This window comes from Elusimicrobiota bacterium (assembly GCA_041658405.1).
GTDB lineage: Bacteria > Elusimicrobiota > UBA5214 > JBBAAG01 > JBBAAG01 > JBBAAG01.
The window spans coordinates 1-41,237 of the sequence record JBBAAG010000021.1 but is presented as its reverse complement, the minus strand read 5'-3'; the positions used below and the strand labels follow the sequence as shown (position 1 = coordinate 41,237).

Sequence of the window (41,237 nt, the reverse complement as noted above, 5' to 3'; positions counted from 1 at the left end):
TTTTGGTAAACCCGAAAACCCGGATGACGGTTCATGGCCGTTGATACAGGAAGCGCAGTTACGCACATGGCAGTCAGTACCTAACACCGGGATGATAGTAACTATCGATGTTGGTGACCCTAGTATACATCCAAAAGACAAAAGTACGGTTGGGTACCGGTTATCACTACACGCACGGAAACTAGTTTTCGGCGAAAATATAGAATTTTCTGGGCCGATATATGATTCAGTTAAGTTTGAAGGCAAAAAGGCATACATAAAGTTTACACATACGGCTGACGGTATAAAAATCTCGAAACCGGGAGAAAAACCGTTATGGTTCTGCATTGCGGGTGAAGACAAAGTGTTCTACAACGCGAACGCGGTAATCTCCGGAAAAGATACGGTTACTCTCACCGCGCCGGAAGTTAAGAACCCTGTTGCTGTACGGTACGCATGGGCAGTTGCGCCGGTAAATAATATTGTCAACTCATTAGGTTTACCTGCATCACCGTTCCGGACGGATAAATGGATGGGCGTTGCGGTACCATTACCCCCGGGAATAGTTGCACTAAAGAAATAGGTGTTTATGTTTTTAACAGTATTTTTTGTATTGATATTATTGAGTTCATTCACTCCAGTATACGCAAATGTTACACTTTCGGGTTTATTCTCTGACAACATGGTCCTCCAGCGCGGTATGGAAACCAAGGTATGGGGTTATGCGGATACAGATGAAACGATAATCGTTGAATTCAACGATCAAAAAATACAGGCAACCCCCGGGATTGACGGCAAATGGATGGTACTCCTGAAAAATCTTCAACCCGGCGGGCCACACAAAATGGTTATCTCCGGCAAAAATATTATTGAACTTAATAATATCCTCGTTGGCGATGTTTGGGTTTGCAGCGGACAGTCAAACATGGCATGGCCAATGTCAAAAACATCAAACGCAGCATTTGACGTAGCGAACTCAACTAACCCGTTAATCCGCATATTCACAGTCCCGAGGATAAGTACAACTACTGAACTTGAATTAACTATATCAAAATGGTCAGAATGCCTACCCGCTACAGTACTAAGCTACTCCGGAGTAGCATACTTTTTCGGTAAAAATATGGTGGACACCACAAAGGTTCCTGTAGGATTGATAAACGCATCCGTAGGCGCTACGCCAATTGAACCTTGGATGAGCCAAAAGGAACTTACTACTAATCCGGTATTGGCAGAAGATTACAAAAAAATTGTGGAACTAGAAAATTCCTATACAGAAGTCCCCGTACCGGTTAAGAAAACAATAACTGAAAATATTGACTACGACCCTACAGCACTTGCTGATAATACACCAAAAACTATTAAGAAACCGGTAGTCAGCGCAGCACAACGGCAGTCAGTTTGTTATAACGGAATGATCTCTCCGTTATTGAACTACACCATTAAAGGCGTTATCTGGTATCAGGGTGAGAATAACAGCCTGCGTACAATGGATTACGGCAAATTATTCCCTGCAATGATTACCAGTTGGCGTCAAGCATGGAATATCGGCGAGTTCCCGTTTATATTTGTCCAGCTTGCGTATTACGGTAAACCTGAGAAACAAGATAAAGGCGCGTGGTCAATTATCCAGGAAGCACAATTGCGTACCTGGCAAACCGTACCAAACACCGGAATGGTGGTAACTCTCGACATCGGTGACGTTAGCGTACATCCAAAAGATAAAAGTACGGTTGGGTACCGGTTATCACTACACGCACGTAAACTTGTCTTTAGCGAAAATATTGAATGTTCCGGCCCGGTATATGATTCTGTTAAGTACAACAAAAATAAAGCGTATGTTAAGTTCACTCATGCAGCTGATGGTATAAAAGTATCAAAACCCGGCGAAAAACCGTTATGGTTCTGCATAGCTGGAGAAGATAAAGTGTTCTACAACGCGGATACGGTTATCTCCGGAAAAGATACGGTTACTCTAACCGCGCCGGAAGTAAAGAACCCTGTTGCTGTGCGGTACGCATGGGCAATCGCGCCAGTGAACAATATTGTCAACTCGTTAGGTTTACCTGCGTCACCGTTCCGTACTGACAACTGGGACAATGTTTTGGTTCCATTACCACCAGGTGTGATTACCGCAACAAAATAAATATTTCACTACTATCAGTACTTCCCGTATTTTCTTCCAGTTTCTATCATTGCGAAAATGTTTTCATCCGGCGTATCGCGCCCGCACTGATCGCCCGTAGAAAGTATAAACCCGCCGTCGTGAGCCGCAGCGTCAATAGCAGCTTTTGCTGCGTTCTCCACGTCTTTCACGCTACCGCGTAACATAACATCAGTCGTATGAAGGTTACCCATGAGGCTAATCTTATTCCCAAACTCTTTCTTCACTTTAGCGAGGTCGCAGTCGCCCATCGGCGGGATCTCCAGAGGATTAATGCTTGAAAGATCGCTTTCTTCCGCAGCGATTTTTACGAGCTGGTACTCCGGCCCGCAACAATGCACCTGGCTAGGGATACCCGCGGATTTACACAACTTACTAAACTCTTTCAACGCGTATAACGAAAGGTCACGGAAAATCGGTGGAGGGTTGCTGAGCATATGCCCTGAATTACCTATAAGAATGAAATCAGGTTTTAGCTCCAAATGTTTTTTTAGTGTAGCAATAGCGTTCTCCGTTTGTTTCTCACACCGCGCGATAACTTTCTTAGGATTATCATAATACTCGTACACAGAGTCCGGGTTTTTTATGTTCAAACCCGGCATCTGTACTGCAAGGCCTACAACCCCGCGGTCACCCATATACTCATACGCCTCATAGAACGCGTCGGTACCTTTATAGTTGTTAACCTTCTTCACATCTTCCCATTCAGTTGGCGTAGTGGTTGGCATTCCAAGCTTACTAAGCTCAACCCCGTGTGTTGGCGAGTTATCGATATAGTAAACATTACACGTGCGGGACCATTCTTCTTTCCCGCTGACTGTCCTGTGGTTACGCGTGTAAATACGGTCGTCGGTTTTCAGGATAATCGCTTCCTTCCACAATGATGGTAACAATTCAGGTACGGGTTCCGGCGAGTACGACACCGGGACTGCCTCGAGCCAGCCGTCAAACCCAAAATATTTTACGGCGTCGATATACGCCTTCCACTTCGGCGGGTTGTTATACAAATATATGTCCCAAAACGGTTTTTTGGTTAACCTACACGGGATCATGTTTGACATGTCCGGGGCAACAGGTACGTAGTCCGGTTTACCGTTCCGCATCGCGGTGAGCATACGTTCTTTCGGTATCATCCTTCCCCCCTATCTCATTTTTTATGATTTATTTATGATATCTTATCAAAATATTGAAGAGTTGTTCTATAATAAACCAGCAACGTGTCATTTCATAACATTTATGGTATTTTGTAAAAAATCAACTGGAGAGGATTAGACGCCATCAGAACCTGGTTTGTGGGACAGCCTGTGTAAGAAGTTAAATTTTAAAGTTTACATAAGTTCCATGTCTTGAACTTACGCGGAGTGACAGTTTTAACATTTCCCACCATTGTTTGCACATCGGTAAGCCATTTTATATACTCGTCCAATTGAATTTCACGATACGGAGATACAACAGAGAAATGTTTACGCCGCGTTTTTGACTGTGCATCTTTTCGCATCTCGCGTTTATCACGGTTACTTAGCATCTTTACCCCCAAGTTTATGTACCAACTTGTTGTATTCATCTAAACGGTCAAATAGTTCAAAGTATTCTCGTAACTTCTTGTGGTCTATCACATCTTTATTTGCTTTCACTAAGTTTTCAATATCAACGATGTCTTTGTTATACCGTTCCGGATCGTTAGCAATAGATTGTACTTTCAATCCAATTATGTCTTCTGAAAGTAACGCTTTAACTTTAAACTCGCCGTTGAACAACTCTTTTACTTTCGCGCGGTTAAGCATTGCAACCGCATATTTTCTATGCGCCAGCAAAAAATCCACTTCGCCTAACGGTTTAAGCGGCGAAACATAATTTATCACATCTACAGACTTATGCCTAATCTCATATCCAAAACTTTTCATAATTTTATCAACGCTGCTTGCTTGAGTTGAAAAAATCATGAAATCGATGTCAATAGTTGTACGTATAAACCCTGATAAACTCACTGCAAATCCTCCGATTAACGCAAACTCAATATTTTGTGCTGTAAACGCGGGTACCAATAAATTAAATACTTTTTTGAAATCCATACATATATTATATCACAATAAGTTTCTTTTTCAAGTTTGAGAGATACTGCTCTCGTCATAAATTACTGAAGAAAAGGCGAAATAATGCATTTGGTAAACTTGGAAGGGATTGGATGCCATCAGAACCTGGTTTATGGGACAGGGTGTGTAATTAATGTCATATCTCCTAATAAACCAATACCCCCACGCCACCAAGAAAGATCAAAAGGATCTTTTCCTAAAGCCCTATCTTTACTAATCACAGTTGCAGCTATTGTAACAGGTTTATTCTTTGATATCTCATCCCAAATATCAACATGATATCTTGTAGATGCCACTAGATATTCACATTCGACATTTCTGAATACTACAATCTTTTCTAACTTCAATAGAAAATTATCTTTTTTAATAGCAATAATAGTAGCTTTTAATATACCAGTTCCTTGTTCAGTTTCAAAATCCCATGGGTCTCCTATACTCAAAATAACACTTTTTCCAATTAATTTGTTTGCTGTTGTTGTATTTTTCATTATATTATTCATTTCTTTCTTGAACATTTTAGCTATTTTCCGCCACTCAGAAAGATCGCCTTCTAGAATCTTTTTACAGTATATTTCCAGTGTAGCTGCTTGTTTTTCTACGGAACTATAAAGTTGTGCCATATTATGAATTTCTTGGAGACCAATATCTAAGTTGGGATTTCCATATTTTGCAATGTAGCGGATACCAAACTCTTTATTTCCGAGTCTCTTATATATATTTGGATTAGGCACAATGCTAACAGAGACGATAGGAACATTTTCTGAGCACATTACTATTTTGATATTATATTTATCTGAATGTAATTCAAATTCAGAATCTTTTATCCGTCTCATCTCACAAGAATATTTTTTGGCAATTCCCCTGAAATATTTTTTCACAGCTATTTCAAAAGTTTTAAAATATTCTTTGTTTAGCATACCTGTACCTGATTAGTTTCTATTTATATTCTTTGTATATAAAGAATATATCGAATTTATGAGGCAATCTAATCTTGTATCCTTTTTTCATTGTAACAAATATTTCTAAAAAGTAAGTTCGTTCCCAACGCATTTCAATGTTTCTTATCATAGAACTTTTCCCTTTTATTTTTTCTTTGAATTCATTAAGAATTCCTTTAATAACATTATTATTGTGGTCGATTCCGGCATGATACATAGTTGGCCAAAAATAATTATTTATTAAATCTTGTTTTTGACGCCAAGATAAATTTTTCCATTGTTCATAAGTAATATCTTTGTTTAACATGTTTTCTTTGACACGTTTCTTGGTTTTGGATGTAGTTCTCTTTCGTATTTTAGACAAGGTATTCAACATTTAACTTTCTCCCATACTTTGTTGTCTCTTGACACGGATATTCTACCAAATGTGTATGTGAAGTCAAAACAGAAATTGTCACGACGGAGTAAAAACTGGAGGGGATTGGATGCCATCAGAACCTGGTTTATGGGACAGGGTGTATAAGTAGTACCGGAAAAACTACTCTTATCTTGCACATATTACGTCAACTTGGTTCCAGTAGTGATTATCTCGTAAGCAAACGGGTTTGAACGAGTAAACTCTACCTTTGCAAACGGATGAGGTTCGATTCTGGTATCAATATCCCAGGTGTATTTCATCAATCTTACACGGTCATCTACCGGGTCAACAGCTTTTTGAGGTAACACAATCGCCAAATCAATATCGCTATATTGGTGGTGAGTCTTTTTGACATAAGAACCAAACAAATATGCAGCGACTACCTTAATCCCATGTTTTTGCAGTAACGCAACGTACTCTACCGCAATTTCTTTTATATCTTCTATATTTTGTCTTTTAGCCATAACCGGAATTCCTTTATATGCTTTATGTATTGTTGTGCATATTTTTGAGTACACTTTTGGTGAAACCGTTTTTTATAGTCAGGGTACCTGGCAGATATGTTGAAGGATGTTACTTCTGTTAACAGCTCTTTTTGCGGTATTGTTAATTTCAAGCCGGACAATTCTGCAATTCTTACCAGATTGTGAATAAATGGCGTGTTGTTATTGATCATCTTTACTTAATACGCTTTTAGTAGTTTTTCTATTACTAAATGCCCAAGGAATAACGACCAGGAATAATCTTTGCTCCTATACATGTGTTCCATAGTAACAAAATTATCATCTGAAGTTGTTATCCAGTATTTAATGATTTCGCTTTTTTTCATACCTACTTATTATAAGTTCAGACACTAAAAAAGTCAAGCCTAGTAACAGGAATTGTTCACGACGGAGTAAAAAATGGAGGTGAGGGGAATCGAACCTCTCCCGAATATATTATATAAATGAACAAAACAGATATATTTTAGAATTAGTATAATATTCCCTAATTATGAAAATTGTACGGTTAATATTTATATGCATGATATGTATGCTAACAGCCATTCCACTGCTGTTTTCCATAACCTCTGAAAATAGCGCGGTTACACAAAACATTGTTGAGATTAAAGCTGCGGGCGGGTTCTACATTGACGTCAGTAGTTTAACACCGTTTCTTACAACACTTCCTATAGACGAACAAACCGAACAGTTGCATGACTGGGCAATGGTAGGATTACTTACCAGGCTGGATATTGATAATGATAAGTATTCCGATATTCTCCATGCAAAGTTTCCGTTACGTTTATCCTACCTCGAGAACGTAACACCATTTACCGTACTCCCGGGCCGTGTCGAAACAATTACTCCCGGTACATGGGTACTGGCCTTACCTATGAAAGACGTGTATAACAATACCGCACTGTGTTCTGTAGTTGACCATAAACGCGTGGAAACACTTGTTATCCCGTCAACTATTCATGTATTCGGTTATGTTGTTAATCCTGACAGTACCACACTGCAGGTGGTACACATATCTGCAATTAAAGGTTCCGCACTTTTCTCCCCTGAATACGGATATTACGAATCAAAAGTTGATAGTTTAGAATCCTTCACCCGGTGGTTCAACAAAATTGATGACCTCACCTACGCGGACTGGGCTTCCGGATTAACCCTTGGCGGGCGTAAACGCGCAGTACCGCTTGACCGCGGGATTACAATGGAGGACGTCGCAGCATTGTACCACGCATACAAAAGCCAGGCGGGAAGTAATACTGAAAAAGAAACCGCACGGAAAAAAGAGTATGATAAGTATATCCAGCAGAAGTATAACGAAACCCTGACAAAAACCCCGGGGTTAAAGCAACAAATCATTGAAGGTAAAACCACTGCTACACAGATTTATAAAGAATTACGCAAAAAAATTCCGTATGCACCGATTTATACTGATACAAATGTAGGGTTCTCGCTTGACCCTGAGAAAGATACCCGGGGTTTAGCGGCTGAACTTGACCGCCTGGCGGTATACGATCCGGGGTTAGGGTTTACGGAGGATCCCGGGATAAAAAGTTATGTTCTCTCCCGCAGCGCGCAATTAAAAAATACATCCCAAAAACTTAGGGATAAAAATTATGCGCCGTTTCTTGAACTCCGCCGCGGGCTTGCAGGAAGTAATGATACTAACGCCAAAGTATTTGATGAAATGCTGAAGCATTTAGACCAGAAAAGTTCGTATCAAACCGCGCGGTATGACGGTGACCTCAAAGGTACGGAAGTTGGGATGATACTGTTCTATACTGACCTAAACGCAAAAATATGGGCATTAAACTATGGTAACACATTACCCCGGCAGGGGGTTACGGGTATACGCGCAATGTCGGATATACGTGTGCCTAAACATTACTGGAACGAGTTTTTGAAGTTATCAAACACGCGGTTGTGGTTTGGGCTAAAAAGCGATAATTTTATGATCACGGGTGGTAACCGTTTATACTTCGCTCCAACAGTAACAAGGGTATACGCCGCGTCAAGCGACCCGTTGTATCCCGGGAAAGAGTCAGAACCTAATTATCAAAGCAGCGAGTTTCTTGGGTGGTGGGACCGGCATTATTCCGCAGTAGCTGATTATGAACCTCAGTATTACAAACTTGACCAGATACAAAAATGGTCCGCCGTATGTATGGTATTACAGGAAGTTAATGTTGATGTATTAAATTTTTTTTCTCAGGTAAAACCTGTCCATAACAATGTTTTTAATGAATGGTATACGCGTAACATAAACAATTTCCGCAGCCGCGTGGAATTGCCTTTTATTGACAGTAAAAAGTTTGGGAAACCCAATGAATGCCTGGGATTAATGTACTCCGAACCCTACCCGCTGATGGGCCTGCGGTTTTATATTTCCGGCGGCGTGTCATTAGCTGCAAGGAAGGATATTACATCTAAACTTAAAGGTACAGAAACTAAAGTTTATACCAAATCATCAGGGACAAAGCCGTTGTCATCCTCTACCGGTAAAAACCGTGGTACCAGCAGCGGAGGTACCGGAGACGGGGATAAGGTTTTGGTTAAAGAACAGCGTAATGTTAAGTACGAATTCCCAAAACCTGCACCCGAGAAAATGCTTAATGAAGCACGATGGAAAGTTGTACCAAAGAAAGAAATTAAACTCCGCGCACCGGTACTTGAACTCCCGCAGGGGGTCACCCATGAAGCGGTACTGAAATCACAAAAACATGAAAAACTTGAGATAAACTATAAGTTTAACAACACATCATACGGCCGTTTCTCCGTGAAGAGTGTTAACCCTAAAAAAGTTGCATTCGGGTGGTTACCCGGGGAAGGGTATATCATTAATTCAATCCTCGGGAATGTTGTAGCACAGGAAACTATAATGAATACTAACGGCATTGCAGGCGGGATGGAAGGTATTCTTAATACCATCCCGGGAATCAATAAAGTTGTTGTTAAGGATGTAAATAAAAAGTATTACCTCCAACTTTCAACAGGTACCTCGAGTATCCCTGCGGGAACATGGGTTGAGCTTACTGTCAACCCCGGGAGTATCACCCCAATAAAAGGTGAATACTACGCCCGTGCTGCCGGAACATTACCGGAATCAAATATTTACTCCGCACGTATAGTACCGGCAACAAGTGTACTGTTGAAGTAATTCACCCACGTAAGTCAGTATTCGCTGAATTATAGAGATTTTAATACAGATAATTATTTATTAAATAGTATAATATCCGGGAAAACTGGATTGAGTAACGACGGCTCGTATACGTATACGAAATTGGGGTGACTATGAACCGTGATTTAAACTTTTTCTTTGCTAATACACACACTTATTGTTCTACTGGCACCGGGTTTTCAGTCTTCAACTCTTCATCTATATTATTAAAAAACTTTATCTCACAATGCCGGAAAACAAAAACTTCATTTCGTTTGGTAAAACTTTCCAAAACAAAGTCTTTTAATATTAACAAATTTAGAAATAAGGATATCGCTATTATATATCAGGACCTGCCATACAACAAATTTATTGTTAATATTCAAGTTATAATGGACACCCTGATTTTTCCTCTTTGGTACAAAAATAAACCTATCTGTTTTTTCTCAGTGATCGACAAAACCGAGTACTGCGAAAAACGTATTTCTTCCGGATCAATACATACCGAGTACGACAACGTTACCCGGTTTCTTCTCTGCGAACAAATGATATCGCTGTTAGAGAGAACAAACCGTCAACCCGTTTCGCATGGTCACCACAAATTTGAAATTGATACAAACCTCGATGCCTCACAAGAAATAGCGAAAAACTTTATCACCGGCCCGATCCGTGTACTTGCGCCCGCAGGTTCCGGCAAAACAAAGACTTTAGTAAACCGTATAATAAACCTTATTAACAACGGTATCCCGGAAGAAAATATCCTAGCTCTTGCGTTTAACAAAAAAGCAAGTGATGAAATGAATTGCCGTCTTAAAGCTAAACAAGTTACAAACGTGGATGTCCGTACTTTCCACTCGCTCGGATACGAAATTATACGTAACAAAACAGGGGGGCGGTTTAACCTCCAGGCAGAACAAAGTGTAAATTCTATTGACCCATTGATTCTTGTATTACAGCAAACAAAAAATGATATTCTCCCAATCTCTGATACTACTGTAGAGATCAACGGCCAAACAGTTCCGTTGAAACCCGTTTTTAACGCGTATATTGAACGCCAATGGATGCTTAACTCGTTCAATTTTGATGACCTAATATATTTCCCTATACGTATCCTTATTGACGACGACATCATACGTAATAAATATCAGCAGCGGTACCAGTATTTACTGGTAGACGAATTCCAGGATTTAAATAAAGCGCAATTATTGTTACTACAAATATTATCCTTACCCGAAAACAACGTATTTATTGTCGGAGATGACGACCAAATGATCTATGGCTGGCGCGGAGCTGAGGTACGGCATATAATCGATTTCCCTAAACGCTATCCTATGTCACAGGATTGTACGTTATCAACAAACTATCGTTCCAGCCAAAAAATAGTCCGCCATTCAAAATGGCTGATTGACTATAATACAAACAGGATAAATAAAAATATCAAGGCAAGGACAAACGCAACCCCCGGGTTTTTTGATATAGAACTGTTTAACTCACTGTGGGAACAAGCTGTTGCTATAGCGGACTGGATCTCTAAAACCAAAACAGTGCATAATTTTCAATGGAAAGACTTTGCCGTATTATTCCGTTTTCACAGTTATCAGTTCATAATAGCGATGGCACTCGACGCAAAACATATTCCTCACAGCCTGGTACACACCGAACGGATGTTTAATTCCAGAATCGGCCGTGATATTTATGCTTACCTTTCCGTAATCATGTATCCGCAAGAAGCGACAGCGAAGGACTACGCAATAATCCTTAGAACTCCAAACAAATATTTTTCAAATAATATCATTTCTTCAATTACAAACTGGGAAGAATTAAGCCGCGCATCTGAAAAACAAGGACTACGCGCGTGGGAACGAGATAAACTCTGCGATTTCTTTAACCATATTGAAACGTTAAGCCATTTTGCTAAACAACCAACCACTACCCCGCACTCTTTATTAACTTTACTTGATAAAGAAATTGGACTCTCTATTTTTTATAGAACCCATCCTCGTTTTTCAGCGGAGGTTGATGAATCAACGGACGATGTTATTGTTGAAAGTATTATATTATCCGCGAAAAACTTTAATGATACAGCAGAGTATTTTCAATACTTCCGTCAAACCATTAATCATCCCCCTGATGCTTCTTCAACTGATGAATTAGACAGGCAAAACGTAGTAGTTTTGACAACCATCCACAAAACTAAGGGGAACGAGTATCTCAACGCAGCATATTTTAACTTAAGCATGGATTCCCATACTAATTCGGAAGTGTGTATAGAAGAAGAACGGCGGGTAACTTATGTGGGCGTCACAAGGGCAATAGAAAATATTTATATTACCGGCTTAAAAAATAAACTGTCAAAATTCATACCTGAACTAGCATTCAATCCGGCATTAACAAAAATCTCAACAAAAAAACTTCAGGACAAAATACGCAACGCAAAAAAGAAGTTATTGATTAAACAAATTGAATTAATGGAAACCGAGGTTTTGTTCAGAAACAAAATCTTTAACTCAAAGAATACGCATAATTTTTAATTTATTGATAAATCCCACCCTTTTTTGTATGATTTTTGGCTATATAGGACTTCTTTTATGGAAAAAGAAATTAAGAATGATATTGGTATAAGTACCGACCTAAACCCGGAACAACTGGATGCCGTAAAAACCGTTGACGGGCCGCTGGTTATTTTAGCGGGTGCAGGGTCAGGGAAAACCAGGGTTATCACATACCGTATAGTTTACCTCTTAAAACTTGGCATCCCGCCGGAAAGCGTTTTGGCAGTTACGTTTACAAATAAAGCAGCGGGTGAAATGCGTAATCGCATTAACACATTAACCCCTGGCCTTGGCGCACGGGTGGATGTTTCAACATTCCATTCATGGTGTGCACGGTTTCTCCGCAGGGAAGCGCAGTCCGCGGGATTACACCCCGGGTTTGTTATATATGATGAAGATGACCAGCGTAATCTCATAAAAGAAGTGGTGGAAGAACTTGAACTTGACGAAAAAAAGTTTCGTCCTTCACCGCTGGCGGAAGAAATTAACCGCGCAAAGGATAACCTGCTTGACGCATCGTCATATGCTATACATAGTTTAGCGTCAAATGATCCTGCAAAAAAGTTGTTGGCCAATATTTACCAGTATTACCAGCAAAAACTTGAGAGGTCTAACGCCGTTGATTTTGGCGACCTTATCCTCAAAACTGTTAATACGCTACGTAATGACACAGTTGTGTTTGAGAAGTACCGCCAGAACATACAGTACCTCTTAGTTGATGAATACCAGGACACTAACCACGCACAGTATGTACTCACAAAACTTATTGCAAGTTACCACCGTAACCTCTGCGTTGTCGGTGATGACGACCAGGCAATATATTCCTGGCGTGGAGCTGATGTCCGTAACCTGTGGATGATTGAACAAGACTTCCCGGAAGCAAAAGTTGTTAAACTTGAACGTAATTACCGTTCCACCCCGGAAATTCTTGAACTCGCATGGAATGTTGTACGCAACAATTTCGCCCGGAAAGAAAAGAAGTTGTGGACCCAAAACCCTTCCGGCCCGGTACCGGTATATATTAACAACTATAACGACTATGAAGAATCTGAGAACCTTGCAGCGAATATACGTTACCTGTTAAGCATAACAGCGGGACGTAAATATTCCGACTTTGCGGTATTTTACCGTACAAACGCGCAATCACGCGTTATTGAAGAAATTTTTGTCCGGGAAGGGATTCCTTATCAAGTCGTAGGGACGGTAAGTTTTTATCTCCGTACAGAAATCAAAGATGCAGTGGCGTACCTCCGCGTAATACATAACCCCAATGATTCACTCGCGTTTAAACGTATAATCAACCGTCCTCAACGCGGGATCGGGAAGACAAGCATGCAGGTGATTGAGGATTATATGGCTGCTAACGACCTGTCATTTTACCAGGCACTGAAACAAACTGATAAAATCCAGAATCTTTCCCCTAAAGTCCGGACGGGTATAACACAGGTACTCTGTTTTCTGCATGAATGGATTGGTAAAAAGAAAACTGTTAAACCCAGTGTATTACTCCGTGAAATCCTTGAAAAAACCGGGTATCTTGAAGAACTTAACCTCGAGAATACCGTACAAGCGAAGAATCGCGTGGATAACCTCCGTGAATTAGTTTCCGCAATTGCGGAACTTGAAGAACGTACTAATGAAGGTAATTCTGAGACTGATATCCTTGACCTTTTCCTGAACCAGCTTGCGTTGATGTCCGGGCCGGATAACTGGGATCCAAATCAGGAACGCGTAACGCTGATGACGGTACACCTGGCAAAAGGGTTGGAATTCCCCGTCGTTTTTATGACCGGTATGGAAGACGGATTGTTCCCGTTAGGCGAAAGTTTATTATCATCGGAAGAACTTGAAGAAGAACGGCGGTTGTGTTACGTCGGGATGACCCGTGCGAGGGAACGGTTATACCTATCCTCCGCATCACAACGCCGGGTATACGGCCAGATGCGGTACCATATGCCGTCAAGGTTTATCACGGAATCACAGATTCTGGAACTCAATACCAAGGAAAAGATAGGTTCTGTCCCCGAGTTTGGCGAGTATGAAACCTCAAACTCTGCGTTAGAACATACAAAGTTTCATGTTGGCCAGAGGGTACGGCATTCAGAATTCGGTGACGGGCAAATAGTTGGCAGTTCCGGGCAAGGTATGGGGTTAAAAGTAATTGTACAGTTTGATAACGGTTCATGGAAAAAGTTGGTCGTAAAATATGCCAATCTGGAATTGATATAATTAAATAGGTAATATTTTAGGAAAGAGGATACCTTGAAAATTACGAAAGAAGATGTTGACCACGTAGCACGGCTGGGACGGTTAAACCTAACCCCCGCGGAAAAAGAAAAGATGGGTAACCAGATTGAGCAAATCCTGGAGTACATGGACAACCTCAACAAACTTGATACCTCAAAAGTAGCGCCTACTTCGCATGTAATGGATGTCGCAAACGTTTGGCGTGAGGATAAGGTTGAGGATAAAGGCAATGAAGCTCAGGCGGTACTCTCAATCGCGCCGGATCGCGAAGGCGATTTTTTTAAAGTAAAAAAGGTCATTGAAGGATAGACAATATATGCCGCGCAGTACACGCTTTCCCCGGCAATACTTTGCCAGGAAAACGCTGGAGGTTGCCCGCGGATTAGTTGGTACACACTTTGTGCGTGAAACCACAAAGGGTAGGATCAGCGGTATTATTGCGGAAACTGAGGCGTACTGCGGGATAACAGATCCTGCGTCGCACGCATATGCCGGGAGAAAGACTAACCGTACAGTAATTATGTACGGCCCTGCAGGATATGCATACGTATATTTTGTGTACGGTATGCACCACTGTTTCAACGTAGTGACGGATCGTGACGGGACAGCCGGAGCGGTATTGCTCCGCGGGATTATCCCCTTGGACGGTATAGAGTTGATAACACGTAATGCGGATAAACGTTATGAACAGGTAAACGGGCCGGGGAAACTATGCCGTGCGTACGGGATTACAAAAAAGGAGAATGGGTTAGATCTTTGCGGTGGTGACAGCACGATATATTTTAGCAAAGGGTTAACTCTCAGCGGAGATGAAGTTCATGCGTGCCCCAGGATAGGGATCGGGTACGCTGGTGAAGCAAAATATTGGCCTTGGAGGTTTGTCCTCCGCGGACATGGATATAATTGTAAGTGAGGTAATTATTTATGAAAAAAATTTTAGGGTTGATGTTAGCGACAGGGTTAACATTTTCTGTAACATGTACTGCGGTTAAAGCAGAAACACCCGCTACTGTTACTAAACAAAAAAGTGTTACCCAAAAAAAAGCGGGAGGAAGTAAGGTGAACAAAAACGTTATTCCGGAAGCAGTGGTTAAAATCGGTAAACCAGGGAAGTACGCAGTGATACAAACCTCAAAAGGCGACATTATCTGCGAATTATTCCCGAATACCGCACCCGGGACTGTGGAAGTAATCTCAGGCCTCGCAACGGGTACTCGTGAATGGTACGACCTGAAAACCAGTACATGGGTTAAACGCCCGTTTTATGACGGGTTAATCTTTCATCGCGTAATCCCGGAGTTTATGATTCAACTTGGTTGTCCGCGGGGTAACGGTACTGGTGATCCTGGATTCAGGTTCCGTGACGAATTTTCGCCGGAAGTTAAGTTTGACCAACCGGGACGGTTAGCCATGGCAAACAGCGGGCCGGATACTAATGGCAGCCAGTTATTTATCACCGAAGTCCCCACCCCGTGGCTTGACGGGAAACATACAATCCTTGGACAGGTGGTGGTTGGGATGGACATCGTAACCGCAATTACGCGGGTGGAACGCGACCAGCGGGATAAACCGTTAAAAACGATTACTATTAAAACATTCCGCGTATACGACGTACCCGCAAAAAAAGGTGGTACAAAGTAGTTATTAAGCCAGTATGTATATAGTTAAAGACAGGGGTTGGGTGTAGAATGATAGACACAAAAAAATGTTCGGTCCAGGAAATTGTTGATAACGTAAAAACAAATAAAGTTTCACCTTCGGAAGTGGTCGGAACGTATCTCGCACGGGTAAAGGATACAAATCCTAAACTAAACGCTTTTGTTGAAGTATTTGAGGACAGTATTTCTTCGCGGGTGAAAGAACTTGAATCCAAACTCGCTGATAACCCAAAAACACTTGGCGCGCTTGCCGGTGTGCCTATAGCAATCAAGGATAATATCGCGATCAAAGGCAAACTTTGCACATGTGCATCCAAGATTATGCAGGGGTATGTCTCGCCGTATAACGCAGAGATTATTAACCGCCTGGTAGCCGCGGATGCGATCCTCGTCGGGAGAACTAATATGGATGAGTTCGCAATGGGTTCCTCCACTGAAACATCGTTTTATGGTATCACGCGTAATCCATGGGACCTGGACTCCATACCCGGAGGGTCAAGCGGCGGTAGTGCAGCGGCGGTTGCTTCAAAGATGGTACCCCTAGCAATCGGGAGTGATACCGGCGGAAGTATCCGGCAACCAGCATCCTGCTGCGGAATCTCAGGGTTAAAACCTACCTACGGGCTTGTTTCACGCTACGGCTTATTCGCTTTTGCATCCTCACTTGACCAAATTGGCCCGTTTGCAAATAGTATCCCCGACCTTGCGTTATTACTTAACGTTATTGCGGGACATGATACCAAAGATTCTACGTCAGTAGATATGCAAACCCCGGATTATGTTGATGCAATACAAAAATCAGGTGATGTGATAAAAGGGTTGAAGATAGGGTTACCAAAAGAATATTTTATTTCCGGGATTGATAAAGAAGTTGAAACCTCAGTACGTAACGCAGTGAAAGTATTGGAATCACTTGGCGCGGAAGTTGTGGAAGTGTCTCTCCCCCATACAGAATACGCATTGGCGGTATATTATATAATCGCACCCGCGGAAGCCAGTGCTAACCTCGCGAGGTATGATGGTATAAGGTTCGGATACCGCAGTAAAGACGCTGCTGACCTCCTGGAATTATACGAGAAATCAAGGGGTGACGGTTTTGGCCCGGAAGTTAAACGCCGGATCATGCTTGGTACATACACTCTATCGTCGGGATACTACGACGCGTATTATCTTAAAGCACAAAAAGTGCGGACGTTGTTACGCCAGGATTTTGAGAACGCGTTTAAACAAGTAGACGTCATAATAACGCCCACCTGCCCAACCGCAGCGTTTAAGATCGGTGCGAAGATGGACGATCCGTTACAGATGTATTTATCTGATATATTCACAATCTCGTGTAACCTCGCGGGGATTCCGGGGTTAAACATCCCCTGCGGGTTCTCAGGTAACGGGTTACCGATAGGGATGCAGGTATTCGGCAAACATTTTGATGAAGTTAAAGTGTTGCAAACAGCGTATGCGTATGAGCAGCACCGCGGATGGGCGTTTCCCGGGATGAAAGTATAGATAGAAGGAATTTAAGATTTATTATGAACACACTAAACTATAAACCAACAATCGGGCTTGAAGTACATGTTCAGGTGAAGACAGTATCAAAACTTTTTTGCGGGTGCTCAACAGAATTCGGGGCGGAACCCAACCACAACATCTGCGCGGTATGCACAGGCCAGCCCGGTGTATTACCGGTAATGAACAAAAAAGCTGTGGAGTTTACTATAAGAACAGGATTAGCGTTGGGATGTTCAATCTCTGAACATTCAGTTTTTGCGAGAAAACAATACTTTTACCCTGACCTCCCAAAGAATTATCAGGTATCCCAGTACGAACTACCGTTGTGTATAAAAGGTTCTGTAACCCTACCCTCCACGGGTAAGCGTATAGGTATTACAAGGGTACACCTTGAAGAAGACGCGGGGAAGTTATTACACGCTATTGGTGCGAGAGAACTTGAGTATTCATTAGTAGACCTTAACCGTACGGGTATTGGGTTAATGGAAATAGTTTCTGAACCCGACATTACCTCCGCGGATGAAGCGGTTGAGTATCTCACTACACTAAAAAGTATCCTGCGGTACATTGACGTTTCTGACTGTGACATGGAAAAAGGTACTTTACGGTGTGACGCAAATATTTCTATCGCAAAACCTGGCGATGAACTAGGGACTAAGGTTGAGATTAAGAACATGAACTCGTTTAAGTCATTACACACAGCATTACTCTACGAAATAGTAAGACAAAACGAAACATTATCCTCCGGAGGTAAGATTATCCAGGAAACGCGGTTATGGGATACCGATATTAATGAAACAAAATCTATGCGGAGTAAAGAATTTGCGCATGATTACCGCTACTTCCCGGAACCCGACCTCGTACCGTTTAAACCTTCCCGGGAATGGGTAACCGAAATAAAAACCTCCTTACCTGAACTACCGTTAGCAAGAAAATCTCGGTTTGTTAAAGAATACGGGCTTAACGACTACGACGCCGGGGTACTTACTGCGGAGAAAGCGTTAGCTGATTATTTTGAGGAAACAGTTACTTCCTGCGTAAAACTTGGGCTTAACAATAATGATGCGGCTAAACCCGTAACTAACTGGATCACCACTGACCTCCTTGGGTATCTTAACACCAACAAAAAAGATATTTCCTTAAGCCCCGTTACTGCAGTAAACCTCGCGGGGCTCATAAAACTTCTTACCGACGGCACGATCTCCGGTAAAATCGCGAAAACCGTATTCACCGAAATGTGCAATACCGGCGGGAAACCGGAAGATATCGTTAAATCAAAAGGGTTAGTACAGATATCTGATGAATCCGCAATCCTGAAGTTAGTTATCGAAGCGATTAATGAAAACCCAAAAGCCGTTGCTGAATTTAAGGCAGGTAAAGAACGCGCGGTATTCGCTATTGTCGGAGCGGTAATGAAAAAATCGCAGGGTAAGGCTAACCCCGCGGTTGTAAATAAATTGATAAAAGAAAATATTTAATGAAGCTTGGTGTGATAAGTGATACCCATGGAAGTACGGATACACTCTCCCGCGTGGTAGAACGGTTTGTTAACCACCACAAAGTTGATGTTATAATTCATCTTGGTGATGAACATACAGACATTAATGAATTACCTGATAAACTACCGGTTCCTGTTCATACCGTCCCCGGGATTTATCATAAGGATTATTTAAACCCTAAAGTATCAAACCGTAAGATTGTAGAGTTCAACGGATACAAAGTTTTGTTATCCCACACGCCAAACTCTACCACCCACGACCTGCCGGGAGATTTAAGGATTGATGATGTTACGCGTAACCGCGAAGTTAATGCTGTGTTCTACGGGCATAAACATATCCCTGCGGTTGAACTCCGCGGAAGTATTGTATGGCTAAACCCAGGGCATTTGAAACCGTCGGATAACCGCGGGTATCCTATGTCCTACGCTGTAACTGATATTCTTGAGACAACAGTGAATTATACGATATACTGTTTTGACAACGATGAAGTCCTGCAGGAGTTGGAGGTACAAAAATGAGTAACAAAAAACTTACACGCAGAGAATTCTTAAAAACTGTAGCACAAGCGGGTCTCACCGCAGCGATAACCAGCCCACTGTCAGTATTCGCAGCAGAGAAAAAGAAAAAAACTAAACCCCAACCCGCAGAAAAAAACATGGGGGCAGTGGTTAACGTAACAAAAAATGCGGAACCCGGAGAACTTATCCGTCAGTGTATAACTCTGATGGGCGGGATGGAAAAGTTTGTGAAAAAGGGTGATGTTGTGGTTATCAAACCCAACATTGGGTTCGATCGCACACCGGAACTCGCGTGCACCACAAACCCGGAAGTTGTCGCAGAACTTATAAAACTCGCGTACTCCGCTGGTGCAAAGAAAGTTGTGATGCTCGACCGCCCGTGTTCACGAGCGGAGGACTCCTACAGAAATTCCGGAATTGAGAAAGCTGCGCGTGATGCCGGTGCGGAAGTTAAGTTTGTAACCAAAAGTATGTATATAAACACCGCAATCCCAGGCGGTGTGGCCTTAAAAGAATGGCCTTTTGTGAAGGATATTCTCGAATGTAACGCCTGGATCAACGTTCCTATAGCAAAACATCACGGGTTTACTAAATTATCGTTAGGGATAAAAAATTATCTTGGTATCGTCGGGGGTAACCGCGGGTTATTCCATTCGAACATGCACCCCTGGCTTGCAGACCTTTGTTTGGTTACTAAACCTAAACTTGTGGTGATGGACGCCGTACGTGCGAGGTTACGTAATGGCCCCAGCGGTGGTATGCCGGAGGATGTTGAACAATGGGATACCGTTGCGATGTCAACAGACATCGTGGCGGTTGATGCGTATACCGCTACGTTGTTTAAGTACAAACCTGAGGAGATCGGGTATATAAAAGAAGCGTATGACCGCGGGCTTGGCGAGATGGACCTCGCTAAGGTTAACGTCGTGATAAAGGATTTTGGGAAGAAGTGAAGACCATACAGTTCCGGCGGATAGTACAGTTATTATCCTTTACGGTATTTACCATACTATTCTTCTTTGGTATACCCTATGCGTTCCAGTCAAACATTATTTCTTTCACCCCAGTATTTGCGGTAATGTCTACAAATAATATTTTATCCATACTGATAACTTTTTTGATAATTATTTCAGTTTTTGGATTAACACTACTCTTTGGCCGTGTGTACTGCGGATGGATATGCCCGTTGGGCAGCATATCTGACTTTCTTTGGTGGACGGATTTAAAGAAACGCTATGTTCTGCATTACCCTAAATTCAAATATTATGTATTACTCTTTTTAGTTGGGTTAACTTTTTTGGGTATCCAACTTTTTTGGTGGTTCGAACCCGTCACGCGTATATATCGCGGGATTACGGGGTTCACCACAGGATTCCCTACCGGAGTTATGGAAGTAACATTCCTCCACTGGGCGGGGTTAGCGTTATTTCTTGTGGTTCCGCTGTTAAACATCTTCTCAAAGAGGTTATGGTGCAAAACCTTTTGCCCGTCAGGCGCGGGTTACGCATGGCTAACAAAGTTTAGTAGGTACAAACTTACTATCGAGAATGAAAAGTGTATACGCTGTGAACGCTGTATAAAAGTATGCCCCGTAAACACTATAGAAAAAGAAATGTATGTGCTTAACCCGTCAGAATGCGTTAACTGCCGTCTCTGCGCAGAAACGTGCCCTACAAAAGCTATAAAATATTCTGCACTAAAAAATGATGATTCTGATAAGCCAAAGGTTGCGATTACCCGCCGTGAGTTCATAGGGTCGGTAGCAACGGGTATTGCTGCGGGGATTGTATTAAAACATATCCCCGGATGGAACCGCAGGAGAAGTGTTTCCCTCCGCCCACCGGGTGTTGCGGATGATGAAGACTTTGAAAAAAAGTGTATCCGCTGCGGTGCGTGTTTCCAGGTATGTCCTACTAAAGGATTACATCCGGAAGTTGGGAACGGGCTGACATCGTTTTATATTCCGCGGTTTATCCCCCGGGTAGGGTATTGCGCGTACTCATGCATTAAATGCGGGAAATCGTGTCCCACCGGAGCAATACCTAACCTCAAATTGGTTGATAAACAAAACACAGTGATTGGTACCGCTGTGATTGACTATGAACGATGCATCAAATGCTTGATCTGTGAAGAAATGTGTCCTATTCCGGAGAAAGCTGTGAGGATTCGCGCAGTAAAGCCTATGGACGAACCTTATGTCATACCTGATTTATGTATTGGCTGCGGGATCTGCGAGAACGCGTGTCCCGTAGAAGGTAACGCTGCAATCCGCGTTATCCGCGCATAACAATAATTCGAATATTTGAATGCACTCCTGCAATAATGATATAATTCACGAGTAACCAATGATAACAGTTGATAAGTTACCTCAACAGTTAAATAAGAAAGGACGTTGGGAATGGGAGTACTAAACAATTTTTCGCTGAAAGGAAAAACCGGGATCGTTACCGGCGGAGCAGGGATTTACGGCCGCAGTATCGTCGAAGGTTTATGTGAAGCCGGAGCGGGTATAATCATTGCCTCACGTGATATTGAAAAAAGTAAGAAGTTCGCGAAAGAGTATAAAAAGAAGAAGTACAAAATTTATCCCTACCAACTCGACCTCTCGGTAAATAACAGTATCCTCAACTTTACCGCGGAGATAGCGAAAGATTTCAAGAAACTTGACTTTTTGGTCAACAACTCGGTCCTCCGCTCTATGTGGCGTTTGGACGATGATATTGCTAAGTGGGAACAATCAATGGCGGTAAACGCAACGGGAACGTTCTCGCTTACCCGCGAAGTTGCGAACCTGATGATCCGCAGGAAAGTTAAGGGTAGTATCCTCAATATCGCGTCAATCCAGGGTATTGTCGGGCCGGACCTCTCATTATACGAAGGCACGCCGATGGAAGGTATTCTCCCCCCGGACTATTTCTTTCATAAAGCCGGCTTAGTTAACCTCACGAAATACTTTGCTGCGCAGTACGGAAAGTATGGTATCCGGGTTAACAGTATTGCACCGGGCGGGTTCTTTAATAACCAGGATAAAACCTTTGTTACGCGTTACTGCAAACGCACATTCCTTAACCGCATGGCTGATATCAATGATATTAAAGGCGCAATTGTTTTCCTGGTCTCCGACGCATCAGGGTATGTCACAGGTACGAATCTTATGGTAGATGGGGGGTATACAGCGAAATGAAAAAGATCTTAATCGTTGGCGGCGGCGGGATCGGTGAACGCCATATACGGTGTTTTATAGCAACAAAAAAAGCGGTAGTTTATGTATGTGAACCCAACCCCTCGAGGTTGGAACAGTTAAAACAAAAGTATGCGGTCAAAAACGTATACACAGATTTTAGGAAAGTTGATTTACGCCAGTTTGACGGTATTTTACTTGCCACACCGCCGAATTATCATATTCCAATGGCAACCCGCTGCGCGGAAGAAGGCATCCCGTTTTTGTTGGAGAAACCTTTATCCCTCGATTTCAATGGCGTGGATAAACTTAAATCCATAGTCCATAGAAAACGCCTACCCTGCGGGGTTGCGTATGTCAGAAGAAGCCAGATGTCATACAAAACTTTGAGAAAGTACGCGTTATCCGGCAAAATCGGTGAGCTCAAAATGGCACGCACAAACTTTTCGCAGGACTATACTAAGTACCGCCCGGATTACCAGCGTATCTATTACGCATACGAAAACATGGGCGGCGGGTGTATACTCGATGCAGCAAGCCATATCGTTAATCTCATAGAATGGATATTAGGATCGCCAAAACAGGTTACTGCTATGTACGACAAGATGGTCCTCCGTAAAGTTGAGTGTGAAGACACTGTTGCGCTGCTTATTAGATTTACAAAAAACAGTGCGGTTGCTGATATTTTCCAAAACCAGTTCCAGAAACCGTTCGCAGCTGATGTTGAAATCGTAGGTACAAAAGGAAATCTTTTATTTCATGCAACCAAAACGACGCATACAATTTTGTATTCAAATACTGATGATTCAAAGTGGCACGTGCTGAAACATTTCAATGTCACAGCAGATGAACCTTTCATCGCACAGGCAAACGATTTTATTGCCGCGATTGATGGTAAACGCGCGTTCCCTACATCCCTCTCTGACGCAGAATCCACTTTACGCGTATGCCTCGCTGCTAAATCGTCACAGCGTTCCGGAAAGTTTGTAAACCTATGACAAGTACCCGCAAAATATTCAAGCTCGGAATCATCGGGCATAGCCCGGGGAACGGCCATCCATACTCGTGGAGCGCAATCTTTAACGGGTATGACAAAAAAGAAATGGCTAAATGCCCGTTTCCCGTAATCCCGCAGTATCTCGGGGAACAGAACCCGCGGACAATGTGTATACCTGACGCTAAAGTTACTCACATATGGACACAGGATAAACGGGAGTCTCAAAAAATTGCTGATGCGTCATTAATTGCGAATGTTATCACCAACCTTGATGATATGATAGGCGCGGTGGATGGCGTAATCCTTGCCCGTGACGACGGGAATACTCATTTAAAGTACGGCGAGCGGTTTATCCGAATGAACATCCCGATACTTATAGACAAACCGTTAGCTACGTCATTACCGGACCTAAATAAGTTTGAACAGTATTATTCCCGCGGAAAGCTAATAATGTCCTGTTCAAGCATGCGGTACGTAAAAAATATTTTAAACGCAAAACCTAAACTTGGCAGTATTCTCACTGCCACCGCAATGGTTCCTAAATACTGGAACACATATGGTATCCACGCAATTGACGGTGTATGCAGTATTATGGGTTACGATGTGGAATATGTACAGAACTTGGGGAAGGATGAAGAACATATAATCTATCTGCGTTATAAGAACGGCAGCCACGCGGTCCTGCAGTGTTTCAAAAATACCGTGCCGGCAATGCATTTTACGTTTTACGGTACGAAAAACAATCTTGTCCTGACAACAACAGACTCGTTCTCATCATTCAAAGCGATGCTGGTAGATTATGTTGAAATGTTGAAAACACGGAAATTACCGTTTAACCATCGGGATACATTTATAAGTATAAAAATATTGATAGCCGCGGAACTATCGCGGGAACGTAACGGCAAAGTTGTGAAATTAACCAGTATCTAACTAAGTTAAAGAAAGGGTTTTTTATGAAAATATATATTACAGGATTCCCTATGGCGGGGCAACGCGAATTGTTCTCCACCTTATGCGGTACACCGATTGAAAAGTTAAACCAAACACCGATGGAAATCCATCTCGGCAGTACAGTTGTGCGTGACCCCCGGCTTGATGTTTTATCTAAGATGTATAACCCGAAAAAAACAACGGCAGTAAAAATTGATTACAACCTTCTCCCCGACTACACTACCCAGGGCGGGCCGATAACGACAATGATTATGTCAAATCTAAGAAACGCGGATGTTCTCTGCTGGACCGCGGGTGAAGCATCCGCCATTGCGGATACGTCAAACTTTATATCTGACCTCATAATCGCTGACCTTGGGTTGGTCGAAAAACGGGTAGAAACACTTGCGAAAGATGTTAACCCAAAGACCGCATCAACCCGCGGGAAGGAAAAGGCGGTACTGGATATCTGCAAAAAAACATTAGATGAAGGCAAGTTATTATCCTCCCTTAAATTTGACGATGAACAAGCTAGAGTACTTGTGAACTATCAACTATTAACCCGTACGCCTGTACTGGTAATCGTGAACACCGAAAAAGATGAGACCGCAATAAATACTGTGATCACGCAGTTATCAACATTGTACCCGTCCGTAACATTTATACCGATGAATGTGAAATTGGAACAAGAAATTTCGGGGCTTGACCCGGAAGACCGAGGTACGTTTATGAAAGAACTCGGGGTTACCGAACCTGCGGTTGATAAAATGACACGATTAACCTACGCAAAGCTGGGGTTGATACAGTTTTTCACCGTTGGACCGGATGAAGTACGCGCGTGGGCAATCCCGAAAGGTGCATTAGCACCGGTAGCTGGACGGACTATACATTCCGATATTGAGAAAGGCTTTGTCCGTGCGGAAATGATGAAATACGCTGAGCTTATTGAAGCAAAGACGGAACAAGTGTTGAAAGATTCTGGCAAGTTTTACGTTAAAGGACGTGACTACGTTGTCGAAGACGGTGATATCCTAAACTTTTTGTTTAACGTATAACATACCACAAAAATGTCGGGCTGAGGCAGTAGCTTAGACATTTCTGTCTTTATGGAAAATAATTACGTTTGGGTTTATTATAAAGTAAAATAATAAGTGGTTAAATTAGCATTAGAAGGAGTTTTTCAATGGTAGACAAAATGATTAGAGTTGGTGTCATTGGCTGCGGTAAAATTTCAGGGATATATTTCAAGAACATTAAAACATACAGCTTTTTAGAAGTTGCAGCCTGTGCGGACCTAAACATGGCCGCCGCACAGAATGCTGCACAAGCATATGCTATCCCTAAAGCGTGTACACCGCAGGAATTACTCGCTGATCCAAGTATTGATATTGTACTTAATTTAACAGTCCCAAAAGCACATGGCGAGATTGCGTTCGCTGCGGTTAATTCTGGAAAAAGTGTGTACAACGAAAAACCGTTAACTGTCTCACGTGAAGACGGGAAGGCGTTATTAAAACTTGCGAAACAAAAAAAGGTGCTGATTGGCTGCGCGCCGGATACTGTCCTTGGAGGCGGGATACAAACATGCCGTAAACTTATCGACGACGGTGTTATTGGCTCACCGGTAGGAGCGACAGCGTTTATGCTTGGGCACGGGCCTGAAGGATGGCATCCGAACCCCGAGTTTTTTTATCAGGTAGGAGGCGGGCCGATGTTTGATATGGCACCGTACTATTTAACTACATTGGTAACACTGCTTGGCCCGGTTGTAAGTGTTATTGCGAAAGCGAAAATAACGTTTCCTGAACGCACAATCACGAGCCAGCCAAAAGCCGGACAAAAGATTGTTGTTGAAATACCAACACATATAGTCACTATCCTAAATTTTGTGAATGGCGCAGTAGGGACTTTAATCACAAGTTTTGACGTATGGAAATCCACGTTGCCAAGAATCGAAATCTATGGTTCTGAAGGCAGTATGTTAGTCCCTGACCCTAATACGTTCGGCGGGCCGATAAGTATATTTAAACCAGGGGATAAGGAATGGACACCAAAAGAGTTAACTCATGGGTATCAGGTTAATTCCCGCGGGCTTGGTGTTGCAGACATGGCATATGCGTTACTTAATAAAAAACATAAACACCGTGCAAACGGGAAAATTGCATACCACGTATTGGACATTATGCACGCAGCACATGAGTCATCAGAAAAAGGCAAGGTTGTGAAACTAAAATCGCAGTGTGATCGCCCGTTACCGATGCCGATGACACTGGAACCCGGAAAGTTTGAAATATAGGTTATAAGGAGGGTTAAGTTATTTATGGCACGGCTAGTAACACTATTCACAGGGCAGTGGGCGGACTTAACATTTGAAACCATATGTAAGAAAGCCGCAGAGTTCGGGTACGACGGACTGGAACTCGCCTGCTGGGGTGACCACCTCGACGTGTTCAAAGGCGCGGAAAGTAAAACTTACTGCCAGGAAAAAGTTAAAACCTTGAAGAAACACGGGCTTATCGTCAAAGCGATCTCCAACCACCTCGCAGGACAGCTTATCTGCGACCCAAATAATGATCACCGGTCAGATGGATTCGCACCGAAAAACTGCCAGGGTAACCCCGATAAAAAACGCGCGTGGGCAGTGGAATCCATGAAAAACGCTGCGGTAACCGCAAAAAATCTTGGGATTGACACGGTTTGCGGATTCACCGGGTCACCGATTTGGCATATGCTTTACGCTTTCCCACCGGTAACACAGGCGGATATAGATAAAGGCTTCGAGTACTTCGCGGAACTCTGGAACCCTATTCTTGATGTATTCAAAAAAAACAAGGTGCGGTTTGCGTTGGAAGTACACCCCACAGAAATCGCGTTTGATATTATCACAGCAAAACGCGCTTTAAAAGCGATTGACAACCGTCCTGAGTTTGGGTTCAACTTCGACCCGTCCCACCTGCACTGGCAAGGAATGAATCCCTCACGGTTTATCGAAGAGTTCAGCGACCGTATTTACCATGTGCATATGAAAGACGCGATTGTAACGCTTGACGGTTATTCCGGGATATTATCCTCGCATCTTGACTTCGGTGCAGCACATCGCGGATGGGATTTCCGTTCGCTCGGGCATGGCAGTGTGAACTTCGAAGAAATTATACGTATGCTTAATCGCATAAACTATACCGGCCCATTGTCAGTTGAATGGGAAGATTCCGGGATGAACCGTGAACACGGGGCAAAAGAAGCCTGTGCGTTTGTGCGAAAGATTGGCTTCACACCGTCAAACCTTGCATTCGACGCGGCATTCAGTAAAAAATGAATAAATATATTCGAAAGCAGGTAGCCTAACATGGGGTTCTTGTTAGGATACGATATCGGTACTTCAGCTGTAAAAGTTTCACTTATAGATACTGATGGTAAACTCATAGCTTCAGCAACATCACCAGCAGAGAATGAACTCACAATTTCATCGCCACACACCGGTTGGGCGGAACAACACCCTGAACTCTGGTGGAAACATACTGTTGAAGTAACGCATATATTACATAACAAAGTTGGGGCTAAACTTAACAATGTAAAAGCTATAGGTTTATCCTACCAAATGCACGGGTTGGTATTGTTAGACAAAAAAAGTAATGTCTTACGTCCCTCAATTATCTGGTGCGACAGCCGCACTAATATAATTGGCATCCGTGCAGCGAATAGTATCGGGCATAAAAAGTGTTACGAACATCTTTACAACCTCCCCGGCAATTTTACGGCATCAAAACTCGCATGGGTACGCGCGTATGAACGCACAGTTTTCGAGAAAACACATAAATTTATGTTCCCCGGCGACTACATAGCATATAAACTTACAGGTGAACTAAACACCACTATTCCAGGCCTGTCCGAAGGAATGTTCTGGGATTACAAAACCTGTGGTCTCGCGAAATTTATTTTTAACTACTACAACATTCCATTGGATTATGTCCCTCCTGTGGTACCGGTTTTTGGTAGGCAAGGAACTGTTTCTATTACCGCTGCTAAAATGATGGGTATCCCCGCGGGAATACCGTTAACCTACCGTGGGGGTGACCAGCCAAACAACGCGTTGTCATTAAACGTGCTTAACCCCGGCGAAATTGCAGCAACTGCAGGCACTTCCGGTGTTATCTGCGGTGTTAATAAGAATATTAGATACGACCCAAAATCTAGGGTAAATATTTTTGCGCATGTAAATTATACAGCTGAACATCCAAACTACTGCGCATTACTTTGTGTCAATGGTACAGGTGTACTTAACAGCTGGTTAAGAAACGAGCTGTTTAACGTATCTAATAATAAGTTTGGGTATAACGAGATGAACACCATTGCTGCAACGGTACCTCCCGGCGCTGGCGGAGTTATCACAATACCGTTTGGTAACGGCGCAGAACGCACACTGGAAAACCTAACCACAGGAACTTATTTTACAGGAATAAATTTTAATCTCCACACAAAAGCGCATATCATACGTTCCGCGCAGGAAGGTATTGTTTATGCGTTATACAACGGGATAGGCCTCATGCACGAAATGGGTATAAACGTGAAAAAAGTACGTGCGGGGTATGCTAATATGTTCCTCAGCCCTGTTTTCCGTGAAACCTTTGCGACAATGACAAACTCAACGGTAGAACTTTATAATACTGATGGCGCACAGGGCGCTGCCCGCGGTGCGGGTATCGGCGCAGGAATATATAGTTCGTTCAAAGACGCGTTTACAGGGTTAAAACGTATACTCGTAGTTGAACCTAATCCCAAAAACCGTGCAGTGTTGATGGCAACTTACTATAACTGGAAAAAAGTACTTTCCCGTATAATAACAAAATAATAAATTTAGTTTAAAAAATACTTAACCGAGTAACTGTTTATCGATTTCCGGGATTTCAACAACCTTACCGCCGGAACGCATGGATTCCGCTGCAGCACAGCCAACCGCTACTGAATGTCTCCCGGCAATAACCGGTGCAACAGGTTCTTTTCCATCCAATATCATATCAACAAAGTCTTTACAGATAGTCGGGTCCGCACCGCTATGCCCGCCCTGTGCAGGTTTTATTGTGTGAGTACGGTCAGCTAATGTCTTCCACGATTTACCTTTTCTGAATTTAACCCATACTTTCATCTCGGGTTCCGAATTTTCCATTGATCCTTCAGTACCGATGAACACGTAGTTACGGTGATAATCCGGCGTAAAATGGCATTGCAGGTATGACGCTTTCACTCCGTTCGCAAGTTCCATAATAACAACATTATTATCCTCGATATCAACTTCTTTCCGGAACGCGCATTGCGCGCGGCGCGGAGTAGCGTACGGGTCGTTACATTTATCGAGTTCTTTACAATTAGGACAAGTTAAGTCATTAGGTTTATCCCCGCCATAGAAGTCAAGGCTGCCGAAAGCAGAAACTTTTTTGCCGTACGACCCTGTGATCCAATGGATGATATCAATATCATGCGACCCTTTTTGTAACAGTAATGACGTCGCATTTTCCTGTTTTGCATGCCAGTCATGGTAATAATAATCCCCGCCTAACCCTACAAAATGACGGACCCAAACGGCCTTGATTTCGCCAAGAACGCCGCTGTCGGCAATATCTTTCATCGTACGGAAGATGTTCATGTACCGCATGTTAAACCCTACCATCATACGATTACCCGATTTTTTCCACGCGCGGAGGATACGGTCACACCCGGGGATTGTTATCGCCAATGGTTTTTCACAAAAAACGTGTTTCCCCGCATCAAGTGCAGCAACGGCTTGTTCTTCATGCAAGAAGTCCGGTGTGGTGATAGCTATTGCGTCGATATCCTTATTCTCCAACATCTGACGGTAATCTTTATATGTTTTCGCGTCAGGATTAACGTTGGTTTTGAACGACTCAATACTTTTGTCATTAATATCCGCTCCCGCAACAACAACTGATCTTCCATTAGGTTGATGCCAGTGTTTTGCAATCCCGCCGCGGCCAACTAACCCTATCATCCCGATCCTTAACTTTTCCATTTTGAGTAAGTATCCTTTCATCAACTTTTTTTGTAAAATACATAACATAATGTTATGAATGTATTTAATTATATATGAATTGAAAGGATAATGTAAACAAATGGATAGACATTATGATGTTATAGTACTCGGCGGCGGGCCCGGTGGTTTTTCCGCAGCAATTGCTGCAGCGAAGAACGGTGCAAAAACATTGCTTGTCGAACGTTATGGCTTCCTCGGGGGTATGGCTACAGCTGGCCTGGTTAACCCGTTTATGTCCTACCGCACAAAAACGAAACTTTTAACCTCCGGTGTGTTCAATAATATGCTTGACCAGCTGCGCACACGCGGGGCGTTGCATACGCTTAACCAAATATTTGATGATGAGGCAATGAAAATCTTACTTGATGACATGGTTCGTGATGCCGGTGCAACCATACTTTTCCATGCTTACTTCAGCGATGTAAAAATGAACGGCAATAAAATTGATGCGGTGTACGTAGAAACAAAGTCTGGACGTTTGGAACTTACCTCAAAAATATTTATTGACTCAACTGGCGATTGTGACCTTGCATACCGCGCAGGAGCGGAGACGGAATACGGACGGAAAGAAGATGGAGCAGCACAACCGATGACATTATGTTTTCGTGTTGCCGGTGTTGAACTAGGCCTTGAACGAAAAGCGTTAGCGTTACACCTGATTGATATTTTTCTAAAAGCAAAAGAAGATAAAGTTATTGATCATCCCCGCGAAAACGTATTAATGTTCGAAACTATGCAACCCGGGGTGTATCATTTTAATACAACCCGCGTGGTTATGAAGAAAGGTACTGACGCGGAAGACCTTACCGCTGCGGAACTCGAGGCACGTAAGCAGGTCAAGGAATTATTTTTATTGTTCAAATCAAAATCGCCGTACTTCAAAAACGCGTACCTTATTAAGACCGCGGCACAGATCGGTGTGCGGGAAACCCGCCGTGTGATAGGTAAGTATATACTAACAGAAGACGATGTACTGCAGGCACACAAGTTTGATGATGCCATAGCGCGTAGTAATTACAGTATTGATATCCACAGCCCTACAGGCACGGGAACTGTTATCAAACGCGTACCTACGGGAGAATACTATGAAATCCCGTACCGTTGTATCGTCCCGCATAAAGTGGATAATCTTCTCATAGGCTGCCGTGGGATAAGTTCCACACACGAAGCGCATTCGTCATTGCGTATTATGCCTGTAGTATCCGGTATTGGCGAAGCCGCAGGCGTTGCCGCTGCGATGTGCGTGAAGCAAAACATTGCACCGTCACAACTTGATGGACGTGAACTCAGAAAAAAAGTATTTGATGACTAAGGTTGTACCTGTTGTTTTTGTAATTGTTGAACTTTTTTGTTATACAACCCCTGGGATCCGATGACCAGCGGAGCTTTATCGCCGTCAATTTTGATTAATTCAGCAATAGGGTCTTCACGTAATCTCAGGAATTTGAACCCATAAAATATTGCGCGTTTTGAGATCAACTTCTTTTCTTTCTTTGACGGTTTACCGTTATTCTCAGCACGCAACTTTTCATTTTCTTCCTTAATTATTTTATTCTGTACATCAGCATCAGCGTTATGTTTCCTTCGTTCAGCTGCCAGCTGCGGAGCTGAGGTACACATCGCAAGTAAGGGTTCCATCTTAACCTTTGGAGAAGTTGAATGCGTAAAAAATACAGTACCATCATCATCTTTGGTAATCAACCCCGTATGCCCCACCCATTTACCGTTAGGGTCTTCATCATACCCTCTTACGATGTTAACAAAATCGCCTGCCTGGAGTTTGTTAATAATACCGGGGACCGAGTCGTACGGGATGTAGTACCATGTAAGGTTAAGTTTCGCGATATCCACGTCAATACCGTACTGTTTCTTAAAAAATTTTGCTTTATCGTACTCGCTGCATACCGATACAGCTTTATCCCCGATGAGTTCCATTGTTACGTCCTCAACCAGCCATGAGTTATTGTTATCCCAGTCAAGTTCGGTATAATGGTTTCGCGCGAGAGTACTTATTTCACCGTTTTTATATCGTATCCTCTGGAGAAACGCAAAAAAACTTGGCCAGTCCCAGCCTAACGCCATAGCGTATGTGTGTTCGGAATACACAACACAATCGCTTTCTTCAAGTTTAAACAACGGATCCGAGTCATAAAGTTCAAACGGGTACTCACCCAATAAAAAAATGTTGTACGGCTGCCCAAGGTTTTTCCGTGCGATATGCTGTATCCGTTTTCTAAGGTCAGGGATTGATACCTGTAAATATCCGAGGTATTTATCAAGTTCTTTATTAGTAAACTGATAAATCGGTTTTGCTTCCATCATGCTCAATTCATCCGGGGAAAGGTTGGCTTTAACCGCTAACCCCATCTGCTGCTGTGATAAAGACACTTTTTTGAGTACCTTCTTTGTTCCCGCGCAAGAGGATAGTATCAGCGCTGTTGCTGCAAGTAAAAATATTACCAAAATCCCGTACTTACCCGTAATCTCCATACTTTCTTTTCCCCGTCCTTCCCATTCTTTACCTTTACAATTGTTTTATAAAACCTTATATTATCATATTACAAACATTAAATTTAGTGTTATAATGTTTTATAAATACTGTTTTGATTTTATTAAAATGAGGTTTATTAAGCCAATGAAAAAACTCAATAACCCGGATAATGTTAATACTTTGATGAACGCTTCAAAATCTACCGCCATATTTTTTTCGTTGAGCTACTGTCCTTACTGTAACATGTTCCGCCCTGTATTTCAGGAATATGCGGATAATTTTGGAGATACTTACGAATTTGTTGAGGTTATTCTTGACGATGACGCGTGTCCGTTATGGGATGAGTATGGGATTAAGGTTACACCTACTGTTCTTATATTTAAGAATGGTAAAGTATCCAAACGCGCAGACGGACGCCCTGGGTATGGGCTTGACCGTAAAGCGATGTCAGTACTGTTTCCTAAATAGCTACCGTGAAGATTTAATTGCAAGGATTTTTTACGGGATACGGATTTTAACTATTAACGGTAAATGGTCGGATAGTAATGACGGAACCACACGTTTTTCTGTTATGCCCTTATACAATTCCGGGCTTATTAGAACATAATCTATCCTGATATCAGACTTATCTGCGGGGAATGTGCTGGTTTCACCGGGTTTGGTACCCATAAACGCGTCGGCATAACGGTCCTTGCGCAACCTCTGCGGTTTTTCGCCTAACAGTTCTTCCATCACAGGTGAGTATTCCTGAATATTTACTGTCTGTGTACTTCCTATAACCTTGTGTTTCACTGTTTTATACACTTCTTCATTAAAATCGCCAACCATGATTTTGTATCCTTCAATCCCGGCTGAGATTTTCATTAATTCCTTTGCCTGCAACAACTGTTCTTCTTGTGTTAACCCAAGATGTGTCACTATGAACGTTACTGTTGTTTTACCGATTTCTACTGTTGATATTATACAACCTCGTTGTTCACTAAAATTGTTGAGGTACTCAATTGATGGTAATAAACGGTGTTCATACTTTTTTACGGGATATTTGCTGAGGCACATTACTCCATAAGTATATTTATCCTTAATAACGTTGGGGTTAAACACAGGATGTAAACCCGTATATTTTTTGAGATACGCTACCTGGTCAGTACAATCTTTACTATCAACCATATTCAATACTTCCTGTATTCCAACGAGGTCAGGGTTTTCTGATTTAATAAATTCCGCTATTTTGTCGAGTGTAAATTTATTCTCCGCATCCGCACCATGATGGATGTTATAGGTCATGATCTTTATCTCAGTCCCTGTAACTTGATCATTGCTCATAACGGGTATTATACCTCCAAATAAAAATATTATTATTAATACCGTAAAAACTTTTGAAATACAATTCTTCAACTGTTACCTTCCTCAATTTCATTAAATAATACAGTATTACTGTCACTGTGGTCAATGCCAATTCCCGCGGATTTTCAAGGATATCCTCTATTTTTTATTGTAAAATTATATTAACTATATTTCATAGGAGAATTTGTATGTCAAAACAATTTGTTATCGGTGTGGATGTTGGAACATTAAGTGCGCGGGCAGGGATTTTTGACATTACCGGCAAAATGTATGCTAATGAGAAGAAGAATATACAGTTGTGGTATCCTGCAACGGATTATGTAGAACAATCTTCAGAGAATATTTGGAGCGCTGTATGTTACTGCGTAAAACAATGCATTAAAACCTCAGGGGTTAACCCCGAGAACGTAACAGGTATATCCTTCGATGCAACCTGCTCGCTTGTCGCACTGGATAACGCTAACCGCCCGGTGACCGTTTCACCCAGTGGTAAGGCGGAACAAAACATTATTGTTTGGATGGACCACCGTGCAATGGGACAAACTGCAAAGATTAATGCGAAACATCACCGCGTACTGCGGTATGTCGGAGGTAAATTATCGCCGGAACAACAACCTCCTAAACTTATGTGGATAAAAGACAACCTTCCTAAGTCCTGGAATAGAACCGCGAAATTTCTTGACCTCCCCGACTTTTTAACTTACCGCGCTACGGGTAAAGATGTGCGTAGTTTATGTACAACAGTTTGTAAATGGACATACCTTGGGCATGAAGGACGCTGGGATTCTTCATTCTTCAAGCAAGTAGGGTTATATGATTTATTGAAACATAACAAAATCGGTATGGATATCCGCCCGATGGGTGAGTTTATCGGTAACCTCACCCTGATGTCCGCCAAAGAGCTCGGGTTGATGACAACAACAAAAGTTGCGGTAGGTATTATCGACGCGCATGCCGGTGGAGTAGGAACGATCTGGCTTAATGGCGGTACAAAAGTGCCATCACCGCAGAAGTTGAGTTCTATCCTCGCGCTTATCGGCGGGACATCGTCATGCCATATGGCAGTCTCACAAAAACCGTATTTTATCCCAGGTATCTGGGGTCCGTACTACAGCGCAATGATCCCCGGTATGTGGCTGACTGAAGGAGGCCAAAGCGCAACAGGTTCGTTACTCGACCATATTATCCGTGATAATTACCGTTACCCTGAACTTGCGAACCTTGCGAAAAACCACGGGGTTACTGTATACCAGTATCTTAACAGCGTAATCACAAAGTTAGTTAAAAATGCTGGTTCTACGGCTGAGATCACTAAAGATTATCATATACTCCCATATTTCCACGGTAACCGTTCCCCCCGCGCGGACGCTACATTACGCGGGATGGTCAGTGGGTTTTCCCTTGACGATACCATTGAGTCAATAGCAAAAAAGTATTATGCAACGATACAATCAATTGCGTATGGTACAAAACATATAATTGACGAGATGAACTCGCGCGGGTTCAATATAAGAACTATCAACGCCTGTGGCGGCGGGACAAAAAACCCTGTGTGGTTACAGGAACACGCGGATATCACAGGATGCGAGATTGTGTTAACCAAAGAACCGGAAGCTGTCCTTCTTGGTACGGCAATCCTTGCAGCTGTAGGCGCCGGGAAGTACCGGTCTATACTTTCCGCAGCTACTAAAATGTGTAAACCCGGCAAAAAGTATTTACCGAACGTGAAAACACGGAAGTTTCATGCGAATAAGTATGAAGTATTTCAAAAGATGTATATAGATTTTATCGGTTCCCGCAGAATAATGAATCCCGAAAAGTAGGTATTGTAAATATTTTTTAAGGAGTTTTATGGTTACCACAAATTTGTCTGAACAAAAAGATTTTGAGTTACTCACTGCTTGGCTCTCCGACTATCTGGGAGTTATTGATTGCGGCACTACCGGCACGAAACTGCCGTTTTCGTTTGTTTACAACGGTAAAAAGTCTGACTCGTTACTCCAAAACATTCTGGTTGATGTAAAAGTTACGGACTGTGAGAATAAGAAACGTATAACCTTTTCATTCCCCATCCCGGATTCTACGATATTACTCACTTGCGTATTAGTGAAATATACAGATTATCCCATAGTTGAATGGACGTTGTATTTCAAGAATACCGGCACTACTGATTCTGCACTAATTTCCGATATTATGCCGATAAATGCCGGGTTTGGCGTAAGGGAGACAGACCCCGTACCGGAGTTTGTTTTGCACCACCATACTGGTAGTCCGTGCTCTCAAGACGATTACCGCCCGCACCGTACACTTTTGACGAACCGCCAATCCAAACGTATCACTACCTGTGGTGGCCGGTCGGTAAACAGCGACTCGCCTTATTTCAACATCGAATACGCGAACCGCGGTGTAATATTCGCACTAGGGTGGGCAGGACAATGGGCAACAAATTTCTTCGCTACTAATCCAAGAAATCTTAATATCACCGGTGGCCAGGAACTTACGAACTTTAAACTCCTTCCCGGGGAAGAAGTGCGGACGCCAATGGTTGTACTCCAGTTCTGGAATGATGACAGAATCCGTGCGCATAACGTCTGGCGCAGATGGATGCTCGAACACAACATGCCAAAAGATCACGGAAACCCGTTGAAATCAATGACAGAAGGATACAGTGGCCGGCAGTTTGAAGAAATGGACAAAGCTGATACTGCAAGCCAGATATATTTTATCGATCGTTACCTCGAAGAAGGGATTGACATAGATTATTGGTGGATGGACGCAGGCTGGTATCCTATTAAGAAAGATTGGCATGACACCGGAACATGGGAAGTTGACAAAACTCGGTTCCCTAACGGGTTACGCGAAATTACTGATTATGCACATTCAAAAAAACTTAAATCCATAGTTTGGTTTGAACCCGAACGTGTTGCACCGGATACGTGGTTATCTAACATTCATCCTGAATGGTTACTCAGTAGTACCGATGGGAAATGGAAACTGTTGAACCTGGGTAACACAGACGCGCGTGAATGGTGGATAAATCAGGCAGATAAAGTTATTAATGAACAGGGAATAGATTTGTACCGTACCGATTTTAATATGGAACCTCTAAAATATTGGCGTGAAAATGACGCGCCTGACCGCCAGGGAATTACAGAAATTAAATATGTTGAAGGCTTATATTCATATCTTGACGAGCTACAACACCGTCATCCCGGGATGTTGATCGACATCTGTGCGTCGGGCGGTAGGCGTAATGATGTGGAAACACTGCGCCGCGGGGTACCGCTTTGGCGGACGGATTATATCACCAAGCCCCAAGCTCATCAGCAATGCACGTATAGCATATCGTTTTGGATACCGTATCATGGTACCGGCGGATTTGCTAAAGATAGTGATTACCTTATGCGCAGCATTATCTCCTGTCCAAGTATGAATTATATTTACGATATGCGTGACAAAACATTGAATTACAACGATATCCGTAAATGGCACGCTTTGCATAAACGTATTGCAAAATACTATCTTGGGGATTACTATCCGTTGACACAATATACAAATGATAACGATTCATGGCTCGCGTGGCAGTTTGACCGTCCTGACCTGGGTGAAGGAGTTGTTCAATCATTTATTCGGGAAAATACGCCGGTAAATGCTATGAAGTTCAGCCTACGCGGACTCACGCCGAACTTAAAATATGAGATTGTAAATATCGACACTAACGAAACTCTTAACATGACCGGCGAAGAATTGACTCACTACGGTATCACTCTCGCACCTACGGTCAAACCTTCAGCAATGATATTTATTTATAAAATAGTAAAATCATAGTTTTACAGGAGACATTACGTTATGGCTAACGCAGTAGAACTTCGTAGTACAACAAAACACTCAGGTTTACCAGTCATTGGCGTGTTTGCCACCTGCGATCCCAGGATTGACGACGATGCGCGTACACGTGCGGCAAACATTGTTAAGACATCATCTGATATTATTGCAAAACACGTTATCTTCCCTGATAAAACACCGGTACCAGTTGTATATTCCCTAACTCTTGTCGACGGTGAAAAACAAGCGGATGCTGTTGCGCGGCAGTTTCGTTCTGCAGGAGTAAACATTCTCGTCTGTGTACCTGACACATGGGCATTTCCGCAACTCGGACTGATATCGCTGGTACAACAATTCGAACATTGTCCGATAAACCTCACCTGCGGGAATAGCGGCCCGCGACCGGGTGTGGTTTTTACTCACGCAGCGAATGGTGCAATCGCGCAGTACGGAAGGTTATCCCATATCAATGTCGGCAACTGGCCGGACACCGGGCTTAATCCCAAGATGAGCAAAGATACAGAAGAAGCACTGGTTGACTGGTGTTACGCAGCTGTTACTGCGCAGTACTTACGCGGAAAACGCGTTGTCCTGTTTGGCCACGACTCTATGGGAATGGAAACCGCGCTCGCGCATATACTCCCAACAAGAAACGTTTTTGGTATAGAACTAACCCGGCTTGATATGAAACTCCTAGCGGATATGCTTATAAAAAAAGTGTATGACATTAAAGAACTAAAAAACCTACGCAGATGGCTCGAACGTTACAGCAAAGATAAGATTATGCTTAAGACTCAAGAAGATAGTGAAAGGTTCGAACAAAGCATTGCGATGTACCTCATTGTACGTAACATACTATCCGACCTCAACGCAATTGGCGGCGGGTTTATGTCCCAGCTTGAATGGGGTTCCGACCTCCGCGGGATACCGTTACCGGTAGCGGATATTATGGAATCACTTTTCAACTCAACATTTGATCATAACGGCAAAAAAACGGTAATACCCTTCGCAACGGAAGCTGATACCCAGGGATTACTGACAATGTTGTTTTTTACACACCTTTCCGGAGGAAATCCTCCGTTGTTCATGGACTTCCGCAAAGTATGGGAACCGTTTGAACTACAGGCATTGGTGAAAAAAGCCGGACTGACCGGTTTTGACACCTCAGCTGAATGGTATACTAAAGGCTTTGTTGACGGAGACAACTCAGGTTCCGCATCATTCGACTGGGCAGGATTACCTGGCAGCAGTATAAAACAAATTATGTCCAAGATATCTTTCCCTCTGGCGGACAGCGGCTATTTCCCGGGTATGGGTAATTCCGTAACCTTCATTAGCCCCGGCGGGATTGAAGGCATCGCAGGCCGGTTGGCATACTCGTCGTTATCCAATATGTTTACCATGATTTGGGATGAAGCTAAAACCGTAGATCTACCCAATGAACTCACTCCCATAATATGCGGCTTAACAACACCAACATGGCCTCATACGTTTATTATCCCGAAATACGCGTCAATGCCGGAGTATAAACAGTACGCACCCGCTAATCATTTACATATGACCTGGAACCTCAAACCTTCACGGTTACAGTACTGGATGGATATTGCTAATGTATTGTCATCCACCCCGTGGTCCGCACGGCCGGCGTTTGTCGAAGGTACCGACCGGCCAATACCGTTGTTATACCTTCTAAATGGCGGAGAAACCGCAGCGAAGATGTTGTGGAAATAGCTAAGGAGATATTTTTATTATGGTTACTACACATTTGTGTGAACAAAAAGATTTTGAGCTACTTACCACTTGGTTATCCGACTATTTAAGCGTTATCGACTCCGGAAATACCGGAGTAAAACTACCGTTTTCGTTTATTTTTAATGGTAAAAAATCTGACACGTTCCTCCCAAACATTCCGGTTAACATAAAAGTTATGGACAGTGAAAACAAGAAGCATATAACTTTTTCATTCCCCATTCCCGATTCAACAATATTACTCACTTGTGTACTAGTGAAATACACCGATTACCCCATAGTCGAATGGACATTATATTTCAAGAATACCGGAACCTCAGACTCTGCAATAATATCCGATGTTTTACCGATAAACACCGTGTTTGGCGTTAAAGATACCAACCCTGTACCCGAGTTTGTTTTACACCACCATACCGGCAGCCCAAACTGCCCGGACGATTACCGCCCGCATAGAATGCTTTTGATGTACCACCAAAACAAGAGAATCACCACTTGCGGCGGCCGGCCGGCAAACAGTGACTTACCCTATTTCAACATCGAATACGCGGGACACGGCGTAATCCTGGCATTAGGATGGGCGGGACAATGGGCAACAAACTTCTTCGCTGCAAATCACAGGAATCTCAATATTTCCGGCGGGCAAGAACTTACGAAGTTCACACTTCTTCCCGGGGAAGAAGTGCGAACTCCAATGATTGTGCTCCAGTTCTGGCAAGACGACAGGATTCGCGCACACAACGTTTGGCGACGGTGGATGCTCGAACACAACATGCCAAAAGATCACGGGAAACCGTTGGAACCGATGACCGCAGGCTGCAGTTCATGGTGTTTTGAAGAAATGGTAAAAGCTGATACTGCAAGCCAAAAATATTTTATTGATCGCTACCTCGGAGAAGGTATCGATATCGACTATTGGTGGATGGATGCAGGATGGTATCCCGTAACAAAAAGCTGGCATGAAACCGGTACGTGGGAAGTTGATAAGGCACGGTTTCCCAATGGGTTACGTGAAATAACAGATTACGGACATAACAAAGGAGTAAAATCCATCGTTTGGTTTGAACCCGAACGTGTTACACCAGGGACGTGGTTGTGGGATACTCACCCCGAATGGTTGCTCAGTACCGATGGAAAATGGAAACTGTTAAACCTGGGTAACACAGAAGCGCGGGAATGGTGGATAAATCAAGCGGATAAAATTATTAACGAGCAAGGTATTGATTTATACCGTACCGACTTTAATATCGAACCGTTAAAGTTTTGGCAGGTAAATGACGCACCGGACCGTCAAGGAATTACGGAAATTAAATATGTTGAAGGGCTATACGCATACCTCGACGAACTACGGCACCGCCATCCCGGGATGTTGATTGACATCTGCGCGTCAGGCGGTAGGCGGAACGACGTAGAAACACTACGCCGCGGGATACCGTTATTACGTTCTGACTACA

Annotated in this window: 35 protein-coding genes and 1 pseudogene; 26 read left to right on the top strand and 10 right to left on the bottom strand. The window is 42.9% G+C overall.

The window, feature by feature from the left end; all coding sequences use genetic code 11:
- A partial coding sequence (locus tag WC955_05660; GenBank protein MFA5858533.1) for a sialate O-acetylesterase occupies window positions 1-562 on the top strand: 562 nt, incomplete at its 5' end.
- Between the two features lie 6 nt (window positions 563-568).
- Window positions 569-2,122 carry a sialate O-acetylesterase gene (locus WC955_05655; GenBank protein ID MFA5858532.1) on the top strand — a complete coding sequence of 518 codons (1,554 nt, stop codon included), beginning with the start codon at window positions 569-571 and terminating at the stop codon, window positions 2,120-2,122.
- A 14-nt stretch (window positions 2,123-2,136) separates the two neighbouring features.
- Here WC955_05655 and WC955_05650 read toward each other — a convergent pair whose 3' ends face one another.
- The 7 genes and pseudogenes from WC955_05650 to WC955_05620 all read right to left on the bottom strand — a co-directional run bounded on the left by WC955_05650 (window position 2,137) and on the right by WC955_05620 (window position 6,349).
- Window positions 2,137-3,273 (bottom strand): uroporphyrinogen decarboxylase family protein, encoded by a 1,137-nt coding sequence (locus WC955_05650; GenBank protein ID MFA5858531.1) that lies wholly within the window; start codon window positions 3,271-3,273, stop codon window positions 2,137-2,139.
- Between the two features lie 188 nt (window positions 3,274-3,461).
- Complete coding sequence (locus tag WC955_05645) at window positions 3,462-3,665, bottom strand: hypothetical protein (protein ID MFA5858530.1); 204 nt, start codon at window positions 3,663-3,665, stop codon at window positions 3,462-3,464.
- Window positions 3,655-4,212 carry a hypothetical protein gene (locus WC955_05640; protein MFA5858529.1) on the bottom strand — a complete coding sequence of 186 codons (558 nt, stop codon included), beginning with the start codon at window positions 4,210-4,212 and terminating at the stop codon, window positions 3,655-3,657. Before WC955_05640 ends, WC955_05645 begins: the two co-directional genes overlap by 11 nt.
- A 131-nt stretch (window positions 4,213-4,343) precedes the next feature.
- Window positions 4,344-5,150, bottom strand: a complete 807-nt coding sequence (locus WC955_05635) for a hypothetical protein (protein ID MFA5858528.1) — start codon at window positions 5,148-5,150, stop codon at window positions 4,344-4,346.
- A gap of 19 nt (window positions 5,151-5,169) precedes the next feature.
- Window positions 5,170-5,547, bottom strand: coding sequence for a hypothetical protein (locus tag WC955_05630; protein MFA5858527.1), 378 nt, complete (start codon window positions 5,545-5,547; stop codon window positions 5,170-5,172).
- Window positions 5,548-5,729: 182 nt separating this feature from the next.
- A complete protein-coding gene (locus WC955_05625; GenBank protein ID MFA5858526.1) occupies window positions 5,730-6,053 on the bottom strand; it encodes a nucleotidyltransferase domain-containing protein in 324 nt (107 codons plus the stop codon).
- Window positions 6,032-6,349 (bottom strand): annotated as a pseudogene (locus tag WC955_05620) (HEPN domain-containing protein). Before WC955_05620 ends, WC955_05625 begins: the two are co-directional and overlap by 22 nt.
- 272 nt (window positions 6,350-6,621) lie before the next feature.
- On the opposite strand from WC955_05620, the gene WC955_05615 reads away from it, so the two are divergent.
- From WC955_05615 to WC955_05530, 18 genes are all read left to right on the top strand, one after another.
- The gene (locus tag WC955_05615; protein ID MFA5858525.1) at window positions 6,622-9,240 is read left to right on the top strand and encodes a hypothetical protein; all 2,619 of its coding nucleotides are present in this window, start codon (window positions 6,622-6,624) and stop codon (window positions 9,238-9,240) included.
- Between the two features lie 449 nt (window positions 9,241-9,689).
- Window positions 9,690-11,771, top strand: a complete 2,082-nt coding sequence (locus WC955_05610; protein MFA5858524.1) for an ATP-dependent helicase — start codon at window positions 9,690-9,692, stop codon at window positions 11,769-11,771.
- Window positions 11,772-11,828: 57 nt separating this feature from the next.
- Complete coding sequence (locus WC955_05605; protein MFA5858523.1) at window positions 11,829-14,021, top strand: UvrD-helicase domain-containing protein; 2,193 nt, start codon at window positions 11,829-11,831, stop codon at window positions 14,019-14,021.
- Between the two features lie 33 nt (window positions 14,022-14,054).
- Window positions 14,055-14,348, top strand: a complete 294-nt coding sequence (gatC, locus tag WC955_05600; GenBank protein MFA5858522.1) for an Asp-tRNA(Asn)/Glu-tRNA(Gln) amidotransferase subunit GatC — start codon at window positions 14,055-14,057, stop codon at window positions 14,346-14,348.
- A gap of 7 nt (window positions 14,349-14,355) precedes the next feature.
- Entirely contained in the window at window positions 14,356-14,952 is a 597-nt protein-coding gene (locus WC955_05595) for a DNA-3-methyladenine glycosylase (protein ID MFA5858521.1), read from the top strand.
- 11 nt (window positions 14,953-14,963) lie between these two features.
- Window positions 14,964-15,680 carry a peptidylprolyl isomerase gene (locus tag WC955_05590; protein MFA5858520.1) on the top strand — a complete coding sequence of 239 codons (717 nt, stop codon included), beginning with the start codon at window positions 14,964-14,966 and terminating at the stop codon, window positions 15,678-15,680.
- 47 nt (window positions 15,681-15,727) lie between these two features.
- Window positions 15,728-17,203, top strand: coding sequence for an Asp-tRNA(Asn)/Glu-tRNA(Gln) amidotransferase subunit GatA (gene gatA, locus WC955_05585; GenBank protein MFA5858519.1), 1,476 nt, complete (start codon window positions 15,728-15,730; stop codon window positions 17,201-17,203).
- 23 nt (window positions 17,204-17,226) lie between these two features.
- The gene (gatB, locus tag WC955_05580) at window positions 17,227-18,684 is read left to right on the top strand and encodes an Asp-tRNA(Asn)/Glu-tRNA(Gln) amidotransferase subunit GatB (protein MFA5858518.1); all 1,458 of its coding nucleotides are present in this window, start codon (window positions 17,227-17,229) and stop codon (window positions 18,682-18,684) included.
- On the top strand, window positions 18,684-19,223 hold the full coding sequence (locus WC955_05575) for a YfcE family phosphodiesterase (protein ID MFA5858517.1): 540 nt from the start codon (window positions 18,684-18,686) through the stop codon (window positions 19,221-19,223). Before gatB ends, WC955_05575 begins: the two co-directional genes overlap by 1 nt.
- Entirely contained in the window at window positions 19,220-20,176 is a 957-nt protein-coding gene (locus WC955_05570; protein ID MFA5858516.1) for a DUF362 domain-containing protein, read from the top strand. Before WC955_05575 ends, WC955_05570 begins: the two co-directional genes overlap by 4 nt.
- On the top strand, window positions 20,173-21,510 hold the full coding sequence (locus WC955_05565; GenBank protein ID MFA5858515.1) for a 4Fe-4S binding protein: 1,338 nt from the start codon (window positions 20,173-20,175) through the stop codon (window positions 21,508-21,510). Before WC955_05570 ends, WC955_05565 begins: the two co-directional genes overlap by 4 nt.
- A gap of 111 nt (window positions 21,511-21,621) precedes the next feature.
- Window positions 21,622-22,407: an SDR family oxidoreductase gene (locus tag WC955_05560; GenBank protein MFA5858514.1), complete on the top strand. Its 786-nt coding sequence runs from the start codon at window positions 21,622-21,624 to the stop codon at window positions 22,405-22,407.
- The gene (locus WC955_05555; GenBank protein ID MFA5858513.1) at window positions 22,404-23,402 is read left to right on the top strand and encodes a Gfo/Idh/MocA family oxidoreductase; all 999 of its coding nucleotides are present in this window, start codon (window positions 22,404-22,406) and stop codon (window positions 23,400-23,402) included. Before WC955_05560 ends, WC955_05555 begins: the two co-directional genes overlap by 4 nt.
- Entirely contained in the window at window positions 23,399-24,331 is a 933-nt protein-coding gene (locus WC955_05550; GenBank protein MFA5858512.1) for a Gfo/Idh/MocA family oxidoreductase, read from the top strand. The genes WC955_05555 and WC955_05550 overlap by 4 nt, the downstream gene beginning before the upstream one ends.
- Before the next feature lie 23 nt (window positions 24,332-24,354).
- A complete protein-coding gene (locus WC955_05545; protein MFA5858511.1) occupies window positions 24,355-25,386 on the top strand; it encodes a DUF933 domain-containing protein in 1,032 nt (343 codons plus the stop codon).
- Between the two features lie 128 nt (window positions 25,387-25,514).
- Complete coding sequence (locus WC955_05540; protein ID MFA5858510.1) at window positions 25,515-26,627, top strand: Gfo/Idh/MocA family oxidoreductase; 1,113 nt, start codon at window positions 25,515-25,517, stop codon at window positions 26,625-26,627.
- Window positions 26,628-26,651: 24 nt separating this feature from the next.
- Window positions 26,652-27,647 (top strand): sugar phosphate isomerase/epimerase family protein, encoded by a 996-nt coding sequence (locus tag WC955_05535; GenBank protein ID MFA5858509.1) that lies wholly within the window; start codon window positions 26,652-26,654, stop codon window positions 27,645-27,647.
- Window positions 27,648-27,677: 30 nt separating this feature from the next.
- Window positions 27,678-29,180, top strand: a complete 1,503-nt coding sequence (locus WC955_05530; protein ID MFA5858508.1) for an FGGY family carbohydrate kinase — start codon at window positions 27,678-27,680, stop codon at window positions 29,178-29,180.
- Window positions 29,181-29,201: 21 nt separating this feature from the next.
- On the opposite strand, the gene WC955_05525 is transcribed toward WC955_05530, so the two are convergent.
- Entirely contained in the window at window positions 29,202-30,356 is a 1,155-nt protein-coding gene (locus WC955_05525; protein ID MFA5858507.1) for a Gfo/Idh/MocA family oxidoreductase, read from the bottom strand.
- 100 nt (window positions 30,357-30,456) lie between these two features.
- On the opposite strand from WC955_05525, the gene WC955_05520 reads away from it, so the two are divergent.
- Window positions 30,457-31,689: an FAD-dependent oxidoreductase gene (locus WC955_05520; GenBank protein MFA5858506.1), complete on the top strand. Its 1,233-nt coding sequence runs from the start codon at window positions 30,457-30,459 to the stop codon at window positions 31,687-31,689.
- On the opposite strand, the gene WC955_05515 is transcribed toward WC955_05520, so the two are convergent.
- A complete protein-coding gene (locus WC955_05515; GenBank protein ID MFA5858505.1) occupies window positions 31,686-32,867 on the bottom strand; it encodes an N-acetylmuramoyl-L-alanine amidase-like domain-containing protein in 1,182 nt (393 codons plus the stop codon). The genes WC955_05520 and WC955_05515 overlap by 4 nt on opposite strands.
- 145 nt (window positions 32,868-33,012) lie before the next feature.
- On the opposite strand from WC955_05515, the gene WC955_05510 reads away from it, so the two are divergent.
- Entirely contained in the window at window positions 33,013-33,336 is a 324-nt protein-coding gene (locus WC955_05510; GenBank protein ID MFA5858504.1) for a thioredoxin family protein, read from the top strand.
- A gap of 30 nt (window positions 33,337-33,366) precedes the next feature.
- Here WC955_05510 and WC955_05505 read toward each other — a convergent pair whose 3' ends face one another.
- Window positions 33,367-34,191, bottom strand: coding sequence for an endonuclease/exonuclease/phosphatase family protein (locus WC955_05505; GenBank protein ID MFA5858503.1), 825 nt, complete (start codon window positions 34,189-34,191; stop codon window positions 33,367-33,369).
- A 209-nt stretch (window positions 34,192-34,400) separates the two neighbouring features.
- Between WC955_05505 and WC955_05500 the strand changes: the two genes are divergently transcribed.
- The 4 genes from WC955_05500 to WC955_05485 form a co-directional block, all read left to right on the top strand.
- Window positions 34,401-36,035, top strand: a complete 1,635-nt coding sequence (locus tag WC955_05500; protein ID MFA5858502.1) for an FGGY-family carbohydrate kinase — start codon at window positions 34,401-34,403, stop codon at window positions 36,033-36,035.
- Between the two features lie 28 nt (window positions 36,036-36,063).
- Window positions 36,064-38,040: an alpha-galactosidase gene (locus WC955_05495; protein ID MFA5858501.1), complete on the top strand. Its 1,977-nt coding sequence runs from the start codon at window positions 36,064-36,066 to the stop codon at window positions 38,038-38,040.
- 21 nt (window positions 38,041-38,061) lie between these two features.
- Complete coding sequence (locus WC955_05490) at window positions 38,062-39,768, top strand: hypothetical protein (protein MFA5858500.1); 1,707 nt, start codon at window positions 38,062-38,064, stop codon at window positions 39,766-39,768.
- 19 nt (window positions 39,769-39,787) lie between these two features.
- On the top strand, window positions 39,788-41,237 hold a 1,450-nt coding region (locus WC955_05485), incomplete at its 3' end, for an alpha-galactosidase (protein ID MFA5858499.1).

Bases quoted from the DNA above. Each gene is read 5' to 3' on its own strand.
- WC955_05570 (MFA5858516.1), top strand. From the start codon at position 19,220: ATGAGTAACAAAAAACTTACACGCAGAGAATTCTTAAAAACTGTAGCA.
- WC955_05500 (MFA5858502.1), top strand. From the start codon at position 34,401: ATGTCAAAACAATTTGTTATCGGTGTGGATGTTGGAACATTAAGTGCG.
- WC955_05545 (MFA5858511.1), top strand. From the start codon at position 24,355: ATGAAAATATATATTACAGGATTCCCTATGGCGGGGCAACGCGAATTG.
- WC955_05525 (MFA5858507.1), bottom strand. From the start codon at position 30,356: ATGGAAAAGTTAAGGATCGGGATGATAGGGTTAGTTGGCCGCGGCGGG.
- WC955_05530 (MFA5858508.1), top strand. From the start codon at position 27,678: ATGGGGTTCTTGTTAGGATACGATATCGGTACTTCAGCTGTAAAAGTT.
- WC955_05490 (MFA5858500.1), top strand. From the start codon at position 38,062: ATGGCTAACGCAGTAGAACTTCGTAGTACAACAAAACACTCAGGTTTA.
- WC955_05550 (MFA5858512.1), top strand. From the start codon at position 23,399: ATGACAAGTACCCGCAAAATATTCAAGCTCGGAATCATCGGGCATAGC.
- WC955_05650 (MFA5858531.1), bottom strand. From the start codon at position 3,273: ATGATACCGAAAGAACGTATGCTCACCGCGATGCGGAACGGTAAACCG.
- WC955_05655 (MFA5858532.1), top strand. From the start codon at position 569: ATGTTTTTAACAGTATTTTTTGTATTGATATTATTGAGTTCATTCACT.
- WC955_05510 (MFA5858504.1), top strand. From the start codon at position 33,013: ATGAAAAAACTCAATAACCCGGATAATGTTAATACTTTGATGAACGCT.
- WC955_05560 (MFA5858514.1), top strand. From the start codon at position 21,622: ATGGGAGTACTAAACAATTTTTCGCTGAAAGGAAAAACCGGGATCGTT.
- WC955_05520 (MFA5858506.1), top strand. From the start codon at position 30,457: ATGGATAGACATTATGATGTTATAGTACTCGGCGGCGGGCCCGGTGGT.
- WC955_05640 (MFA5858529.1), bottom strand. From the start codon at position 4,212: ATGGATTTCAAAAAAGTATTTAATTTATTGGTACCCGCGTTTACAGCA.
- WC955_05590 (MFA5858520.1), top strand. From the start codon at position 14,964: ATGAAAAAAATTTTAGGGTTGATGTTAGCGACAGGGTTAACATTTTCT.
- WC955_05625 (MFA5858526.1), bottom strand. From the start codon at position 6,053: ATGGCTAAAAGACAAAATATAGAAGATATAAAAGAAATTGCGGTAGAG.
- WC955_05575 (MFA5858517.1), top strand. From the start codon at position 18,684: ATGAAGCTTGGTGTGATAAGTGATACCCATGGAAGTACGGATACACTC.
- WC955_05555 (MFA5858513.1), top strand. From the start codon at position 22,404: ATGAAAAAGATCTTAATCGTTGGCGGCGGCGGGATCGGTGAACGCCAT.
- WC955_05515 (MFA5858505.1), bottom strand. From the start codon at position 32,867: ATGGAGATTACGGGTAAGTACGGGATTTTGGTAATATTTTTACTTGCA.
- WC955_05540 (MFA5858510.1), top strand. From the start codon at position 25,515: ATGGTAGACAAAATGATTAGAGTTGGTGTCATTGGCTGCGGTAAAATT.
- WC955_05635 (MFA5858528.1), bottom strand. From the start codon at position 5,150: ATGCTAAACAAAGAATATTTTAAAACTTTTGAAATAGCTGTGAAAAAA.
- WC955_05615 (MFA5858525.1), top strand. From the start codon at position 6,622: ATGCTAACAGCCATTCCACTGCTGTTTTCCATAACCTCTGAAAATAGC.
- gatA (MFA5858519.1), top strand. From the start codon at position 15,728: ATGATAGACACAAAAAAATGTTCGGTCCAGGAAATTGTTGATAACGTA.
- WC955_05535 (MFA5858509.1), top strand. From the start codon at position 26,652: ATGGCACGGCTAGTAACACTATTCACAGGGCAGTGGGCGGACTTAACA.
- WC955_05595 (MFA5858521.1), top strand. From the start codon at position 14,356: ATGCCGCGCAGTACACGCTTTCCCCGGCAATACTTTGCCAGGAAAACG.
- WC955_05605 (MFA5858523.1), top strand. From the start codon at position 11,829: ATGGAAAAAGAAATTAAGAATGATATTGGTATAAGTACCGACCTAAAC.
- gatB (MFA5858518.1), top strand. From the start codon at position 17,227: ATGAACACACTAAACTATAAACCAACAATCGGGCTTGAAGTACATGTT.
- WC955_05645 (MFA5858530.1), bottom strand. From the start codon at position 3,665: ATGCTAAGTAACCGTGATAAACGCGAGATGCGAAAAGATGCACAGTCA.
- WC955_05630 (MFA5858527.1), bottom strand. From the start codon at position 5,547: ATGTTGAATACCTTGTCTAAAATACGAAAGAGAACTACATCCAAAACC.
- WC955_05495 (MFA5858501.1), top strand. From the start codon at position 36,064: ATGGTTACCACAAATTTGTCTGAACAAAAAGATTTTGAGTTACTCACT.
- WC955_05505 (MFA5858503.1), bottom strand. From the start codon at position 34,191: ATGAGCAATGATCAAGTTACAGGGACTGAGATAAAGATCATGACCTAT.